Below are 57444 nucleotides of genomic sequence, written 5' to 3'. Positions count from 1 at the left end.
TGGTACTGGTTCGAGGGCAACTTCGAGTCGTACGAGAAGAACAAGGTCGAGCGTCTCGGTGCGGACGCGGCCCGCCCGCACCGTGCCACCTACAAGAAGCTCACGCGAGGCTGATCGTCTTGGCTCGCCACATGTACAGCTGCCCCCTGCGCTGGTCGGACATGGACGCCTTCGGCCACGTCAACAACGTGGTCTTCCTCCGCTACCTGGAGGAGGCGCGCATCGACTTCATGTTCCGGCTGGCGCCCGGGGACGGTTCGCCGTCGTTCTCGGGCGGGTCCGTCGTGGCCCGGCACGAGATCGACTACGTACGGCCGCTGGTCCACCGGCACGAGCCGGTGACCGTGGAGTCCTGGGTCACGAAGATAGGCGCCGCGTCCCTGACGATCGCCTATGAGATCAAGGACGCCGACCAGGTGTACGTACGCGCCTCGACCGTCGTCGTGCCGTACGACCTGGCGGCGGAGCGGCCCCGGCGGATCTCCGCCGAGGAGAAGCTCTTCCTCCAGCAGTACCTGGCAGAGGAGCCCGCCGCGGCATGACCGTGCCCGTGCAGTCGCTGCTGTTCGCCGACGCGAGGGAGGCGGCGGATCTCGCCGCCTTCCTCGGCCGGCTGCTCCACTACGATCGGGCCGCCGCGGTCCGGCTGCAGGCGGGCGGCGGCGACGCACTGGCCGTGTTCGGCCGGCCCCCCTCCTTCGAGGTCCTCGCCATCCGCACCGCCCGTCTGGACCGCCCCGAGACGCTCGACGTCACGGTGTCGGCCGGCGAGCTGCTGGAGTCCCTGGACATCCCCGGGGACGGCCCCGGAGGCCGGGGCGGTGCCCTGCCCGCCCCCGTCACCGGGCCGCCCTGGACCGGTGTCCTGCCGCCCCGCGGGCCCTGGCAGGAGCAGGCGGGTCTGCCCCGGCCCGACGCTCTGCGCGCCGCTCTCGACGCGGCCGTCGCCGAGTTCCGTACGCGGGACGAGGCGCTGCCCGACGAGCTGCGCACCCGCGCCGAACGCGACCGGATCGGCCGCGAGATCTGGACCCGGCCGGTCGGCACCACGGATCTGCCCCTGCGCGCCGTGCACGCCGCCCAGTCCCTCGGCTTCCTGCGCCCCGCCCCGGACTTCCCCGTCTCGCTGCTCTCCGCGGGCGGCTGGCAGCGGCTGCGGACGCCCTTCGGCTCGATCGCGCTGCGCCGCGACCCGGCCGGCGGGCTCGGTGGGCTCGGTCTGTCGGTCGAGCCCGGCTGAACCGCTACTTCTCCCGCGCGTCCGGCTGCTCCGGCGCGTTCTCGGGGGCGCTCTCCGGCGTCCCGTGCGCGTCCGGCCAGACGCCGATGTGGTCCTGCTCCAGCTCCAGCAGCACCCGGTGTTCCATGCCCAGCGCCTGCGTGTAGTCCGCGGGCAACTGGAGCCGTCCCGCCCGGTCGAGCATCGCGTACTCCCGGGCCACCTGCGACTCCTGGCCCGTCGCCGCGTCCACCTCCGTGCGGCGCAGCACCTCGGAGGACGTACGGCCGTCGCGGATGGCGACCGTACGCCGCACCTCGTTCGCGACCGCCTGGTCATGGGTGACGATCACGATCGAGGTGCCCAACTCCTCGTTGGCCCGCCGGAACGCGGCGAAGACCTGCTCCCCGGTCGCCGAGTCCAGCTCACCGGTCGGCTCGTCCGCGAGCAGTACGGACGGGGAGTTGGCGAGCGCCACCGCGATGGCCACCCGCTGCTGCTGCCCGCCGGACAACTGCTGGGGCCGCCGGTCGCGGCAGTCCGCGATGTCGAGCATGGCGAGCAACGACTCGGCGCGGGCGGCCCGTTCGCGCTTGCTGCCGCCGCCGCGCAACTGCATGGGCAGGGTGATGTTCTGGATCGCGGTGAGATACGGGAGCAGATTGCGGGCGGTCTGCTGCCAGACGAACCCGACCACGTCCCGGCGGTAGCGCAGCCGTTCCTTCGGGCCCATCGACAGCAGATCGCAGCCCGCGACCTTCGCCGAGCCCGCCGTCGGCACGTCCAGGCCCGCCAGGATGTTCATCAGCGTCGACTTGCCGCTGCCCGACGCCCCCACCAGGGCCATCAACTCGCCCTCGGTGACCAGCAGATCGAGGCCCTGGAGGGCCTGCACCTCCACCCCGTCCGTGGTGAAGATCCGCACCACCCGGTCGCAGGCGATCAGCGCGTCGTGCCCGTAGGAAGGGCGGTCCCGGTGGGCCGCGGCCCGCTGTTCCAGCTCCGCCAGCGTCGTCTCGGCGGCCCCTGCGGTACCGGTGGTCTCGGTGGACGAGGTCATCGGGAGTCTCCTGCCCTGAGTTCGGTGATCGATCCGCGGCGGCTCGCCCACCACGCCTGCACGCCCGCGACCGCCGCGGCGAGTGCCACGACCCCGGCGGCCGGCAGCCCCAGCGACCAGAGGTCGGTGCGCAGCGCGACGGGGCCCGTGTCCGATCCCTCGACGCCCGCGAGCGCCAGCGGGACCAGATCGACGCCGGGGGAGAGCAGGGCGATGGTCGCCCAGCCGGTGAACAGCCCGCCGCCCGCCGCCAGCAGCGCCTGCGGCGTCGCCTCGAAGGCCAGCAGCCGCCTGCCCTGCGCGGTGGTGAGCCCCATCGTGCGCAGCCGTGCCAGCAGCGTCTTGCGCTCCGGCGCGGTCTGGAGCAGCGACAGCAGGACGGCCAGCAGCGCGTATCCGGCGCCCGCCGCGACGGCCGCGAGGTAGATCCGCTCGGCCCCCGCCTGCATCGGGGTGTTCACATACCGTGCGCGCTCCTCGGAACGCAGCTGTACGACGAACTTCTTGCCGTTCTCGTCGGCCGCCGCGCGTATCTTCCCGGGGTCCGGTGCACCGGCGAGGAGCAGCGTGGTGGGCGCCTTCTGCTCCAGCGAAGCGGCGTTCACGATCAGGAAGTTGGTGGGGGAGACCGCGGCGGCGCGCGCGGTGGTCCCCACGACCTGGACCTGGAAGTCCCCGGACAGCGTCCTGATCGCGTGCGGTTCCTTGCCCAGCCGGGCCGCCACCGCCGGGGAGGCGATGGCCGGCAGGATCCGCTCGGGCCCGGCCTTCGCGCCCTCGGGCAGCGGGGCCGAGGAGCCGGTGGCCTTCAGCCGGGCGGCCGGGAAGGCCGGCAGACCGTGGGTACGGGCCAGCCGGGCGTACGAGGCGGGCTCGACGCCCACCAGGGTCGCGGCGTCCGCGCCCTCCGCGTTGCCACCGCCCGCACCCGCACCCGTATCCGTATCCGTACCGGCGTCGTCCGGGCCGGGGTCTCGGGCACCGCCGTCACCGGCCACGGCCTCCGGCAACGCCACGCCGTACTCGACCCGTACCGGCGCCGCGTCCCGTACGCCGTCCAGGTCGCCCGCCGCGCGGACCAGCTTGTCGGGCAGCGTCGCCCGCTCGCTCATGCCGCTGATCCGGGCATCCGCACCGACGGTCGCCAGCGCCGCGTCGTCCCGTGCGTCCCCGATGCCGGCGATCACCGAGCCGCCGAACGCCGCCGTGGCCAGCGCCAGCAGCAGGGCCAGCAGCGGCAGCGCCCCGCCGGCCGAGGAACGGCCGGCGCGCGCCAGCGAGAGGAAGCCGATCGCCCCGCGCAGCCGGGCCATGGGCCGCGCGGCGAGCCGCAGCGGCAGCGGGTAGAGCCGGACCAGGACCAGCGCCGCGATCAGCGCGACCAGCACGGGCGCGGCGCTGACCAGCAGGTCGGTGCCGCCCCCGGCCGACGTACCGCGACGGCGCAGCGCCGTCACCGCGCCGACCGCCAGCACGAGCAGGGTCAGTTCGGCGACGGTCCGCCGCCGCGAGGGCCGGGCGCTCACCATGTCCTCGCGCGCACCGTGCAGCGTGGGCCGGATGTGCTGGAGCGTCGTCCGTACGGGAAGGGCGAGGCACACCAGGAGGCCGACGCCGGCCGCGGCCAGCGCTCCCGGCCACCACCGGCCCTCGCCCACGAGCAGCACCGCGAGAAGCAGTCCGAGCGCGCTCGCGGGCAGCACGGTCACCGCGGTCTCCGCGAGCAGCCGGCCGCCGATGCCGCGCAGCGAGCCGCCGCGCGAGCGCATCAGCGCCAGTTCGGCGCGGCGGCGGGCAGCGATCAGGGCGCTGGTCATCAGCAGGACGACGGCGGCCACGGAGCCGATACCGAGGGCGGCGACCGCGATCACGGGACTGATCGCGTCGCGCATCCGCGCGTTGGACTCCACGATGTGGCCGAGGCCGGTGGAGACCATCGCGGTGTCCCCGGCGATCCCCCGTACCTTCAGCAGCCCCGGGCCGCTCTCCAGGGAGTTGATGACGGACGTCAGCCGGGCGCCGTCGGGGCCGGTCAGCCGGGTGGGGTCGGGCGGTATCCGCCAGAAGAGGGCAGGCTCGGCGGCCGTGCTCAGCAGCACCGGACCGGCATCCTCGGCCAGCAGGACGGTGCCGGTCCAGAAGTGCACCGGCAAGGGGTCGGTGGGGTCCGGGACCAGCGACGGGGTGCGCAGCAGCGGATCGGTGGACCAGTAGCTGCCCTGCGGGTCACGCGGAGCCACGATGCCGGTGATCGTCACCGTGATGGGTTCCTGGGCCGCGGTGAGCAGGGTGATGGTCGCGCCGACCTTCACCTTCAGCTCGGCCGCCGTCTCCTCGGTGACCGCGCCCTGCACCGCACGGGAGTCCGCCGTCACCCCGCCAGGAGCCGCCGGCCAGGCGCCCGAGGCCAGCGTGGCGTGGTCCTTCAGCCCCGACTGCGCCACATACGTGAGCCGCGGAGGCACCGCCTCGGGTCTCGCCAGCCAGGGCTCGGTCGCGACGGCCGGCTTCGTGGTGCGCACGCCGAACGCGACCGACGAGGCGTCGGCGTGCAGCGGTGCGGGCAGGGCCTTCAGGAGCGCCGTGCCGACCCGCGTCAGCTCGGGGCTCCGCGCCTCGGCCTCCCGCTGGTCCTGCGGCAGTTCGAGACCGGGCTGCGGGCGGGCGATCTCCACGGTGCTGCGGCCCGCGTCCGCCGTCAGGATGTCGTGGCGCAGCCCCTTCGTCTCGTACGCGTCCACGGCCCGCGGGAACGCCGCGGCGAGGAACGCCGTCACCAGCACCAGCACCGCGAGGGCCGCCGCCGCACCGGGCGCGGTACGCAGCCGGGTACGGATCCACGGGGCGGAGGCCGCCCGATTGTTGTGACGCATATCAGTGGTCCCCCTGGTGGCGCAGCGTGACCGCCGGGTCCCCGCGGCGGAGCGCCATCGTCGCGACGATCATGAGCGGCAGGGCGGCGACCCCGGCCAGCAGCGCCGCGACCTGCCCGGCGGGCAGCTCGACCAGCACCGGCGGAACCGGCCGCTCCGCCTGCCCGGTCAGCACGATCAGCGGGACGACGGCCCGGGTCAGCACGGTGCCGATGCCGAGCCCGATCAGCAGGGCGAGAGCGATCAGCACCCCCTGTTCGGCGGCGATCATGCGGGCCAGCTGGCGGCGCGGAGCGCCGAGCGCCCGCAACACGCCGAGCTCGGCCGACCGTTCGCGCCGGGACCCCGAGGCGCTGACCGCGAAACCGACCGCCGCCAGCGCGGCGGCGACCACCGCGACGGCCCGCAGCGCCGACTGCGGTCCGGCCCCCAGCGGGTCGTCCACCAGCTGCTGGGCGGCCTCCGCGCGGACCAGCACCTGGGCCGGGTCGGTGTCCGGCAGGGCGCGCAGGGCGGCGGCCGCGTTCGCCGCGTCGCCCGGGGCGGTGCCCAGCCACCATTCGGTGGCCTCGATCGTGGCGGTCGGCCGGTGGGCCAGGACCTCGGTGACGGCCCTGAGATCCAGCAGCAGCGCGCCGCCGCTCGCCGCCGTGTCCGCGGCGCCGGACAGTCCGGGGGTCCCGGTGGTGGGCAGCCGGCGCACCGACTCGGCCAGGGTCACCCGGATGGTGTTCCCGGCCAGGGTGAGGTCGATCTCGTCGCCCAGCTTCGCGTTCGTGCTCTTCAGATAGGCGTCCGTGGCGACCGCCTTGACCGTCGTGGGCTTCGGCCGGGCGGCGGTGATCCGCAGGAGGCCGTTGGTCTGCTCCCAGGTGTCCTCGCTGTTCACCCCGGTGTTGTACGTGAAGTCCGGCAGGGCCGACGTTCCGTTGCGGACCGGCGGTTTGCCCGGCCGGTCCTCACCGAACTCGGTGAGCGTCATGGACGCGTCCCAGCGCACCGATCCCGTCGCCCGCACGGGGAGTTCGGAGCCGGAGCCGGTGACCACCCGTACGTCGCTCACCGAGACCCGGCGCTGCTGCGCGTAGTTGTACGGCGCTTCGCCGTCCACCTCGATGCCGGTCACGGCCAGACCACCCGCCGCCGACACCGGCACGGACACCGCGACCGGGCGGCCGTCCAGGGGCACGGGACCGGCCAGGGCCCGGTAGGGGAGTCCGTAGCGGTCCTCCAGGAGCACGGTGACCACCGGTGGCGCCGTCTCCGTGTCCGGGACGGCCCCGGAGCCCTTCGACGGCACCGTGGCGATCCGCACGTCCAACTTCAGCCGGGTGCTGTCCTTCGGGAGGACCAGCCCGGGGCGCGGGGCCCGCTCCGGGGCGATGGCCTCGAACATCCGGCGCGGGCTCTCGTCGGTGAGGTCGGAGCGCATCAGCATCCGCTCGTCCGCGTGGGCCGTGTCCAGAGCGAGGACCTCGGCCATGCGTCCGCCGGAGACCTCCACGTCCGCCCGGTAGGCGGGGGCCGCCTGCCGCACCCCCTCCAGGGTGCTGTAGGCGCCGGCCGTCGCCGCACCGCTCCCGTGCCCGCCCACGAGCCGGACCGAGGCGCCGGAGCCGAAGTCGGCCTGGTCGGACTGCGAGCGGTTCCAGGAGGCGCTCTGCCCGATCGCCAGCATGCCCATCGCGACCGACAGGACCAGCAGCAGCACCGGCCCCGCGCCGCGCAACGGGCGGCGGCTGAACTGCCAGCCCGCCAGGGCCGCGGGCAGCCCCCGGCCCTTGGCCGCACGCCGTTCGGCGAGCTTCGCGGCGGGCGGCAGCAGGCGCAGCGTGAGGACCGTTCCGGCGAGCAGCGCCAGCGCGGGGGCCGTGACCAACAGGGGGTCGACCCCGAGCTTGCCCGCCTGGTCGCCGCTGAGCGCCCCGCTGCCGGACTGCCGGTCCAGCTGCCAGTACGCCACCGCCGCGATCAGGAGCAGCCCGAGGTCCGCGCCCGCCCGCACCGGGCCGGGCAGCGACGCGGCCCGGGACCCGCGCCCGCTCGCCCCGGCCGTCAGCGACGGGGCCACCACCGCCAGGGCGCAGGCCAGCGCGACGGCCGCCGAGACCAGCCACACGGTGCCGGTCGAGGCCTGTCCGACCTCCAGCCCGATCCGGGACAGGGCGCTGCGCTCGGCCAGCAGCCCGGTCAGCGGCCCCGCGAGCAGCGGGGCGATCACCGCGGCGGGCACCGCGAGCAACAGCGCCTCGATCGCGGCGAACGAGGTGATCCGGCCCCGGGAACCGCCCCGGGCCCGCAGCAGTTCGCGCTCGCCGTCCCGCTCGCTGTTCAGCAGCCGGGCCACGAGCAGCAGGGCGTACGCGGCGAGCAGCACCAGCTGCACCGCGACGATCATCAGCGTGGAACGGGAGACCAGCAGCGCCCGGTCGAGCTGGTCGAGCACGGTGGGCAGCGACGTCCGCGCGGTGACGCCGGACGCGAACACCGGTGCGGCCGTCAGGGCCTTCGGGGCCTTCGCCGACGCGTCGCGCAGCCCCTCCATGGAGCCGGTGGTCAGCGTGGCGAAGTCGGCGGCCGCCAGCCAGGACGTCTCCCCCTTGCCGAGCGCACCGGAGGCGAGGACCGAGGGGTCGGTGAGCAGGGGACCGTACGTCGTGAAGGCGAGCTTGCGCACCCCGCGCCCGCCGAGCGGGTCCAGCTGCCAGTACGGGTCCGAGCGGTCGGCGGCCTCGAAGACGCCGACGACCAGGACCTGCTGCTTCTTGTCGCGCAGCCGGTCGGTGACGGTGAGCCGGGCGCCCGGTTTCAGCTTCAGCGCCTCGGCGACGACGACGGGCAGCGCGACCTGGACGGGTCCGGCGCCGTCGGGGGCCGCGGGCGCCTTGCCGTGGGTGATCCGCACCCGGTCCGGGTCGAGGGCGGCGAAGTGGGTGAGGTCCGGATCGCCGCGCCGGGCGGCCGGGTCCTGGAGGCTCCGCGGCAGCGCGTACGACCCCGAGCTCTCCAGCTTCCCCACCGTCACGGGCAGCCCGTCGAAGGCGTCGCGGGCGGCGTCGCGGACGGCCTCGTCGGCCTCCGCGCGCTGTTCGTGGCCGACCGAGGAGGAGACGACGAGGGCGGCGGAGGCGGCCGACCCGTGGGTGAGTGTGTGGCGCAGGGCCGCGTCGCCCACGGAACCGGAGAACGCGGTGAGCGCGGCCAGGACGGATGTGGTCAGCAGGACGGCGAGGACGGCAGCGGAGAGCAGAAGGCGATGAGCCCTCACTCGCAGAAGGACGAAACCCGTCACCTGATCCCCCAGCCCCGGAAACACCGCATGCGCACGCCCCCCGACGTACCGGCGATGCTTTCAGAGCCACAGGGTTCTGGTAACCGCTTGCAGCTCCACCTTGATGCGATCGTGATCGTTATGCGGAGGCGGAGCGTCGGATTCCGGAGTTATCCGGTCACGGATCGCTCACTTGTCACTCACAGGTGACCATCGGTGCCCGGACGTGATCAGTGCCCGGACGTGATCAGTCCGCGGTGTTGACCATCGAGGCGGCGGCGTACGTCAGGTAGTCCCACAACTGCCGCTCGTGCTCGGGCGCGAGCCCCAGCTCGTCCAGCGCGACCCGCATATGGGAGAGCCAGGCGTCATGGGCCGCCCGGTCCACCCGGAACGGCGCGTGCCGCATCCGCAGCCGCGGATGGCCGCGGTGGTCGCTGTAGGTGCGCGGACCGCCCCAGTACTGCATCAGGAACAGCGCGAACCGCTCCTCGGCCGGGCCCAGGTCCTCCTCCGGATACATCGGCCGCAGCAGCTCGTCGCCCGCCACGCCCTCGTAGAAGCGGTGGACCAGGCGTCGGAAGGTCGCCTCGCCGCCGACCTGCTCGTAGAAGGTCTGCTCCTGAAGCGTGTCGCGCGGAATCTCAGTCACCCGTCCATGGTCGCAGACGCACCGGCCGAGGACAGGGGTCCTAGGACCAAGGACGGGGGCCCGGGCCGATCGCCTCCGGCCCGCCGCTCGCCCGCGCGGCCCCGGCGCAGGACAGTGGAGACATGGGTGCACACCGGCAAGGCTCCTCCCCGCCCGCCCCCGACGCCGAGGCCGACGCGGCGCGGGATGCCCTCGTGCGGGAGATCGCCGCGCGGGGCACGTTCACCGACCCCGCCTGGCGCACGGCCTTCGCCGAGGTGCCCCGCCATCTGTTCGTGCCGTTCTACTACGTGCACGGAATCCGGGGCTACGAGCGACTCTGGGGCGAGGACCCCGACCCGGAGCGGCGCGCGCGCTGGCTGCGCGGCGTGTACACGGACGGGCCGTTGGCCACCCGCCTCAAGGACGGCGAACTCGTCTCGTCCTCCAGCCAGCCGTCCCTGATGGCCCTGATGCTCGACGCCCTCGACGTACGGGACGGGGACACGGTCCTGGAGATCGGCACCGGCCCCGGCTACAACGCGGCGCTGCTCGCCCACCGGCTCGGCGACTCCGCCGTGACCAGCGTCGATCTGGACCCGGAGATCACGGAGTCGGCCCGCGCCCACCTCGCCGCGGCCGGCTACCGCCCGACGGTGATCACCGGCGACGGGGCCCGGGGCTGCCCGCAGCGAGCCCCGTACGACCGGATCATCGCGACCTGCACCCTGCCGTCCGTACCGGGGGCCTGGCCGGAACAGTGCCGTCCGGGGGCGCGGATCCTCGCGCCCCTCGCCACCGGCCTGGTCTCGCTCCAGGTCCGTGCGACGGCGCACGGACCGCGCGCCGAGGGGCACTTCCTGCACACCCCCGCGTACTTCGTGCCCCTGCGCGGGGCGCTCCCGGGGCCCGGCGGCCTTCCGCACCTCGGCGGGCTGCCGCGCCGGGTGGCGGGGGACGATCTCTTCCGCTTTCTGCTGACCCTGACCGCGGGCACTCTCGATCCGCACGAGGCCCTCTCCCTCTGGGAGCGCGAGGAGCGCCCGCAGCGGGAGAGGTACGGCATCACGGTGGGCCAGGGCCGGCAGTGGGCCTGGCTCGACGACCCGCAGGGCCCGTACACCTGGCCACTCGCCGCCGGGTGAGTCGACGTGCCCGACGGCGTGGGCTCAGTCCCGGCGGACCGTGATCGTCGTCCACGCCCCGACGTGCACCTGGTCACCGTCCTGGAGCGGTACGGGGACATAGGGCTGGATCGGGTCCTCTGCGCCGTTCAGCGTGGTGCCGTTGGTGGAGTTCTGGTCGACGACCGCCCAGCCGCCGTCGGGCTGCTGCACCAGCACCGCGTGCTGGTGCGAGACGCCCGGGTCCTCCGGGGGCACCGACAGATCGACGTCGGGGGACTCGCCGGTGCTGTGCCGGCGGCGCCCGATGGTGATCTGGCTGCCGGTGAGCGGAAGCCGCTGCTCCGGGGAGTACGCGGGCAGGTTCAGCCCGGTCGCCTCGGGGCCGCTGCGCTGCATCATCGCGAGGAAGTACGCGCGGTCCGGGGCGATCACGGCGGTCCAGGAGGCGGACTGCTGGGGCCGGCCCTGGCCGGGAACCCCGCCGTGCTGCTGCTGACCCTGGTCGTACCCCTGGTCCTGGCTCTGGCCCTGGCCTTGCTGGGGGCCGTGACCTTGCTGGTTCTGCTGGCCCTGCTGGTCGTACCCCTGACCCTGCTGGCCCTGGCCCTGCTGGTCGTATCCCTGGCCCTGCGGCGGGCCCGGTCGCCGGAACTGCTGGGGCGGCGGCTGCTGCTGCGGCTGCTGGGCCTGTGAAGGCGGCGGCAGCATCCAGTCGTCGTCGCCGGCGGGCCCCGACGACTGCGGCGGCGCGGGCGGCGCCGACTGCTGCTGTTGCTGCGGCGCGAAGGGAGAGGCCTGCTGGGGCTCGAACGGCGACGGGCCGGACTGCTGCTGGAACGCGGGCGGCGGCGGGGGCCCCTGCTGGAACGACTGCGGAGGCCCACCCTGGCCGCCGTTCCCGCTCTGGCCACCGTTCCCGTGCGGACCGTTCTGCTCGGGGGCGAGCGGCTCGGCGGGGCGGTTCATCTGCGAGGGGCGCGAGCCCTGGTAGTCGAACGGGTCGCGCGCCTGGGGCGCACCGGGCGGACCGCCCTGCGCACCGGGACCAGGCTGTCCGCCGGGACCACCGGGGCCACTGGGGCCACCGGGGCTACCGGGACCGCCCTGTCCGCCAGGGCTCTGCGCCTGGAATCCGGGCGGCAGATTGAGGCCGGGCGGCGGGCCGCCGGGCGTGCCGTGCTGCGGGGCCAGCGGGGTGTACGAGGTCGCCGTGTTGGTGAGGAAGTTCCAGCGGCACTCCTCGCAGTACGGCGCCATCGCCTCACGCGGCGTACGGCACTGCGGGCAGAGCTCCGCCTGCATGGTGGGCCCGCCACTGTCGGAACCCTGCTGCGGGTAGCCGTAACCGGGCGCGGGCGGCGGAGGAGGCGGCGGGGGCACGGCACCCGCGGGCGCACCGCCGGTGGCCATGCGGTGTCCGCAGACCTCGCACCAGTCCTCGGAACCCGACTGGTGTCCGTTCGGGCAGGTCGGCATGTCGGCGCTTCCCCCTCTCCTCTTCCGGCCGCGGAGGCCGCATGCTGTCGATCGCGGCGCCATGTCCGCGAGGTGATCGAGTGGCGATCGTGTGGTGCTACTTCTTGACGCGAACGGTCTTGGTGGAGCGCGTTTCGAGGGTCATCTCGTCCGCTTCCGCGACCTTCGCCTTCAGTCGCACAGTACCTGTCGCGGCATCGACGACGTCGACCACCTTCGAAAGCAGTTTCGCAGTGTCCTGGTTCCCGGACGCCGACGCCAGCTGCACCGCACGGCCCAGCTTCGCCGTCGCGCCGTCGAAGTCGCCCGACTTGCGTGCGTCCAGGCCCTCCTGGATGACGTGTGCCAGTTCCGCCTGACCGGTGTAGTGCGCGACCTGCGGATTGATCGAGGTCGACGCCACCATGTCGTCCGTCCACACGGCCCGCACGAGCCCCTGCGACAGGGTCTGCGGGCTGCCCGCGCCCGAGGGGTCGGGCAGGATCAGCGAGACCCGGGCGGCCAGCATCTCCTGGCCGATCCCGGCCTCCGGGACCAGCACGCACACGTGGTAGTCGCGGGACTCGTCGCCCCAGGAACCGGTCGGGTAGTCCCCGGCCCGGGGGTTCGCCTCCGTGCGCCGTCCGGTCAGGTCCGCGACCGTCGGCGCGACCTGCTTCACGAAGCGGATCTCCACTCCCACCGGGGTCCAGAGCCGCAGCGCCACGTCCGCGACCTCCTTGCCCATGGCGTTCTCCATCATCCGCGTGAAGTCCGCGGCCAGGCCCGCCGGGTCGGCGACGATGTCGGCCGTGCCGAGGAGGGCGGCGGCGATGCCGGTGACCTCCTTCACCTCCCAGTCGGTGCCCACCCCGCGGGCGTCGCAGGTGAACCGGCCGGCGCAGGCGTCCAGGGCCGCCCGCAGATCCTCGGGCGCCTCGTGCTCGTTACGCCCGTCGGTCAGCAGGATGCCGTGCCGGATGGACACGTCGGCCGCGCCCAGCAGCCGGTCGGCCAGCCGCAGCCAGGTGCCGATGGCGGTGCCCCCGCCCGCGCTCAGCTTCCGCAGCGCGTCCTTGGCCCGGTCCTTCGTCTGCGCGTCGGCGACCGCGAGCCGCCCGTTGCCCGGATAGACGTCCTTGGCCACATGCGTCCCGGCGACCACCGCGAATCGGGTGCCCTCGCGCAAGGTGTCGATGGCCGCCGCCGTCGCGTCCCGCGCGTTGCGCATCTTCGTCGGCGGGTAGTCCATCGAGCCGGAACAGTCGACCATCAGCACCACGGCCGCGTCGGCCGACTGCCCCGGCCCGTACCCGGGCGTCGGCGCCGCCGAGTCCGCCAGCGGTATCCCGCCGGTGGTGCCGCCGCCGGTCGAGGTGACGGTGACGATCGCGTTGACCTCACGGCCGCCCTCGGGCAGGAACTCGTTCTGGTACACCTCGACGGAGAACTGCGGCACGTTCGACTTGGAGAAGTTGGCCATCTGGTCGGCTCCTTGAGGGTTAAACGGTTTCGCAGGCCGATCCTGCCCCTTGCGGCCGTACGGCGAACGGCAGAAGCGCCACTGTTACGTTGTCGTGGCCCCCGCCGTCGAGTGCGTGTCCGACGAGCACCTGGGCCCCGTGCAGCGGACGTTCCTGGGCGTCGGCCGGGACGGCGGCGGCCATCTCCTCGACGGATTCCGCGTAGTTCCACAGGCCGTCCGTGCACACGACCACCAGACCCGGCCGGTCCGGCTTGAACGCGGCGGTGTGCGGCTCCAGTTCGTACGCGTCGGCGCCGAGCCACCCGGTGATGGCGTGGGCGCGCTCGTCCGCGTACGCCTCCGCCTCGTTCATCAGGCCGGCCGCCACCATCTGCGCGGCCCAGGAGTCGTCCTCGGTGAGCCGGGCGGTCGGCTGGGTCCGGTCCTCGGGCACCCAGTAGACCCGGCTGTCGCCGACCCAGCCGACGACCAGCAGGCCGCCCGCCATGATCGCGCCGACCAGGGTGCACGCCGGGGCGTTCTGATGGCGGTGCGCGTCGTGCTCCATCGCCCCGGCCGGTTCCTGCGCCAGGGCGTTGACCGCCTCGGACGCGGCGACGATCGCCTCGTGCATCGCCGTCTGCGGATGCGTACCGCGCGGCAGGGACTCCAGCAGCGCCTCGTTGGCGGCGCTCGCGGCCGCCGCCGACGCCTCGTCGGGCCGGCTCGCCGATGAGACGCCGTCGCAGACGATCGCGACGACGGCGGGCGAACCGTCGGGCAGCGCGGTCGAGGACACCGCGAAGGAGTCCTCGTTGCGGTGGTGGCGCAGGCCCCGGTCGCTGACGGCGGCCACCGCGTCCAGCTCCTGCTCCATGTGGTCGCGCTCACGGGGCTGGGCGTGCCCGCAGTTCTCGCAGTAGCCGTCGGGGTCCACCCGGCCGGAGCGGCAGGCCACACAGACCTTCGCCCCAGGAGCGGGAGCGGCGGCGGCCGCGGCGGTGTGCTCCGCCGTACGGGGATCGGGCGCGGCCAGCGCGAAGTCACCGGAGTCCGCCGCGCCGTCCGGAGCCGCCCGGTCGTCGTGGCGTACCGGAACGGACCCGGCCGTCGGCCCGCCCACCGGCCCCGGCCCGCCCACCGGCTCCTGACCGTGTTCCGGCTCCGCCAGCGGCCTGCCGCCCGAGTCCGTCCCCGGCAGATCCGCCGGATGGTGCACGGGCGCGGGCACATCCGAACTGTCGGTCTCCGCGGCGGCGGGCCACCGCACCGAGCCGTCCGCCGGGGCGGCCGGGGGCACGGTGATGGCCATCGTGGGCCGGTCGTCGGGGCGCGCCGGAACGGCCGAGAGGTCGTAGCCGCACACTCCGCAGAACAGGTCGCCCGCAGCCGGCGGCTCCTCGCAGCCGGGGCACCTCGACAGGGCGGGCTGCTGGTGGCTCTGTGACATCTTCACACCCACGTCCGGGGGCGGAAACGGTTGGCCCGCTCCACCAGTTCGATCCTCTCGTCGCCCCGCTGCGCGAGCCGGGCGAGCACACGGTACGAGCGTTCCAGCCCGAACCGCAGTCCCCGCTCGTTCAGTTCGGCGCCGAGCAGCTTCCGTGCGTCCGGCGAACCGGCGGCCGGTCCGCCCAGCCCCGGGACACCGGCACTACCGGAGAGTACCCAGTCCAGCGCCTTGCCCAATACCTCGGTCGACAACTGCTCGTGGCGCACCGGGTCCAGGCCGAAGGCGGCCAGTGACGCCACCTGGATCCCGGCGGCCGTCAGATCGACCAGCAGCGGCTCCCGGTGCGAGCGCTCGCGCAGCCGCGCCCGGACGGCGGCGACCCGCGCCGCCGTGTAGTGGATCGAGGCCTCCGGCACCGACTCCAGGGTGCTCACCGCCCCGGCCCGCTCCCCGGCGGCGATCTGCACCCGGGCCAGGCCGAACGCGGCGCTGACGAAGCCCGGATCGGTCGCCCACACCAGGCGGTAGTACTCGGCGGCGTTGTCCAGCTGGCCCAGCACCTCCGCGCAGATCCCGAGCGCCAGCTTGGGCGCCATCTCCCCGGGGAACGCGTCGTAGACCGCGTCGAAGGAGAGCGCCGCCGTCTCGTGGTCGCCGGTCACCAGCGAGGTGACGCCCCGATACCAGACGACCCGCCAGTCGTCCGCGTGTTCACCCTCCAGGGTGGTCAGCGCACGGGCGGCCGAATCCAGCTCCCGCATCTCCAGCCGGGCCCGCAGCTCCCGCAGCCGGGTCTCCAGAGAAGGGGCCGGCACCGTGTGCAGGGCGGTGATCAGCTCGGCGGGGGCGGAGGCCATCAGACCGGCGAGGAAACCGGCGTTCGGGTCCATCGCGTCGACCCGGGGGACCGGCAGCGCCAGCGAGGTGGCCCGGGTGTCGAACAGGGCGAGCCGGACACCCCCGGCGGTCGCGCCGAAGGGACCGTACGGGCCGGTCGCCACATACGGTCCGGCCGAGGCGCCCGGGGCCTGCTCAGCCGCCCGGGGCGCCGGAACCGGAACGTGCGCCGGGGGAGCGTACGCACCCGGGGCGCCGCCCTGCGCGGAGCCCCGGACATGGGTCGCGGGCGCCGCCAGCGGAGCGGCCCCCGCAGGACCCGACGGCTGAGCACCCGCCGGACCGGGCGGCTGGGCGCCCACCGGCAGCGCCCCGGCCACCGCGGACGCCACGGCCCCCGGCGCGCCCGGTGCCGCGGCGCCGTGGGGCTGCCAGGTGCCGCCCTGCGGCGGAACACCGGACGACGGGCGGCCGCGACCCTTGCGGCGGCCGAGCAGCCGGCCCCGCGCGGAGCCGGTGTCCCGGCCGCCGAGCCGCGAGACGTCGTCCGTCTGCCGGTCGAACAACTCCGTGTCGATCACGCGCAGTTCCGCGCCGAACAGTGTCGACAGGGCCGGGCGCGGCCGGCCCGTCTGGAGCGCCACGACCTCCCGCAGCACCCCCGTCAGCTGCTCGGCCATCTCCGCCGCCGAGGCGAACCGCCGGGCCGGGTCCGGGTCGGTGGCCCGCACCAGCAGCCGGTAGAACGACTCGTAGGTGCGGAACACCTCGATGTTGTCCGGGTCCGGCAGCGAGTCCACGAAGACGTTCGTGTACCCCTGGAAGTCGAAGGTAAGGACCGCCAGCGTCCGGGCCACCGTGTACAGGTCGGAGGCGACTGAAGGACCCAGCTCCGCGACCTCGGGGGCCTGGTAGCCGACCGTGCCGTAGATCGCCGACTCGTCGTCGTCCATCCGGCGCACCGCGCCCATGTCGATCAGCTTGAGCTGGTCCTCGGTCTGGATCGCGTTGTCGACCTTGAAGTCGCAGTAGAGGAGGTTGCGGCTGTGCAGATGGCCGAGCGCCTCCAGCGCCTCGATCCCGTACGCGCAGGCCTGCTCGACCGGCAGCGGGTCGCGCTTCCCGGCCGGGGTGCGGCGCTCGTTGGCGATCTCCTTGAGCGCCTTCCCGCCGACGTACTCCATCACGATGTAGCCGTCGAGCGAACCGGTCCGCTGGTCCAGGTGCTCGACGAAGTTGTAGATCCGCACGATGTTGGAGTGCTCGATCTCGGCGAGGAAACGGCGCTCGGAGATCGCGGCGGCCATCGCGTCCTGGTCGCCGGTGTCCAGTAGGCCCTTGAGGACCACCCAGCGGTCCGACACGGCCCGGTCCACCGCGAGATACACCCAGCCGAGCCCGCCGTGCGCCAGACAGCCCACGACCTCGTACTGGCCGTGCACGATGTCGCCGGCACCGAGCTTCGGCACGAAGGAGTACGGGTGCCCGCACTTGGTGCAGAACCCCTCGGTGCGGCCCTCCCGCTCACCGCGCGAACGGCCCACCGGCGCCCCGCAGTCCGAACGGGAGCAGAACCGCTTGCGCTCGGGCACCTCCGGGTTCTCCATCACCGCCGTGCGCGGGTCGGGCCGCGGCACGTCCGGGACCTCCACCAGGCCGACGCCGAGCCGGCCCCGGGCCGAGGTCGCCGACGTCGAGCCCGAGGAACGCACCGAGACCGAACGGGAGGTGGACGAACCGGACAGCGAACGCGACAGCCGGCCCGACACCGAGCGGCGCGAGGTCGAGGATCGGGACGAGGACCGTGCGGAGGCGCGGGAGCCCGAGCGCTGCGAGGAGCTGTTCCTGCCGCTCGCCCGGCCGCCCCCGGCGATCCCGGTGGGCGGCGAGGAGACCATGCCCGTCGGCGAGACGACCGGCGCCAGACCGCAGGTGTCGCAGTACAGCTCACCGCCGCCCATGTCCTCGTAATCGCCCTCGCACGCGGGGCGCTGGCACTGCGTACTCATCGTGTCTCCCCCTGCTGTTCGCCCGTGCCCATGCCCGTGCCCGGGCCCCGCCGGTCCTGCGGTCCGTCGGGCCGGCGCGGCGTCAGCATGTCCGCGACCGCGTGCTGGTAGCGCAGGACGGCCTGCTCGGCGACCCGCAGATCGCACGGCGCACTCCACAGCATGCGGCGCGCCGCGTCGTACCGCTCGATCAGCACCGGATCCTCCGCCAGACCGTGCCGGGCGACCTTCGCCTTGTACGCGTCGAGCCGGCCGCGCAGCTCCGCGCGGACCGCCAGCGGGGCCGTGACCGACGTCAGCGACTCGCGGGCGCGCAGCAGTTCGTCCTCGGCCTCCTGCTCCAGCGACTCCAGGAGCGGCGAGAGCCGGTGCCACTGGGCGTGCCTGCGGTGGTCGGACGCGGCCGCCAGCCGCTCCTGGAGGGCGGTCGGCGGCCCGCTGACCGCCGGCACCTCGGATGCGGCGATCTTCGCCAGCACCTCGCCGCGCGCCGCCCGCGCCTCGGTGAGGGTGCGGTCGGCCCGCGAGAGCACGTCCCGCAGCCGCACCAGACGCGCCTCCGCGTCCTGCCGGACCGCGAGCACCGCCTCGATCTCCCGCCGTACGTCCTCCAGGGCGCGGGCCGCCCGGTCGTAGCGCGAGGTGTCGGGGCGGCCGCCGCCGGGCGCGGCGCTGCCGGGCCCCGGCAGCCAGAACGCCAGCGGGTCGGAGATCACCTGCACCCGCAGCGTGGTCAGCTCCTCGGTGATCTCCGCCAGATCGTCCCCGGCCGGATGCTCACCGGGCCGCACCCCCACGGAGTGCGCCAGCGAACGCGTCCGGTGCAGCTCGGCCGCGAGCAGGTCGATCCGGGCGGGCAGCGCCGACCAGACGGAGTCGGAGGCGACGACCATGTCCAGGGACCTGGCGTACAGCTCGTTCATCCGGGCGACCAGCTCCTGGAGCGAGAACTGCTCGGAGAGCCTGGCCGGGCCCGCGACCGAAGGCGGCGGCACGGCGCCCGGGTTGGCGACGGTGACCGAATCGCCGCGCAGCAGGCCGGTCAGCGCCGTGAGGTCCTCCCGGTTCGGGTGGCGGCGGCGCGCACGGATCTCCCGGGCCTCGGACAGGGCTCCCGCGTACGCGTCGAAATACCCCCACAGCAGGGTGATCGACTGCTCGGTCGTGGCCCAGCGCTCCCGGGTGACACCGGTCAGCTCGGCGCCCTCCAGGAGCCGGCGGCCGGCATGGTCCTGGAGCGCGAGGAGCGAGGTCTCGATGGCCTCGTGCTCCGCACCGAGCCGGGCCAGCGCACGGTCCGCCTCCTCCCGGTCCATGACCGGGCCGGGGGGCCTCCCCGCGAAGCTGGGGAAGGATCCCGCGACGCCCATCGATCACCTCTCCGCTCTCCCCGCCTGGCCGTTGGGCCCGGCGGGATCGGTCTGCCTCGGTCTGCCTCGGTCTGCTCCGGTCTGCTGCGACCGGTGCGTACTGCCGCGCGCCGGCGTCAGTCGCCCCGGTACTTGGGCGCGGGCGGCGCGGTGATGCCGGGCAGACCGGCCGCCAGCCACTCGCGGTACGACGTCATCCAGGCGCTGTCCGTGCCGCCCGCCCGGTAGTCCACGAGGACCTTGTTCACCCGGGCCACCAGGTCGTCCGCGCCCTTCTTCGTCGCGACGCCGTAGTACTCGGTGGTGAACGGGGTCTTCCCCTTGAGCTCCACCGCCGGGTCCTGCGCCGCCTGACCGGCCGCCAGGGCGTTGTCCGTGACCACCGCGTCGACCTCGCCGAGCTGGAGCCGCACCAGGCAGTCCAGCTGGTTGGGCACGGTCAGCAGGTCCGGGTCGCGCTCGGTGCCGTCGAAGTCGTCCTTGTAGAGCGCCCCGAAGGACTTCTTCTCCAGCGCCTCGTACGCCGTGGAGCCCTCGGCCGAGCAGACCCGCTTGCCCTTCAACGAGGAGTCGTAGCCGGTGATCGGCGACTCCTTCGGGGCCAGCACCTGCTGTCCGGCCTGGAAGTAGGCGGTGGAGAAGGAGACCTGCTCCAGACGCTTGCAGTTGATCGTCATCGTCCGTACGACGACGTCGACCCGGTCGTTCTCCAGGGCGGCGATGCGCTGGTTGGTGGGGATCGCGCGGAAGATCACCGCGTCCGGGTCGCCCAGGATGTCCTTGGCGATGGCCCGCACCAGGTCGATGTCGAACCCTTCGAGCTCACGGCTCTCCGGATTGCGGTAGCCCCAGCGGAAGCTGTTCTGGTCGACGCCCGCGATCAGCTTGCCGCGCTGCTTGATCGCGTCGATGTTCGGCCCGTCGTCGCCCGACGCGGGCAGGCTCGCCTCCGGCTCGGTGCACTCCTCGGCCCGCGTCTGGACCGCCGTGACCGCGCCGCCGCCGCCCGAGGTGTCCGGGGCGCCCGCCCCGCCGCTGTGGTGGGCCAGCGGCAGCAGGGTGAGCGCGGCGGTGACCGCGCAGGCCGCCGCCATCCCCGTCACGCCGCCCCAGCCGCGCAGGCCGCCGCGCCCGGGCCGGTCCTTCGGCCTGCTCATCGCTGCCCCTCTCACCGGTACTCCGAGAGCCTGCGGTTGACCCCGACGATCACGGCGGCGGCCCCCAGGACCGCCAGCGCCGCGGCTCCTGTCGGCAGGCCCCGCAGGGCCCCGCGCCCGTCCTTCGCCGCCGCGGTGAACTCGCCCTGCTCATGGGCGAGTGCCTTCTCCAGCGCGGCGTCCACCTGCTGGAAGGACTGCCCGGTGGACTTGTCGGTGCCGATGATCTGCTTCAGGGCGCCGTCGTAGTCCCCGTGATCGTCCGTGGCACGGGCCTCGCGGTGGCGGACCTGCCACTCGGCCACCCCCTCGGTCGCCTTGACCACCGGCGCGGTCCCGCTCTCGTCGTCGGCGAGCCGCTCGGCCTTCTCCAACTGGGCTTTCAGCGCCTTCATCCCGGTGGTGTAGTCCGCCTCGTACTGGTCGGCGGAGCCGTCGGGGGTCAGCACCGCTCCGCGCGCCACCAGGGTGAGGTTCTCGTTGGCGCGCGCCTTCAGGGAGCTGATCCGCGCGTCGTTGAGCACATCCAGGGACGCCTGGCCGTGCACCATCGCCGACCGCAGCTCCGCACGGGCCACCGCGTGCCCCACGGCCAGCCAGAGCACCACCACCGAGGCGGCGGCCGTCGCCGCCAGCAGCCCGTGGTTCAGCACCCGGTTCGTCCGGCGGTAGGTGCGCCGCTGCATCCACGCCAGCGCGCCGAGCACCAGGATCCCGGCGCCGAGCGAGAGGAGCGGCCACTGCCGGGCGTCGGCGGAGTCCGTCTCCAGCCGGCCCGACTCCGCCGCGTACAGCCGCTCGGCGGCGGGCAGCATCTCGCCGGTCATCTTCTGGTTCGCGTACCGGAGATAGGCGCCGCCCAGCGGCAGGCCCTGCCGGTTGTTGGCGCGGGCCCGCTCGATCAGACCCGTGTACACCGGGAGCAGCTTGTTGAGGGTGGCTATCTCACGGCTGGACGCGCTGTCGGAGTCGGTGCTGCCCGACGCCTTCACCAGCAGCCGGGCCGCCTCCTCGATGTCCTTCCGATACTGCTCGTGCACGGCCTCGGGCTCCTGCGCGCCCGCGAGGAACCCACTGGCGGCCGTCGTGTCCGCGTCCGCCAGGAAGCGGTAGATGTCCGCCGCGTCGGCGCTGAGCGGCTGACTGCGGCTGACCACGTCGTCGGCCGCGGAGGCCCGCGAGGAGATCTCCAGCGTGGTCACCGCGCCGAACGCCACCACCAGCAGGGCCAGGACGGCCCCGATGATCTGGAGCCGGCCGGGCTCGGTCGTCGCCACGGCGCGCAGGCGCTCGGACTGCGCGGCCCACGCGGCGCGGCGCTGTGCGGGCACGCCGGCGTGCGCGGACACCGGGTCCGGCGTGCGCAACGTCTGCGAGCCGCCGCTCGGCGGGTGTGTCACTCGACCTCCCCCTCGGTCACTGACGGCGGGTCCCCTCACCGGTCACCGCATTCGATCAGGACGGACGCGGCCGATCAAGACAAGCGGTGCAACGCGCCCCGATACATCCCCATAAGCGAACGGAGTTGAGCGAACGGACTTCCCATCAGGTACACGTTCCAGAAGCCCGATCGGTTCCCTCGCGCCCCTCGCACGCCAGGCGTTCACCCGTACGAGGAACGAAGGAGAAGCGTCCCCCCGCACGAAATCACGCGGGGGGACGCTCCCTGACGTACGGCGGACCGCGCGACCGCGCAGGCCCTCAGGCGTACCGCGCGCGCAGCCTCCGACGGGCCTCCGGCCCCGCGCCCGTACGGTCCAGGCCCAGCAGCGCCGCGCCCAGCACCGGCGGCTCGGACACGACGCGCACCTCCGCCTTCGGGGCGCGTACCGCGAGGAGTTCGGCGATCCGGCCGTTCAGCTGCGGATGGCGCGCGGCCAGCACACTGCCGCCCAGCAGCACCGGAACCTCCTCCTCCAGCAGACCGAGCCGGCTCAGCGCGACCGAGGCCATCGCCACCACCTCCTCGGCCTGCCGCTCCACCAGCGCGCGGGCCACCGGGTCCCCGCCGGCGGCCGTGGCGAACAGCACCGGCGTCAGCTCGTGCCGCCGTGCCAACGGGATCCCGCCCCGGTGCAGCGCCTCGATGAGCGCGTACATCGTGTCGAGCCCGAAGTGGGCCGGCAGCGTACGGGCCAGCTCGGACGGCTCCCCGCGCCCGTCCTCGGCGCGCGCGGCGAACCACAGCGCCTCCTCCGCGAGCCCCGAACCGCCGCCCCAGTCACCGGATATCCGCCCGATCGCGGGGAAGCGGGCGGTCCGCCCGTCCGGGGTCATGCCCACGCAGTTGATCCCGGCCCCGCACACCACCGCGACGCCCCGGGGCTCGTCCACCCCGGCGCGCAGGATCGCGAAGGTGTCGTTGCGCACCTCCACCGAGGAACCCCACCCCCGGACCTCCAGGGCCCCGGCCAACTCGGCCTCCTCGACCGGCAGATCGGCGTTGGCCAGACACGCGGAGACATGACCGGAGAGGACGGGCGGAGCCGGCAGCTCCGCGACCGCCCGCTCCAGCACGCCGGCCAGCACGTCGATCGCGGCCTCCACCCCGACCACGGGCGGCTGGAAACCGCCGCCGCGCGCCGTGGACAGCACCGTGCCGTCCACGCCGATCAGCGCCACGTCGGTCTTGCTGTTGCCCGCGTCGATGGCGACGACCGACACGTTCACGCCCACGCCAGGTGCTCCCGGTTGTGCGCGATCAGCCGGTCGGTGAGGCCCTCGGCGTAGTCGAACTGGCCGATCAGCGGGTGGGCCAGCAGCGCCTTGAAGACCCGGTCCCGGCCGCCGCGCAGCGCGGCTTCCAGGGCGAGGTCCTCGTACGCCGTCACGTTCGCGATCAGACCGGCGTACAGCGGGTCCAGCGCCGGAACGGCCAGCGGCGTCGCGCCGTCGTGCCCGACCCGGGCCTGGACCTCGATCACCGCGTCGTCCGGGAGGAACGGCAGCGTCCCGTTGTTGTACGTGTTGACCACCTGGACCGGGGAACCGCCGTTGCCCAGCAGCGATGCCGCCAGGTCCACGGCCGCCTCGGAGTAGAACGCGCCGCCGCGCTTGGCGAGCAGCTCGGGCTTCTCGTCCAGCGTCGGGTCGCCGTACATCGCGAGCAGTTCCTTCTCCATCGCCGCGACCTCGGCGGCCCGGGACGGCTTGGTGCCGAGCTCCCGTACCACCTCGTCATGGGCGTAGAAGTAGCGCAGGTAGTACGAGGGAACCACGCCGAGCCGGTCCACGATCCGGCGGTCCATGCGCAGGTCGTCGGCGATGGTGTCGCCGTGCTCCGCGAGCAGCTTCGGCAGGACGCTCTCGCCGTCCGGGCCGCCCAGGCGCACGCCCAGCTCCCAGGTCAGGTGGTTGAGCCCGACGTGGTCGAGGTGCACCTCGGAGGGGTTCACGTCCAGCAGCCGGGCGAACTTCCGCTGGAAGCCGATCGCCACGTTGCACAGGCCGACGGCCTTGTGCCCGGCCTGGAGCAGGGCGCGGGTGACGATGCCGACCGGGTTGGTGAAGTCGATGATCCAGGCGTCCGGGTTGGTGCGGCGGACCCGCTCGGCGATGTCCAGGACGACCGGCACGGTGCGCAGCGCCTTGGCGAGACCGCCGGCGCCGGTGGTCTCCTGGCCGACGCAGCCGCACTCCAGCGGCCAGGTCTCGTCCTGGTTGCGCGCGGCCTGTCCGCCGACGCGCAGCTGGAGCAGGACCGCGTCGGCGTCGGCGACGCCCGCGTCGAGGTCGGTGGTGGTCGTGATCTTCCCGGCGTGGTCCTGCTTGGCGAAGATCCGCCGGGCGAGACCTCCCACCAGGTCCAGGCGGTCGGCCGCCGGATCGACGAGCACCAGCTCCTCGATCGGCAGCGTGTCCCGCAGCCGGGCGAATCCGTCGATCAGTTCAGGGGTGTAGGTGGACCCGCCACCCACTACTGCGAGCTTCATGTCAGCCCTTTACTCCGGTCAGTGTGACGCCCTCGACGAATGCCTTCTGGGCAAAGAAGAAGACGGCGATCACGGGGGCCATGACCAGAACGGTCGCGGCCATGGTCAGGTTCCAGTCGGTGTGGTGTGCGCCCTTGAAGGATTCGAGGCCGTAACTGAGGGTCCAGGCGGCCGGGTTCTCGGAGGCGTAGATCTGTGGTCCGAAGTAGTCGTTCCAGGCGGCGAAGAACTGGAAGAGGGCGATGGCCGCGATGCCGGGCTTGGCCATCGGCAGGACGACCTTCATCAGCGTACGGAACTCACCGCAGCCGTCGACCTTGGCGGCGTCCAGGTACTCGTTCGGGATGGTCAGCAGGAACTGCCGCAGCAGGAAGATGGAGAACGCGTCGCCGAAGGCCATCGGGATGATCAGCGGCCACAGGGTGCCGGACAGGTCCATCTGCTTGGCCCAGAACAGGTACATCGGGATGATGACGACCTGCGGCGGCAGCATCATCATCGAGATGACGAGCATCAGCGACAGCCTGCGGCCCCGGAAGCGGAACTTCGCCAGCGCGTACGCCACCGGGATGGACGAGACGACCGTGAGGACGGTGCCGACGCCCGCGTACAGCAGGGTGTTGCGCCACCAGGTCAGAAAGCCCGGGGTGTTGAAGACCCGCTCGTAGTTGCTCCACTCCCAGGTGTTCGGGGTGAGGTCGCGGGTCAGCGCCTGCTGGTCGCTCATCAGCGAGGTCAGCACCACGAAGACGAACGGCAGCACGAAGAAGAGCGCGGCGGCGATCCCGAGCGAGTGCACGGCGATCCAGTGCAGCAGCGCCTTGCGGCGTGCGGTGCGGGCTGCGGGCGTCCGCGAGGAGGCCGAAGGGGAGGTGGTGGCGGCGGTCTTGTCGACGGGGTCGATGAGGTGGGTCATGGCTCAGTCACCGGCCTGGATCAGGTTGTTGCGGCCCCGCATCAGCAGCGCGGTGAAGGCCATGGCCAGGGCGAACAGGACGAGGGCGACGACACAGGCGGCGCCGTAGTCGAAGCGCTGGAAGCCCAGGTTGTAGACGAGCTGCGGGAGCGTCAGTGTCGACTTGTCGGGATAGCCGGGTTCGAAGGACTGGCCGGAGCCGCCGATGACCCCGGAGGCGACCTTTCCGGCGACCAGTGGCTGGGTGTAGTACTGCATCGCCTGGATGACGCCCGTCACCACGGCGAACAGCACGATCGGCGAGATGTTCGGCAGGGTCACGAAGCGGAACTTCTGCCAGGCGGACGCGCCGTCCAGCTCGGCGGCCTCGTACTGCTCGGTCGGCACGTCCAGCAGCGAGGCCATGAAGATGACCATCAGGTCCCCGATGCCCCAGACCGCGAGCATGGTGAGCGCCGGCTTGGACCAGGAGGCGTCGTTGAACCAGCCCGGCGTCGGCAGCCCCAGGTCCCCGAGGATCGCGTTGACGGGCCCGGTGCCGGGGTTGAGCAGGAAGACGAAGGCGAGCGTCGCGGCGACCGGCGGGGCCAGGTAGGGCAGGTAGAACAGCGTCCGGAAGACCCCGGTACCCGTCTTGATTTTGGTGATCAGCATCCCGATGCCGAGACCGAAGACCACCCGGCAGGTGACCATGACGAGCACCAGCCACAGGGTGTTGCGCAGCGACGGCCAGAACATCGGGTAGTCGCTGAAGACGTAGGTCCAGTTGGTCAGCCCGTTGAAGACCGGCGCCCCGAAACCGTCGTACTGAGTGAAGGAGAAGTAGACGGTCGAGAGCATCGGGTAGGCGAAGAAGACCGAGAACCCGATCAGCCACGGCGACATGAAGGCCGCCGTGCGAAGCGCCGACCTGCGGCGCTTCGAGCGGAGTGTGTGCGTCGTCATCGGAGGCTACTTGGCCTTGGCGATGTCGGTGTCGATCTGCCGCGCGGTCTTCTCCAGGCCGGCCTTCAGGTCCTTCACCGCGCCCTTCTCGTACTGGTAGCCGAAGTCCTGGATCGTCTGCTGGTACGTCGAACCGTTGACGGCCCCGTCGGGGGTGTTGGACTCCGGGTGCTGGGCGATGTCCAGGAACGTCTTGAACCGCGGGTCGAACTTCAGGTCGGGGGACTTCAGCGCCTCGAAGGTGGAGGGCACATTGCGGATGCCGTTGGCGAACTCGACGACCGCCTCGGTGTCGCTGGTCATGTACTTCACCAGCTCCCACGCGGCGTTCTGCTTCTTGCTGGCCGGGGCGATGCCCACGATGGTGCCGGAGAGGAAGCCCTTGCCGTAACTGTCGGCCTCGTCGTCGGCGACGGGCATCGGCGCCACGCCGATCTCGAAGCCGGGCTCGGTGTCCTCCGCCATGCCGAGCCGCCACTCGCCGTCCAGCTGCATGGCGACCTGACCGGTGTGGAACGGGTGCTTGGCGCCCCACTCGTCGCCGAACGTGCCGCGGTACTTCTCCAGCTTGTCGTAGCCGCCGAGGTCCTCGACGAGCTTCTTCTGGTACGTGAACATCTCCGCGAACGCCGGGTCCTTGGCGATGTTGGACTTGCCGTTCTCGTCGAAGTACGTGTGGTCCCACGAGGACAGGTAGTGGTCGGCGACGGTCTCGTAACCGTGGAAGGTCGGCATGAAGCCGAGCTGCTCGTAGCTGTCGCCCTTCTCGACCGTCAGCTTCTTGGCGACGCTCGCCAGTTCGGACATCGTCTTGGGCGGCGCGGTGATCCCGGCCTTCTTGAACGCGTCCTTGTTGTAGTAGAGGCCGTAGGCGTCCGTGAGCAGCGGCAGGGAGCAGCGCTTGCCCTCGAACTGGGTGTAGTCCAGGAGGACCTTCGGGAACGTCTTCTCCAGGTCGAGCTTGGACTTCTCGATGAACGGTTTCAGGTCCGCGAAGGCGCCGGACGAGCAGAACTTGCCGACGTTGGCGGTGGTGAAGGAGGACACCACGTCGGGGCCGTTCGAACCGCCCGCGCGCAGCGCCTGGTTGAGCTTGTCGTCGTTGATGTTGCCGGAGACCTTCACCGTGATGTTCGGGTGGGCCTTCTCGAACCGGTCGACGTTGTCCTGGACCGCCTTCACCTCGGCGGGCGAACTCCAGCCGTGCCAGAAGTTGATCGTGGTCTTCGCCTTCGGGTCGTCGGAGGCGCCCGCCTCGGACTGGCCGGTACACGCGGTGGCGAGCACCGATATCGCGGCGACGGCGACAGCGGTGGTGGTGAGACGGCTGGTGCGCATGACGAAACTCCCAGGGACGGGGAAGAGATCGGACGGCAGGGACGGGGAAGGGCCGGGCGGGGGAAGAGCGTGGTGCGGCGCGGGGTCAGCGCGAGGTGTCGAACACTTCGTCGCGGGTGTCGGCGAGCGCCCTCTCCAGGGCGCCGCGCAGGACGGGGGTGCGGTCGATCTCGCCGACCACCAGCCGGGGCCGGGAGGCGGCGAGCTCGGCCAGCTCGGACTGGATCAGGGAGCGCAGGATCTCGCCGCCGGCCGCGACCGCTCCGCCGGAGAGCACGATCAGCCCGGGGTCCAGGACGGCGGTGACGGAGGCGAGCCCGGTGGCGAGCCGCTGCGCGTACTGCCGCAGCAGCTCGGTGAGCGCCTCGTCCCGCTCGTACGCGTCGGCCGCCCGCGCCAACAGTTCGGCGGCGACCTTCGCGTACGGCTGCTGCGGGGTGTCGATGCCCAGCGCCTTCGCGAGCCGGGGTACGGACTGGGCGCCCGCCAGCTCCTGGAAGCCGCCGCTGTTGGCCTTGACGACCTGGCGCACGAGCGGGGTGCCGGGCACCGGGAGGAAGCCGACCTCGCCCGCACCGCCGGTGAAGCCGCGGTGCAGCCGGCCGTTGATGACGAGGGCGGCGCCGAGGCCCTCCTCGTTCCACAGCAGCACGAAGTCCTCGTGGCCGCGGGCCGCGCCGAGGCGCTGCTCGGCGACGGCGACCAGGTTGACGTCGTTCTCGTACTCCACCGGCATCGGCAGGAACGCGGCCAGCTCGTCCAGCAGGGTGGGGGAGTGCCAGCCGGGCAGGTGCGAGGCGTACCGCAGCCGCCCGGTGCCCGGGTCGAAGGCGCCCGGGGTGCCGATGACGATCCGGTGGACGTCGGCGCGGGTGAGTCCGGCGTCCTTCACCGCCCCGTCCAGCGCGTCGGCGACCTGGCGCACCACGCTGTCGGCGCGCCGGCCCGGGGTCGCCAGCTCGAACTGCCCGACGGTTTGCCCGGTCACGTCCGCGACGGCGGCGACGATGCGCCGCCCGTTCACGTCGAGCCCGGCCACATGGGCGGCGCGCGCGTTCACCGTGTAGAGCTGCGCGTTGGGCCCGGGGCGCCCCTCGCTGGTCCCGGTGGCGACGACGAGGCCGGCCGCCTCCAGCCGGGCCAGGAGCTGGGACGCGGTGGGCTTGGAGAGCCCGGTCAGCTTCCCGATCCGGGTCCGGGAGAGCGGCCCGTGCTCCAGCAGCAGATCGAGGGCGGCCCGGTCGTTCATGGCCCGCAGCACCCGCGGGGTGCCCGGGGTGCTGGTCGGGCCGGATGAGCCCGGAGTGGGTCCCGCCATCGTCGATGCACCGCCCTCTGTCAGGAACTCACGTCCGTGACTCTGTTAGGAAAGTTTCCTATTCGGTTGGGAGGACGGTAGGACGCAGGCCACCGGGGCGTCAATGGGTGCCCCCCGTCCGGCAATCAAAGTGTTACCTGACACGGCGACGCCCCCGGCCGCCGTCCTGGGGTCCAGGGGGCGGCCGGGGGCGCCGAGAAGAGCGAAGGGGCCTACTTGTTCAGGTTGGTCGGCGGCGGTATCGGGGTCGCCGCCAGCGACTGCGGGGAGGTCGCCGAGGCGTACGCGGAGGGGGCCGCCATCGCCGCCGTCGGGTCCGCCGTGGACTCGCCCTCCGTCTGGAGCGGGACCGCGCCGATCATGCTGATGCCCGCGTCGTCCAGCGCCTGCTTGATGCGCCAGCGCAGCTCGCGCTCCACGCCCACCGACTTGCCCGGCATCGTCTTCGCGGTCACCCGGACCGTCATCGAGTCCAGCAGGACCGCGTCCAGGCCGAGCACCTCCACCGGGCCCCACAGCCGCTCCGACCAGGGCTCTTCCTTCGTCATGGTGTCGGCGGCGGTGGCGATCGCCTCGCGGACGTGCTCCAGCTTCTCGGTGGGGCGCACCGTGACGTCGACCCCGGCCGTGGACCAGCCCTGGCTGAGGTTGCCTATCCGCTTCACCTCGCCGTTGCGGACGTACCAGATCTCGCCGTTGTCGCCGCGCAGCTTGGTGACACGGAGCCCCACCTCGATGACCTCGCCGGAGGCCACCCCCGCGTCGATGGTGTCCCCGACCCCGTACTGGTCCTCGAGGATCATGAAGACGCCGGAGAGGAAGTCCGTGACCAGGTTGCGGGCGCCGAAGCCGAGGGCCACACCCGCGACACCGGCGGAGGCGAGCAGGGGGGCCAGGTTGATCTTGAAGGCGCCCAGGACCATCAGGGCGGCCGTGCCCATGATCATGAAGGAGGCCACCGAGCGCAGGACCGAGCCGATCGCCTCCGAGCGCTGGCGTCTGCGCTCCGCGTTCACCAGCAGCCCGCCGAGCGCCGTGCCCTCCACCGCCTGGGCGCTGCGGTTCATCCGCTCGATCAGGTTGGTCAGGGCGCGCCGGATCAGATAACGCAGGGTGACCGCGACCGCCACGATCAGCAGGATCCGCAGCCCGGTGCTCAGCCAGGTGGACCAGTTCTCCTCGACCCAGCCCGCGGCGTTCCCGGCCTGTTCGGCGGCTTCGCCCAGCGAGCCCCCCGGCTCGGGGGACGGGGCTGCGGCCAAGAGGGCGGACAGCGACACGACAGGGACCTCCAGGGGGACGACGGCTGGTCAACAACACTAACGAAGCCGGGGGAGTGGATCGTTGCCGTCGTGGGAGGAGAGACGGGTCTCACCGGGAACGCCTTCGCTGTGGCCGATCGCACAGCGCGGACGGCCGCCCTGGTGAAACACCTGTTCGTCGCCGCGGAACGGGGCGCGGAGCCCGGGGTGAGAAAAATCCTCCCGGCCCGTTACCCGTACGTGGTGGCGCTTTGACCAGGCATGAGGAGAGACTGAGATCGGATCGTCCCGGCGCGAGCCACGCGCCGCCGGCGTACAAGGAGGCATCCACCGTGCCGCACGTCCTGGTTCTCAACGCGTCGTACGAGCCGCTCGGCGTCGTACCGCTCCGCCGCGCGCTCGTCCTCGTCCTCGAGAACAAGGCCATCTGCCTCGAGGAGTCCGGCGCCTTCCTGCACAGTGCCACCCGTGCCGTGCCCGCACCCAGTGTGGTCCGGCTCAAGCGCTTCGTCCGGGTCCCCTACCGGGGCCCCGTCCCCCTGACCCGGCGGGCCCTGTTCGCCCGGGACGGCGGGCGCTGCATGTACTGCGGGGCCGCCGCGACCAGCGTCGACCACGTCATCCCGCGCAGCCGCGGCGGGCAGCACGCCTGGGACAACGTGGTGGCGGCCTGCCGCCGCTGCAACCACGTCAAGGCCGACCGCCATCTGCCCGAGCTGGGCTGGCGGCTGCGCCATCAGCCCGCCCCGCCGACCGGCCTGGCCTGGCGGATCATCGGGACCGGACACCGCGACCCGCGCTGGCTGCCGTATTTGCAACCGTTCGGCGCGGACGACGTGATGGCCCGGATCGACGGCGTGTCCGCCTAGGACCTGCTGCCACCGGGCCTTCGTCGTTCTCCGTCCCCGTTACGGCTCAGTCGTCCGCGACCGCGTACGCCTCCACCGACCAGAGCGAGTAGCCGTACTCCGTCGCCCGGCCGTCGCCCTGCACCCGGATGAACCGGGTGTCCTTCGCGTCCATCCGGACCGACTCGCGCCCGCCCCGGCCCGCCGCCACCGTCGCGGCGGTGCGCCAGACGCGGCCGTCGGCGGAGACCTGTATGCGGTAGCGGGAGGCGTACGCGTCCTGCCAGCTCAGCACCACCTGGCCCAGGCGCACCGGCTTCGGCAGCTCGGTCTGCCACCAGGCCCCGTCCTCCACCGGCGAGGACCACCGGGTCTCCGGGTCGCCGTCGGAGGCCGCCGCCGCCGGGAAGTCCGGGGTCTCGTCGCCCGACGAGGAGGCCTTCGCCGTACGCGCCAGATCCGGGCCGCCCGTACGCGGGAAGGCCCGCACGGTCAGCGTGGACTCCTGGCCGCCGAAGGTCAGCGGAACCTCGTACTCGCCCGCCGGGGTGTCCGCCGGGACGGTGATGTCCACGGGCACCTCCGTACGGGAGCCGCGCGGCACGGTCGTCTGCTTCGGGACCCGCACCTCGATGCCCTTGGGGGCCTTCGCGGTGAGCTTGCCCTTCACCTCGGCCGGACGCCGCCCGGCCAGATGCGCCGCGACCCGCTGGGGCTCGCCGCCGATCTCCGCGTCCGTCTCGCCGTGCGTCAGGTCGAGCGTGGCGGCGGGTTCGTCGCCGAACCACGGCACCAGGGCGCGCACCTGCGGGGAGACCGCCAGGACGGCGGGGGCCGGGGGCAGGGTGGGGCTCAGGTACGAGGGCGGGGCACTCCGGGCGGCCTCCGGCACGGTGACCCGTACGGCGTCCGCGCGCAGCCCCTTCGCGGCGGTCTGGGTGAAGCCGCTCGGCGAGAGCCGGCCCAGGGCCCGCCACCCCTCACCGGGCACATGGGCCTCCACGACCGCGTCGGCGAGGGCGGTGCCGGGCTCGGCGAGCGCCGTGACGGCCTCCACCGGGCGGGGCCCGTCCAGCCGGACCGTATGGCTGCGGGCGTCCTTCGTGACCCGGCCCGAGGCGCGGTCGGTGCCGTTCCAGCCGGCGGACACCTTCGCCGCCCGGTCCAGGAACGGGTCCAGCACGCCCTTGCCGACCGTCGCCCGGCTCGCCCCGATCTCCTCACGCAGCGGCTCCAGGGCCAGCTGGGTGTGCCAGGCGGCGGCGCCGTCCCCGGCGGCCTGGGCCTGGAGCAGATCCACCGCGAGCTCACCGGCCCGGCCGTAGCGGGCCAGCTGCTCGGTCCAGGGCCGCACCTCGTCGGTCAGCCGGCCCTCGGCGGGGGTCGTCAGCCGCTCGGGGGCCCCGCGCATCACGGTGAACGCCGCACGCAGGTCCGCCGCCGCCCGGTCGCGGCGGGAGGCGTCCGCGCGGGAGTTCCAGAAGGCGTCGAACAGGGGCTGGAGGTAGGCGGACTCCTCCGCGCCGAGCACCGAGCCCGCACTGTTCCCGGCCAGCGCCAGCAGCGCGTCCCGGGCGCCCGTGTCCCCGCCCGCCAGATCGTCGATCGCCGCCCGCCAGGACGCGCCGGGGTCGTATCCCTTCGGGTTCCAGGCGAAGTCGGCGGCGGTGAACAGCGGGATCCGCGAGGCGGACGGCTGCTCCATCGCATTGGCCAGCAGCGCGGCCGAACCGCTCGCCACCGCCGGGTCCCGGCCGGTGTACGGGCCGAGGAAGATCCGGTCCTGGGCGTAGTCGTTGACCGGGTAGTTGTCCATCGTCACCAGCGGGTGGCGGAACGCGGCGCGGGCCCCGGCCAGTTCACCGCCGGTGATCTTCTTCGGCACCACCCCGACACCGGTCCAGGCCACCTGCACCCGGTCGTCCAGCTCGGCCGCGAGCGCGGTGCGGTAGTCGGTGGCCCCGTCCTGGTAGAACTCCGTCGGCAGCACCGACAGCGGGGCCGCGTCCGGGTGCCGCTCCTCCAGATGCCGGGCGAGGGCGCCCGCGACCCGGGCCTGCGCGCGGGCCGCCGCCTTCGGGCCGCTGCCGAAGGTCTCCGCGTCCAGGTCGCAGTGCCACTCGCTGTAGCTGACGTCCTGGAACTGGAGCTGGAAGACCCGGATGCCCAGTGCCCACATGGCGTCGACCTTCTTGGTCAGCGCCTTGACGTCCTGGTCCGAGGCCATGCACATCGCCTGACCGGGGGAGAGGGCCCAGCCGAGCGTGACGTGCTCGGCCCGCGCCCGCTCGGCCAGCGCCCGGAAGTCGGCCCGCTGGCCGGCCGGGTACGGCTCGCGCCAGCGCGCCAGCCGGTAGGGGTCGTCGCCCGCCGCGTAGAGATAGCGGTTCTGCTTGGTGCGGCCCATGAAGGAGATCTGGGCGAGCCGCTCCTCGCGGGTCCACGGCTGTCCGTAGAACCCTTCGGCCATGCCGCGTACGGCGGTTCCCGGCCAGTCCCGGACCGTCACGCCGGCCACCGAGCCGTCGGCGACCAGTTGACGCAGGGTCTGGACGGCGTGGAAGAGGCCGTCCCCGCCGAGCCCGTCCAGCGCGACGGTGGCGCGTCCGGCGACCCGGCCGACCGCGATCCGGTAGCCGCCCGACGGCAGATCGGCCCGGTCGGGAGCGCGCAGCGCCCGCAGCGCCTCGCCGGCTCCCGTGCCGCCGATGCGGACCACGGGCCCGCCGCCCGGCAGGCTCTCGTGCAGGGTCTCGACGCCCGCCGCGCGCAGCAGCGAGCGGGCCTGTTCGACGGCGTACGGATCGGAGCCCGGTGCGGCGACGAGCGTGGCCTCGGAGCCCAGCTCCACGGCGGGCCCGGTGGCCTTCATGCTCTGCGGCCGGGGCCACACGGACGGCGGGCGCGCGCTGTCGGCGCGGTCGGCCTTGCCGGCGACGGGCCTGCCGGGATCGGCGGGGGCGGCCGTCGCGGCCGGAGCGACGGATACGGACCCGATGAGTCCGCCGATCACGGCGGCGGCCACGGCCGTCGCCTGCCTTCTGCGCCCGATCCGCACGTCGCGCTCCCCTTCGTACGTACCCGCTGCCGGCGGCTGGGCCGCCGTGTTGGACCGCCGTACCGACCGCCTCGGCCCGCAGCCGGTGGACCCCGGCGGGGTCCGAGCCCACCACCCGGGCGCGAGGGTGTCAATGCGCTTGGCCGTTCTGCCGTAATTGCCGGGAATAGCGCCACCTTCGGGCCCTGTGGGGCTGGTGTGGCGTGGCGTGACAGCTGGGAGTGGCCGAAAGCGACCCATACGTGGCACCCGGGGGAACGGAATGTGACCCAGAGCACGTTGGGCTCGTTGTCATAACGCCTGCATCACGTCCACGTCTGCCGCGGCGAGGCCTGGGTAGGTCTGCTGTGTCCTGTTCTCCATGGCCAGGAGGCCACCATGCCCGCTGCCGCGCAGCTTCTGCTCTCCGCCCTCTCCAAACAGGTACCCGCCCAGTCCGATTCCGCGCCGCTGACCAGCGGACTTCCCCTTTCCGATGTCGCCCACCTGATCAGCGGGCCGCCGCTCGCCGATGTCTCCCTCCTGCTCGGTGAATCCTCGTTCGCCGATTCCGCGCCGCTGACCAGCGAGCCTCCGCTCGCCGATGCCACCCCTCTCACGAGCGAGCCTCCGCTCGCCGCCGTCGCCCCTCTGACCAGCGAGCCGACCGCACCCGGCACCGCAGGGGGCATGGAGTTCCCAGGAGTCTGAATGGGCTTGTCCCGGCTCGCCGCACTGCACGGTGTCGCCACCTCCTACTCCCCGTCGCCGGATGTCACGGTGTCCGTCCCCGACGACACGGTCATCGCCGTGCTCGCCGCGCTGGGCGTCGACGCCGGCACTCCGGCGGACGTACGGAAGTGCCTCGCCGTTGCGGAGTCCCGCTCGCGCCTGCTGCCGCCGACCGTGGTGGTGTGGGCCGGTGAGCCCCTGCCGCCCGCCCTGGCCGGACTGCCCCCCGGCTCGACCGTCACGGTCGAGCCGGAGCCGGAGTCGGCCGGGGCCCCGGGACACCCCTCGGGCCGGCCGCCCGCCCCGCTGAGCATGCGGGCCCGGGCGGCGGCCCCTGCCGTGCCCGTGACGCCTCCGGGGAGCGCCGCGCCTGTGACGCCTCCGGGGAGCGCCGTGCCCGTGACGCCTCCGGAAGGCGCTGACACGGCTTCCGCTCCGTCTCCGGGGAGCGGCGCGGCCGTCCCCGCCTGGTGGATCCCGCCGCCGCACGGCGTCCACCGCATCCACGTCCGTACGCCGGACCACCGCCGGGCCACGGCCACCCTCATCGCCGCCCCGCCCCGCGTCCCGCAGCCGCCCGAGCGCTCCCACGGCTTCCTGGTCCAGCTCTACTCCCTGCTCTCCGCCCGCTCCTGGGGCATGGGTGACCTCGGTGATCTGGCGGACCTCGCCGCCTGGTCCGGGCGCACGCTCGGCGCCGGGTTCGTCCAGGTCAACCCGTTGCACGCGGCCGTTCCCGGCAGCCCCACCGACCCGTCCCCGTACCGCCCCTCCTCGCGCCGCTTCCCCGACCCGGTGCATCTGCACGTCGAGTCGATCCCCGAGTACGGCCACGTCCGCGACCGGGCCACCCTGGACGACCTCCGGCAGGACGCCGCGGCCCTCAGCGAGGCCGTGCTGAACAAGGGCGCGCTGATCGACCGGGACGCCGTCTGGGAGCTGAAGCGCCAGGCCCTGGAGCTGGTCGTCGAGGTGCCCCTCACCCCCGGCCGCCGCGCCGCCTACTGCGACTTCCTGGCCGAACAGGGCCAGGCGCTGGAGGACCACGCCCTGTGGTGCGCGCTCGCCGAGGTGCACGGCCCAGACCGTCACACCTGGCCCGAGGCCCTGCGCGACCCCCGCTCCCCGGGAACCGCCCGGGCCCGCACCGCGCTGCTGGACCGGGTCGACTTCCACTGCCGGCTCGCCTGGCTGACCGCCGGCCAGCTCGCCGCCGCCCAGCGGGCCGCCGAGGACGCCGGGATGTCCGTCGGCATCGTCCACGACCTCGCCGTCGGCGTGCACCCGGCGGGCGCCGACACCTGGGCCCAGCAGGAGGCCTTCGCCCACGGCATGTCCGTCGGCGCGCCCCCCGACGCCTTCAACGCGCGCGGCCAGGACTGGGGCCTGCCGCCCTGGCGGCCCGACGTCCTCGCCGCCACCGGTTACGCCGCCTACCGGGGCCTGCTGCGCGGGCTGCTGGCCCACGCCGGGGCCCTGCGCATCGACCACGTCATGGGCCTGTTCCGGCTCTGGTGGGTGCCCGAGGGCCGCCCGCCCACCGACGGCACGTATGTCGCATACGACGCCGATGCGATGCTCGCCGTCCTCGTCCTGGAGGCCCACCGGGCCGGCGCCGTCGTCGTCGGCGAGGACCTCGGCACCGTCGAGCCCGGGGTCCGCGAGGCGCTCGCCCGGCGCGGCGTGCTCGGCACCTCGGTGCTCTGGTTCGAGCGCGACTGGGACGGCGACGGCCGGCCGCTCGCCCCGGAGAAATGGCGCCGGGACTGCCTGGCCACCGCGACCACCCACGACCTTCCCTCCACCGCCGCCCGGCTGACCGGCGATCATGTGACGCTGCGCCACCGCCTCGGCCTGCTCACCCGCTCCCTGGAGGAGGAGCTGACCGAGGACGCCACCGACACCGCCGAGTGGCTGGCCCTCCTCGCCCGGCTGCGGATGCTCCCCGAGGGCGACGGCGACGAGGAGGCCGCCGTCCGGGCCGTCCACCGCTTCCTGCTGCGCACCCCCGCCCGGATGACCGGCGTCTGGCTCCCCGACACCGTCGGCGACCGCCGCCCGCAGAACCTCCCCGGCACCTGGGACCAGTACCCCAACTGGCGCCTCCCGATCGCCGACGCCGAGGGCCATCCGGTCACCCTGGAGGAGATCACCGCCTCGCCCCGGCTGCACACGCTGATGGACGTCCTGCGGCCCCGAAAGCCCCGTATGGCACCCCCGGGCGAGCGCCGTCCCTAGGCGTTCGCTACGTTGGCACCGTGGACAAGAAGAACGCTATGCGCGCCGGCGTCGTTGCGGCCGGGACGACGCTGATGATGCTGCTCATGTCGAGCCCGGCGCTCGCGCTCACGCCCGACGACGGTGACGACCCCGCTCCGCGCCTGAGCGCGATCGAGACCATCGGTCTCTACGTCGTCGCGCCCATCGCCCTGTTCGTGGTGATCACGGGCCTGGTCATGGTCCTGGACAAGTCCAAGAAGCAGGTCTGACCCGCACACGTACGACCTACGACATGCGTGCAGGGTGCGCCGCCGGTAGCGACTACCGCGCGGCGCATCCGTATGTCCGGGCCGGTAGGTTGCGCCCATGACCGAGTGGGACGTCAAGAAGCTCCGCATCCTGCGCACCCTGCGCGACCGGGGCACGGTGACGGCGACCGCCGAGGCGCTCCTGATGACCCCCTCCGCGGTCTCCCAGCAGCTCACCAACCTGGCCAAGCAACTCGGCGTGGACCTCCTGGAGGCCCAGGGCCGCCGGGTCCGCCTCACCGACGCCGCCCACCTCGTCCTGCGCCACGCCGAGGCGGTCTTCGCCCAGCTGGAGCGGGCCGAGGCCGAACTGACCGGCTATCTGCGCGGCGAGGCCGGTGAGGTCAGGGTCGCCGCGTTCTCCACCGCCGTGCCCGCCCTCGTCGTCCCCGCCGTCCGGCTGCTGCGCGCCGAGGACCGCCCGGGACCCGACGTCCGCGTACGGGAGGCCGAGGCCGCCCAGGCGTACGAGCTGCTCACCGCGGGCGAGGTGGACCTGGCCCTGTCGCTGGCCGCCCACGCGCCCACCGCCCGCGACCCCCGCTTCAGCCTCTTCCCGCTGCTCGCCGACCCCCTGGACGTGGCGCTCCCCGCCGACCACCCGCTGGCCGCCGCGCCCGCCCTGCGCCTCGCGGACCTGGCCGCCGACCGCTGGATCTTCGGCGGCTCGGGGCCCTGGTCCGAGATCACCACCGCCGCCTGCGAGGCGGCCGGCTTCGTCCCCGAGCAGGCCCACAGCGCCGCCGGGTGGACCGCGATCCTCGCCCTGGTCGAGGCGGGCATGGGCATCGCGCTGATCCCCCGGATGGCCGCCCGGGAGCGCCGCGAGGGCGTCGTGATGCGGGTGCTGGAGGCGGACCGGCCGCAGCGCCATGTGGTGGCGGCGGTCCGGCACGGGGCGGAGAGCGGCCCGGCGGTGGCCCGGGTGCTCGCGGCGCTCACCGAAACCGCCCGATCATTCAGCTGAGCTGAACGATATCTGCGAAAACTTTCGATGGACCTGATGGGTCCGGTGGCGTCAGAGTAAGAGCCATGACCTTCGACGCGAGCGAGACCACATTCCAGGACACCGACACCGACCCCCACGCCAATGACGCCGCTCCCTACGGCGGCGGCGACCCGTACGCCGACTACCGCGAAGCCGGCGACCTCCCCTTCACCGAGCTGGTCGACCTCGCCGACCGCCGCCTCGGCGCGGGCGTGATCGCCGCCAACGACGAGTTCTTCGCCGAGCGCGAGAACCTCCTGATCCGCGAGCGCGCCGTCTTCGACCCCGAGCACTTCGGGCACAAGGGCAAGATCATGGACGGCTGGGAGACCCGCCGCCGCCGCGGCGCGGACGCCGGCCACCCCTTCCCGGCCCCCGACGACCACGACTGGGCCATCGTCCGCCTCGGCGCCGCCGGCATCGTCCGCGGTCTGATCGTGGACACCGCCCACTTCCGCGGCAACTACCCGCAGCGCGTATCGGTGCAGGCCACCTCCGTCGAGGGCGCCCCGAGCCCCGAGCAACTGCTCGCCGACGACGTGAAGTGGGAGGAGATCCTCCCGCCCACCCCCGTGCGCGGCCACGCCGCCAACGCCTTCGAGATCACCGGCGGCCGCCGCTACACCCACCTGCGCCTCTGCCAGCACCCCGACGGCGGCATCGCCCGCCTCCGCGTGCACGGCGAGGTCGTCCCGGACCCGGCCTGGCTCGCCGCGCTCGGCACGATCGACCTGATCTCGGTCCTCAACGGCGGTACGTACGAGGACGCCTCCGACCGCTTCTACTCCTCGCCCACCCAGATCATCCTGCCGGGCACCTCCCGCAAGATGGACGACGGCTGGGAGAACCGCCGCCGCCGGGTCCGCGACACCAACGACTGGGTCCGCTTCTGCCTCCCCGCCCAGGGCGCGGTCCGCGCGGTCGAGATCGACACCGCCTACCTCAAGGGCAACTCCGCCGGCTGGATCGCCCTCCAGGGCCGCAACGGCGACACCGGCGAGTGGTTCGAGATCATCCCGCGCACCCGTCTCCAGCCCGACACCCTGCACCGCTTCGTGCTGCGCGCCCAGGCCGTCGTCACCCATGTCCGCCTCGACGCCTTCCCCGACGGCGGCGTCGCCCGGATGCGGCTGCACGGCGCCCTCACGGAGTCCGGCACGGCGGAGCTCACCCGCCGCTACGAGGAGTCGGGCGCGTAACCCCGTAACCCTCGGGTCGGCACCCCCAGTTCCCGCCCGGCGGCCGGTTGCGCTCCTGCGCCCGACCGCCGGGCGGCTTCCAACCCGGCCGGGCGGCTCAGGCGGCGTACGCGGTCCAGCGCAGCGTCTTCGCCAGCACCCGCCAGGTCCCCCAGGCGAACACCCGGTTCACCGTGTTGCAGAAGGCCCCGCCCGTGCAGTCGGTGGGCCGGTCCTGCCAGGCCCGGACCGTCAGGGTGTGGAAGCCGAGGGTCCGCGAGAACGCGAAGCGGATGTGCATCCCCCGGCCCAACTGGTGCCCCGGCAACGTGTTGATCTGGAAGAAGTCGTTCCCGATGTACTCCACCTCGACCGGATTGCCGCCCAGCAGCTCGCAGCGCGCCCCCGCCCGGATCCGCCCCGCACAGCCGCCGCTGACCGGGAACAGCCAGAAGTGGTCGGTCAGTTGCTCCCGGACGGCATCCGCTCCGGTGAACGGATGCAGCCCCAGGCTGTACCCGTACGTGTAGAGGTCGTAGCAGCCCGCCGGACCCGCCCGGCAGTCGGCGCGGGCGGACGAGGGGGCGGCGGCCGGGCCGCTCAGCAGCCCCGCGCACAGGGCCAGCGCGACCGGCACGGTGGCGAAGCCGGGCATCCGAACCCTCCCGTGGCCTGCGACCGAAGCATCATGCGACGACCCTTCGGACCGTAGGCCACGGGAGATCACCTCGCGCGCGGACGGCCGCCGAACGCGCGATCACGACCGTCGGACCGGGGTGACGGGACGGATCCGGCCCCCGTCGAGGACCACGATCCGGTCGGCGGCGGTAAGGCCCTCCTGCTCATGGGTGACCAGCAGCGTCGTGCGGCCCCGGGTGGCGTCGAGGATGTCGGCGAGCACCGCCGCGGCGGTGTCCGGATCGAGCCCCTCGGTCGGCTCGTCCACGACGAGCACCGGCGGGTCGGCGAGCAGCGCGCGGGCCAGGAGCAGACGTTGGCGCTGACCGCCCGACATGGTCGCGCCGTCCCCGCCGAGCGGAGTGTCCCAGCGGTCGGGCAGCGACTCGATCCAGTCCAGCAGCCGGGCCCTGCGGGCCGCTTCACACAGTTCGGCGTCGGTGGCGTCCGGGCGGGCGAGGAGCAGATTGGCACGGATCGTGGTGTGGAAGACGTGCGCGTCCTGGGTCATGCCGGTGATCGCACGGCGTACGTCGGCGCCCGCGCGGTCCCGCAGTTCGCGCCCGCCGACCCGGATGCTCCCGGCCTCGTACGGCACGAACCGCATGAGCGCCGCGATCAACGTCGACTTGCCGGACCCGCTGGCACCGAGGAGCACGGTCCGGCGGCCGGGCGACAGCCGCAGGTCCACCCCGTCCAGCACCGGCGGGCCCCCGGGGCGGTGGCGTACCCGCAGACCGGTGATGTCCACGCCGAGCGGCGCGTCGGCGGCGAGCGGGACGGGCGCGGGCGGATCGGCGACCGGCGGCGGGGCGTCGAAGAGATCGGCCAGCCGGCGCGCCGAGGACCGCACGCCGACGAGCGTGCGGGCGGCGGCCGGCAGAGGCGTCAGGGCCTCGAAGGAGACCAGCGCGAGGACCGCGATGACGGTGAGCTGGACGGCCGGCAGCGTCCCCGCCGCGTGGGCGTCCAGCGCGACCCAGGTGACGCCGACCGTCGCCCCGCCCTGGAGCAGCAGCACCACGGCCGAGGCGAGCGAGGTGGTCCGGGCCCGGTGGCGCTCCAGGGCGGCGATCCGGGCGGAGACGTCGCCGACCCGCTCGTGGGCGCGGCCCCGGGCGCCGTACGCCGCGAGGTCCGCCGCGCCCCGGGTCACGTCCACGGTGAGCGCCGCGAGTTCGGCGCGCGCGGCCTTCTCCGCGCGGCCGGCCCGGCGGGACACCACGAGCACCAGGGCGGGGACGAGGAACCCCGCCACCGCCAGGAGCAGCCCGAGCAGGACCCCCGCCTGCGGCAGGAGCACCGTGGCCGTCGCGGTGGCGGCCAGCGCGACGGCGGCGGCGGCCGCGGCCGGGATCAGCACCCGCAGCAGCAGATCCTGGGCGGCGTCGACGTCATCGACGAGGCGGGTCAGCAGATCGCCGCTCCGAAAGGCCGGGGTGCCCGCCGGGGCGAGCGGCACGAGCGCCTCGTACACCCGGGTGCGGAAGCCCGCGACGGCCCGCAGCACACCGTCGTGGCCGAGGAGCCGGTCGGCGTAGCGCAGCGCCCCGCGGCCCAGGGCCAGGGCGCGTACGGCGACGATCGCGAGGCTCACGGAGGCGAGCGGCGGCTGCTCGGCGGCACGGGTGATCAGCCAGGCGGCGGTGGCCATCAAGGTGGCCGCGGCGAGCTCGCTGCCGGCGGCGGCGAGGGCGGCGGGCAGCAGCCTGCGCCAGTACGGCAGGAGGTGGCGCAGCAGCCGGAGGGTGGGGCGGGGGCCGCGCGCACGGACGGCGGCGAAGGCCGGGGCGTGGGAGGTCATGGGGCCACCAGTCCTTCTGCCGGGGCCGGCCGGGCCGGCGCGAGGCCGCCCGCCCGTACCGTGACGATGCGGTCGGCGTGCGGCAGCAGACCGGTGCGATGGGCGACCACGATCGAGGTCCGGCCGCGCATCAGGCGGACCGTGGCCCGGGTGACGGCGGCCTCGCTCCCGGAGTCGAGGTGGGCCGTCGGTTCGTCGAGGAGCAGCACGGGGGCGTCCTTGAGGAACGCGCGGGCCAGGGCGATCCGTTGACGCTGGCCCGCGGAGAGCCCGGCGCCGTGCTCGCCCAGCAACGTGTCGTACCCCAGCGGCAGTTCCTCCACGAAGAGATCGGCCGATGCGGCGCGGGCCGCCCGCCGCACCTCGGCGTCGCTCGCGTCCGGCCGCCCGAGGCGGATGTTCTCCGCGACGGACGCCGCGAACAGGTGCGGTCGTTGCGGCACCCAGGCCACCTGGGCGTGCCAGCCGTCGGGGTCGAGGTCCGCGAGGTCGGCGCCGTCGACGGTGACCCGGCCCGCGTCGGGGCGCACGAAGCCCAGGAGCAGCGACAGGAGCGTGGACTTGCCGGCGCCGCTGGGGCCCACGAGGGCCACGTGTTCGCCGGGGCGCACGGAGAGGGACAGCTCCCGGAGGGCGGGCGCGGCGCGGTCCGCGTACTGGACCGTGACCCGGTCGAGGCGCAGGTGCGCCGCGCGGGCATCGGGCGCCGGGATCCGCGCGCCGGAGCGCGCCGGACGCGTCTCCTCCTCGTCGAGGATCGCGAACACCCGCTCGGCGACCGTGATGCCCTCGGCGCTGTCGTGGAAGGCCGCGCCCGCCGCACGCAGCGGGAGGTAGGCCTCGGGGGCGAGGAACAGGACGATCAGCGCCGTACGGAGGTCCGTTCCGCCGGCCAGCAGCCGCAGGCCGACCGGGACGGCCACCAGGGCCACGGAGAGGGTGGCGACCGTCTCCAGCACCAGCGAGGAGAGGAACGCCACGCGCAGCGTGCGCATCGTGGCCCGGCGGTGGGCGTCCGCCATCTCGCCCACGACCCGGGTCTGATGCCGCTCGCGGCCGAACGCGCGCAGCGTCGGCAGTCCGGCCACCACGTCCAGGAAGTGGCCGCCCAGGGTGGCCAGCAACCGCCATTGCCGGGCGGTGCGCCGGGCGGTGTGCATGCCGACCAGCGCGCCGAACACGGGGATCAGCGGCAGCGTCACCACGATGATCAGCGCCGAGGACCAGTCGGTCCACAGCAGCCAGCCTACGACCGCCAGGGGCACCACCGCGACGGCCGCCTTCGTGGGCAGATAGCCGACGACATACGGGTCCAGGGCGTCGAGACCGCGCGTGAGCAGGGTGATCGTCTCGCCGTGGCGGCGGTCCGCCAGCCTCTGCGGGCCGGTGTGCCGCAGCCGTTCGGTGATCCGGTCCCGCAGGGTGCGCTTGGCGTCGGCCGCGGCGAGCTGGGCGAGCGCACCGCGGGCCCAGGCCAGCAGTGCGCGCAGCGCCATGACCGCGGCGAGGGCGACCACGGGCGCGACCCGGAAGGGGCGCCCGGCGAAACCGTCCGCGAGGACCGTCGCCAGCAGGACCGCCTGGGCCACGATCAGCCCGGCGCCCAGCAGGGAGAGTGCCGTGGAGTACGTCATATGGCGTCGCAGTACGGGGAGTTCGCGCATCAGGCGACGTTCCACGGGCTTCATCGGGTGTTCCTCTCCTCGCTCCCGCGGCTCAGAAGTAGCTGGGGTGGCGGCGGCCCGTCCGCCCCCGGAAGGCCCACCAGCTCCACGTCTGGTACGCGAGGATCACCGGGATCAGCACGACCCCGAACGCGATCAGGATCTTCAACGAGGCGGTGTCCGCCGCGGCCTGCTGGAGGGTCATCCCGGGCCCGGACGGGCTGATCAGGACGTACGGGTAGTGGCCCGCCCCCACGAGCACCACGGGCAGCACGGTCGCGGCGCAGGTCGCGGCGAACGCCCGGCGGTGGTGCCCGTGGGAGAGGTACCACCAGGCGCCGGCGAGGGCCGCCGCGAACAGGGCGACGACGATCGCCGAGGTCGCACGGTTCTCCATCGAGGCACCCGCGCCGAAGAGCGTCAGCAGCAGCGGGAGGGCGCCGACGGCGCCGGCCGCGCGCAGCAGGGCGGTGCCCAGCCGCCGCGCGTCGGCGGCGACCCCGGGCGCCGAGCGCAGCGCGACGAAGGCCGCCCCGTGCGCCGCGAAGAGCAGCGCGGTGGTCACGCCGCAGGCCAGCACGAACGGCGAGAACACGTCACCGAACCCGATGTGGTAGCTCCCGTCGGCCCGCCGGGGCACCCCGTGCAGCAGCAGACCCACGACGAGCCCCCAGCACACGGCGGGCACCGCGCCGCCGAACACGATCAGGGCGTTCCACCGCCGGCGCCCGCGGGCGCTCCGGGCGCGGCCGCCCAGCTGGACGGCGGCGTTGCCGATGACCAGGCCGACGAGGATCGCCACGATCAGCGGGTACAGGCCGGACAGCAGGCTGCCTTCCAGGTGCGGGAAGGCCCCGAACAGGACACCGGTGAAGGCGACCAGCCAGACCTCGTTGCCGAGGAAGAAGGGCGCTATGGCGTCGAGGGCGGCGTTCCTGCCGGCCGGCCCGGCCTCCTGACCGTCACGGCCGTCCTGACCGTTCCGGCCGTCCTGACCGTCACGGCCGTCCCGGCCGCCGAGCAGGGGGTGCAGCATCTGTACGCCGTAGTCGTAGCCGCCGAGCACGAAGTACCCGGCGAGAAGCAGGCCCAGCAGGACCAGCCAGACGGTCTCCAGACTCATCTCTCTCAACTTTCCCTTGGATCCGGATCAGAAGGCCGGGCTCGTCTGCTTGTCCTGGGCGCCGCCGCCCCCGGGCACGTCGTCGTCCAGCGGTTCGGTGGCGCCGAGCTGCGTGGCGTCCGGACCGCGGAGGGCGAAGCGCGTGATCAGGGTCCAGTTCGTCACCGCCAGCGCGAGGAAGATGGCGATGAACACGGTGCAGGACACGGCCAGCGAGGTTCTGCTGACCGAGGAGAGCGCGTCCTCGACCTTCAACTGGCCGTAGACGATCCAGGGCTGACGCCCGACCTCCCGCAGGACCCAGCCGCTCACGGAGGCGATGAACGGGAACGGGATCATCGCGGTCATCAGGTAGGCGAAGGGACGCCAGCGGATCAGCCGGTCCTTCCGGAGCAGGAGGACGGCGATGATGGTGACCGTGGAGACGCTGTAGCCGATGACCGTCATGAGGTCCATCGAGAAGCGCAGCCACTCGTCCGGCGGTGTGTAGTCGCCGGGCCCGTACTGCTCGACGAGCTGTGCCTGGACCCGGTCGATGTCGCCGTTCTCCAGGATCGCCGCCTTCATGGGCTGGGACCGCTCGATCTGGGGCAGCTGCATCTCGCCCACGGTGGCGACGAACCAGCTGGTGGGCGTGGCCACCAGGAGCGCCAGGCGCAGCGAGCCGCGGAACAGAGCGGTCTCCTTGGTGCCCCGGGCGAGGTGGTACGCGCTGATGCCGAGGACGAACACGCTGCCCGTCATCAGCGCGGCGAGCGTGATGTGGGCGAGGGCCATCAAGGCGCTGGAGTTGGTGAGCAGCGCTCCGAAGTCGGTGAGGTAGGCGGCACCGTCGCGCAGCTCGAAGCCGACGGGGTTCTGCATGAAGCCGTTGGCGATCAGGATCCAGTACGCGGAGGCGTACGCGGTCAGGGCGACCAGCCAGATGAGCGTGACGTGCACACCTCTGCGCAGCCGGCCCCAGCCGAAGATCCACATGCCGAGGAAGGTGGACTCGGCGAAGAAGGCGATGAGGGTTTCGAGGGCCAGCGGGACGCCGAAGACGTTGCCCGCGAACTTGCTCAGGCCGCTCCAGCTGAGCCCGAACTGGAACTCCATGACCAGGCCGGTGACGATGCCGACCGCGTAGTTGATGACGTAGAGCTGTCCCCAGAAGCGCGTCATGCGCTCCCGGACGGCTCGCTTGGCGGGATCACGGGTGAACGCGGCCCGGGTGTGCATGATCGCGACGAGGGGGACGACCCCCATGGTGAGGATCACGAACAGCCAGTGGATGCCGGTCGTGGCCGCGAACTGGAGTCGGGCCAGATCCGCAGCGCTCATGAGCGTCCTTCCTGGGGGACGGGTGGACGAATGGATGGGTGGAAGTGCTTCGGGCGGGTGCGGGGCCCCCGCTTCGCGTGTGCAGGTGCCGGGCGCCTTTGCCCGTCACCTGTGCGGTGACCCCTGCCAACGACCGTAGGGAGAATTGCTTATGCATTCCAAGACCGCTTTTGTCATGTGAACATAGCCATGAAGCTATAAGTGAAGGTGGAACGTGGATCTTCTTCAGTTGCGCTACTTCCAGGTCGTCGCCCGTTACGAGCACATGAGCCGGGCCGCGGAGGATCTGCGCATCGCCCAGCCCTCGCTCAGCCGCACCATCTCGCGCCTGGAGACCGAACTCGGCTCCCCGCTCTTCGACCGGAACGGCCGCCGCATCCGGCTCAACCAGTACGGCGCGATGTTCCTGCGCCACGTGGACCGTGCCCTGAGCGAGCTCGACGACGGCCGCAGGGCCGTCCGTGAGGCCCGCGACACGGGGCTCGGCCGGGTCAGCGTCGCCTCCGAGACCCTGCTGACCATCACCCCGCTGCTCGGCAGCTTCCGCGTCACCCACCCGCGCGCGGACGTTCGGCTGTTCCAGTCGGACGCCGACGAGATGAGCCGTCAACTGCGCTCCGGCGAGGTCGACTTCTGCGTGGCCTCACAGCCGCTGGCCGGGACGAACCTCGAGTCGATCGAGCTCGCCCGCGAAGAGGTGCTGCTCGCGGTTCCGCACGGGCACTGGCTGGACGGGCGAGAGAGCGTGACGATCCCCGAGATCGCCGACGAACCCTTTGTCACCACGCGCCTGGGCAACTGGCAACGCGCCCTCCTGGACCGGCTGTTCGCCTCCGAGCGGCTCACCCCGCTGCTGTCCTGCGAAGGCGACGAACCGGGCGCCAGCCAGGACATGATCAGCGCCGGCCTCGGCATCGGCTTCATCCCGGCGACGTCCCGCCAGGTCGGCAGGCACGCCCCGGTCGCCTGGGTGCACATGGACGCGCCCGACTGCTACCGGGTACTCACCCTGGTGTGGAACCGCGGCACCTATCTCTCCGAAGCCGCCCTGCATCTGCGGGAGTTCATCACCAGCAGGCCCTTCATGACGCATCACCTGCCCGACCTGCGCCGCGAGCGCGGCCGCGACGCGCCCTGACGGCCGGTCCGACGGTCCGGGGCGGGGCGGGCCCCGCGACACGGCCTGGCGGACCCGGAACTCCTTTGGTACCGTCCATGGCGCTGCCGCATCCCTGGCCCAGGACGTCGCGTGTCCGAACGGCTTGTGTGTGGTTGTCAGTCGGCAGGGGTGTCGCGTCCCCCACCGACGGCCGGCGGCACACTTCGCACGCTGCGCACCCTTCACACCCTTCGAATCCCACCTGACGGGCATCCCTGTCAGACGCGCCTCGCGCGTGGCCGGATGCCACCGAGGAGTTCCGTCATGCCCAAAATCACGTACGTCGCCGTCGACGGGACCGAGCGTTCGGTCGACGTCCCCTTCGGTACGAGCGTCATGCGCGGTGCCGTGTTCAACGACATCGACGGCATCGTCGCCCAGTGCGGCGGCAACGCGCAGTGCGCCACCTGCCACGTCTACGTCGACGAGACCACCCTGGACAAGCTGGAGCCGGCGGAGCAGAACGAGGAGTACATGCTCGACTTCACCGCCTGCAGCCGGCAGCCCAACAGCCGGCTGAGCTGCCAGCTCAGCGTGACCAGCACCCTGGACGGCCTGATCGTCCACCTCCCGGAGCGGCAGAACTGATGGCGGACAGCAGCGCACAGCCCGCTTCCGTCGTCATCGTGGGGGCCGGACAGGGCGGCTACCAGACGGCCGCCTCCCTGCGTGAGTGCGGCTATCGGGGGCGTGTCACGCTCATCAGCGCCGAGGACGCGCTCCCGTACGAGCGCCCGCCGCTGTCCAAGGCGTACCTCAAGGGCGAGGCGGACGAGACACACCTGTGGCTGCGGCCCGCGACGTACTACGGGCGCCAGTCGATCGACCTGGTGCAGGGGACCGTGGCGGGGATCGACCGGGCCGCCCGCACGGTCGCACTCGCCGACGGCTCCACGTACGACTACGGCCATCTCGTCCTGGCCACCGGAGCCCGGCCGCGCCTGCCCGGGGTGCCGGGCGCCGGACTGCGTGGCGTGCACACCCTGCGCACCGCACGGGACGCCGCCGCACTGCGGACCTCGCTCGCCGCGGCCCGGCACGCGGTGGTGGTGGGGGCGGGGTTCATCGGTCTCGAATTCGCCGCCGTGGCACGGCGGTCAGGCTGTGCGGTCACGGTGGTCGAGGCGCTGGACCGGCCGCTGGCCCGGGTGGTCTCGGCGCGGACCGCCGAGCATTTCACCCGGCTGCATCGCCGGGAGGGCGCCGAGGTGCTGTTCGGCCAGGGGATCACGGCGCTGCACGGCGACCACCGCGGAGACGTGTCGGAGGTGGAGCTGGCCGACGGCCGCCGGCTGCCCGCCGACCTGGTCCTGATCGGCGTCGGCGTCTCCCCGTCCACGGAACTGGCCGCCGACGCCGGTCTCCCGGTGGACGGCGGCATCACCGTCGACTCCCGGCTGCTGACCGGCGACCCGCACATCTCGGCCATCGGCGACTGCGCGGCGTTCCCCCAGGTGCGCTCCGGGAACCGGCTGCGGCTGGAGTCGGTGCAGAACGCCGTCGGCCATGCCCGGCTGGTCGCCGAGCGGCTGACCGGGGCCTCCCGCGCCTACGACGAACTGCCCTGGTTCTGGAGCGACCAGTTCTCGACCACGCTGCAGATCGCGGGGATCGACGAGGGGCACGACACCGAGGTGGTGCTCGGGGAGGACCCCGACGCGTTCTCGGTGCTCCTCTTCCGCGGGGAGGAGCTGCACGCGGTCGAGTCCGTCAACCGCCCCACGGACCACATGGCGGCCCGCCGGCTCCTCACCGGGGGCACCGGTCTGACGCCCGGGCGCGCCTCGGCGCCGGGGTTCGGGCTGGGGGAGTACCTCAGGGGCGGGACGGAGGCCTCGATGGTCCGCTGACCGACCCTTCACGCACGCGACCGGAATTGCGTAATCCGATTCCGTCGCGCGGTGAAAATATTCCCTTGGTGAAGAAGTCTTCACGCCTTCTTATGCTGTTCAAAGTTGGCCAAGGGTAAATCCCGGCGATGCGTTTTGCAGCATCGCCGGGATAAGAATGCTCGTTGCGTCGTGATCTTTGGCGGAAAATCGAAGTCTGTTGATTTTCCTCGTTGAGTCAGGCAGGCTATCTCCAGTCCGACGGGGGAAATTCGGCGCAGCTGTGTGCTGCGCCGCCCCCGTGCACCCGCTGATCGCAAGGGGGCACACCCATGTCTGATTCGTTGCCGAACCAGGGATTCTCCGACGCGGCCGAACTGCGCCGGATCAACCGGGCCACCGTCGAGAAGTACATGCACACCAAGGGCCAGGACCGGCTGCGTCGCCACGAGTTGTTCACCGAGGACGGCAGCGGTGGCCTGTGGACCACCGACACCGGCTCGCCCATCGCCACCCAGGGCAGGGACCGTCTGGCCGAACACGCCGTCTGGTCGCTGGAGTGCTTCCCCGACTGGGAATGGCACAACATCCGGATATTTGAGACCCAGGACCCCAACCACTTCTGGGTGGAGTGCGACGGGCGCGGGAAGATTCGCTTCGGCGACTACCCCGAGGGTTACTACGAGAACCACTTCCTCCACTCGTTCGAGCTCGAGAATGGGAAGATCAAGCAGAATCGTGAGTTCATGAACCCCTTCCAGCAGCTGCGCGCGCTCGGCATTCCGGTGCCGGAAATCAAGCGCCAGGGAATACCCACCTGAAAAGTAGGACATCACCGCTGGATCGGAGTACGTCATGGAAGACGTCATACGGGAGATTCGTATCCGCGGGGCATCACAGCAACCCGAATGGAGCGATCTTCTACAGCTGAGCCGGGTGGCCGAGGCACTCGGCGCCCGCCCCACCCTCGTCCAGGCCGACGACTTGGCGACGCTGCGCACTCTGCTGGGCAAGGTGGCGCTCGGCGAGGCCATGGTGCTGCAGTCCGGGGACTGCGCCGAGGACCCGCAGGAGTGCACCCGCCCCCACGTGGCACGCAAGGCCGCGCTGCTCGACCTGCTCGCCGGGTCGCTCGGCCTGATCACCGGCAAGCCCGTCGTCCGGGCGGGACGGATCGCCGGGCAGTTCGCCAAGCCCCGTTCCAAGCCCACCGAAGTCATCGACGGCGTCGAGCTTCCCGTCTTCCGCGGCCACATGGTCAACGGTCCCGAGCCGGACCGTGAGCGGCGGCAGGCCGACCCCCTGCGGATCCTCACCGGTTACATGGCCGCCTGCGACATCGTCGGACACATGGGCTGGCGCGACCGGGCCGAAGGGCGCGACGCCGTGGAGCCCCTGGTGTGGACCAGTCACGAGGCGCTCCTCCTCGACTACGAGATGCCCATGCTCCGCACGGACACCAGGGGCCGGCTGTTCCTGGGTTCGACCCACTGGCCGTGGATCGGCGAGCGCACCCGCCAGGTCGAGGGCGCCCACGTCGCCCTGCTCGCCGAGGTGAGCAACCCGGTGGCGTGCAAGGTCGGCCCCTCCATGGAGCCGGACGAACTGCTCGCCCTGTGCGAGCGGCTCGACCGGTGGCGCGACCCCGGCCGGCTCACGCTCATCGCGCGCATGGGAGCCAACGCCGTCGCCGACCGGCTGCCGCGCCTCGTCGAAGCCGTACGCGGCGCGGGCCACCCCGTCGTCTGGCTCAGCGACCCCATGCACGGCAACACCGTCACGGCGCCCGGCGGCCACAAGACGCGGCTCGTGGAGACCGTGTCGCTCGAGGTCGTCCGCTTCATCGAGGCCGTGCGCTCCGCGGGCGGCATCCCCGGCGGACTGCACCTGGAGACCACGCCGGACGACGTCACCGAGTGCGTCCTCGACGCGTCCGAGCTCGACTCCGTCGGGGAGCGCTACACCTCGCACTGCGATCCCCGGCTCACCCCGTCACAGGCGCTCTCCGTGGTCTCGTCCTGGACCGCCTCCTGACCTCGCACGCTCCTCTCTGCTCTGCGCGCCGAGCACGCCTGCACCAAGCACGCCTGCAACAAGCCAGGAACTGGAGCCATGACCGGAATACCCGCCATTCGTCCCTACCCCCTGCCCGCTGAGGGCGATCTGCCCCCCGCCCGTGTGACCTGGACCGCCGAAGCCGACCGGTCGGTGCTTCTCGTCCACGACATGCAGCGGTACTTTCTCCACCCGTTCCCGGGCTCCATGGGCCAGGAGCTGACCGGAAACGCCGCACGATTACGCGACCGCTGCGCCGAACTCGGCGTTCCGGTCGCCTACACCGCCCAGCCGGGCGGCATGACCGATGAACAGCGCGGTCTGCTCAAGGACTTCTGGGGCCCCGGCATGCGGCCGGAACCCGAGGACCGCCAGGTGGTCGACGCCCTCGCGCCGGCCGAGCACGACTGGATGCTCACCAAGTGGCGCTACAGCGCCTTCTTCAAGACCGACCTGCTCCGGCGGATGCGCGCCGAGGGCCGCGACCAGCTCGTCCTGTGCGGCGTCTACGCCCATGTCGGCGTACTGGCCACCGCCATCGAGGCCTTCACCCACGACATCCAGCCCTTCTTCGTCGCGGACGCCACGGCCGACTTCTCGGAGCACTACCACCGCTCGGCCCTGACCTACGCCGCCGAGCGCTGTGCCCGCGTCACCACGGTCAAGGGGCTGTTCGCATGACGTACGGTCCGCGAGGAAACCCCGGCGCCCCCGGGAACCCCGCCCCCGGCGATCTGCTCGACCGGGTGCTGGGCGCGGAGGGGGAGGCGTACGCCCTGCTGCACCGGCCCGGAGCGACCGGGCGGGGGGTCGTGGAGGTCCTGACCGGCTCGGTGTCCCTGCCCGGCACGCTGGCCGACATCCCCCTGCCGCCGCCCCCCGCCCCCGGAGCCGGCGCACACCACGAGGTGCTCGTCCTCGTCCCCTACCGGCAGCTCGCCGAGCGCGGCTTCGACTGCGCCGACGACGGGACGCCCCTGGTGGCGATGACGCTCACCGATACACAACAGCTCCCGTTCGACGCGGCGTTGGCGCGCCTGCCCGATGTGCCGACCCCGCTCGCCGGAGAGGACTTCGACGTCGACGACGAGGCGTACGAGAACGTGGTGCGCCGCATCGTCAAGGAGATGATCGGTACCGGGGAGGGCGCGAACTTCGTCATCAAGCGCACCTTCGTCGCCGACATCACGGACTACGGGCCGCTGAGCGCCCCCGCGCTGTTCCGCCGGCTCCTGGAACGCGAGTCCGGCGCCCACTGGACGTTCCTGATCCACACGGGCACCCGGACCCTGGTCGGCGCCTCGCCCGAGCGGCACGTCAGCCTCCAGGGCGGCACGGCCGTCATGAACCCCATCAGCGGCACCTACCGCTACCCGCCCTCGGGCCCCACGCTGTCGGGCGTGCTGGACTTCCTGAGCGACCGGAAGGAGACCGACGAGCTGTACATGGTCCTCGACGAGGAACTCAAGATGATGGCCCGGATCTGTCCGACGGGGGGCCGCGTCGTGGGCCCGTACCTCAAGGAAATGGCCAGGGTCGCGCACACCGAGTACTTCATCGAGGGCCGCACGGACCGGGACGTGCGCGACATCCTCCGCGAGACGATGTTCGCCCCGACGGTCACCGGCAGCCCGCTGGAGAGCGCCTGCCGCATCATCCAGCGGTACGAGCCCGGCGGGCGCGGCTTCTACAGCGGCGCCGCCGTGCTCATCGGGCGGGACGAGGACGGGGAGCGGGCCATGGACTCGGCGATCCTGATCCGCACCGCCGACATCAGCCGCGAGGGCCGCATCGCCGTCGGTGTCGGCGCCACCATCGTGCGGCACTCCGACCCGGCCTCCGAGGCCGCGGAGACCCGGGCCAAGGCGGCCGGACTCGTCGCCGCCCTCAAGGGAGACGAGAAGGAACGTTTCGCTCAACACTCGAGCGTGCGCCGCGCACTCGAGCTCCGCAACGACTCCATCGCCGACTTCTGGCTGTCCGACGCCGAGGCGCGCGCGTCGGCGCTGCCCGGACTGGCCGGGCGCAGCGTCCTCGTCGTGGACGCCGAGGACACCTTCACGTCGATGATCGACCAGCAACTGCGGTCCCTGGGGCTGCGGGTGACGGTCAGCCGGTACGACGAGCCGTACGCCTTCGAGGGGCACGACCTGGTCGTGATGGGGCCGGGCCCCGGGGACCCCGAGGAGGCCGCGCATCCCAAGATGCGGCACCTGCGCACGGCGGTCGGCACCCTGCTGAGCCAACGCCGGCCGTTCCTCGCCGTCTGCCTCAGCCACCAGGTCCTCGGACTCCGCCTCGGGCTGCCGCTGCGCCGCAGGGCGGTGCCCAACCAAGGGGTGCAGAAGGAGATCGACCTGTTCGGCGCCGCCGAACGCGTCGGCTTCTACAACACCTTCGCCCTGGTCGGCGAGGGCGACACGTTCGTCGCCGACGGAGTGGGGCCGGTCCGGGTGAGCCGGGACCCGGCCACCGGGGAGGTCCACGGGCTGCGCGGCCCGGGCTTCGCCTCCCTGCAGTTCCATCCCGAATCCGTACTCACCCGAGAAGGGCCCCGCATCGTGGGCACGGCCCTGGGCGGTCTGCTCGCGCCGGCCCGCGCCCCCGGCCCCGCCTGATCCGCCGGTCCGCCGGATCCGCCCCATGAACCGCCGGGCCGGCGCCATCCCCCGCGCCGGCCCGGCCACCCTCATGACCCAAGGGAGCACAGATGCACAGCTATGTCGTCGTGGACGCGTTCGCGCAACGGCCCCTCACCGGCAACCCCGTCGCGGTGTTCTTCGACAGTGACGACCTCACCGCCGAGCAGATGCAGCGCATCGCGCGGGAGATGAATCTCTCGGAGACCACCTTCGTGCTCCGCCCCCGGCGGGACGGGGACGTACACGTGCGGATCTTCACCCCGGTCAACGAACTGCCGTTCGCCGGACACCCGTTGCTCGGCACCGCCATCGCACTGGGCGGACGCACCGACGGGGACCGGCTGCGGATCGAGACCGCCATGGGGGTCATCCCCTTCGAGCTGGAACGCGGGCACGGGAAGAACGTCGTGGCGGCGAGCATGCGCCAGCCGGTCCCCGTGTGGGAACCGTTCGACCGCGCCGAGGAGCTCCTGGACGCCCTGGGGGTACGCGAGTCGACGCTCCCGGTGGAGATCTACCGCAACGGCCCCCGGCACGTCCTGGTCGGCTTCGAGAGCGTCGAAGCCCTGTCGAAGGCCGACCCCGACCACCGCGCCCTGGCCGCGTTCCCGGACATGGCGACCAACTGCATCGCCGGGTCCGGGAGTTCCTGGCGCAACCGGATGTTCTCGCCCGCGTACGGAGTGGTGGAGGACGCCGCGACCGGCTCCGCCGCCGGGCCCATCGCCATCCACCTCGCCCGGCACGGTCTCGCCGCGTACGGGCAGCGCATCGAGATCACCCAGGGCGTCGAGATCGGCCGCCCCTCTCCCATGAGGGCGCTCGTGCACGGCGAGGGCGACCGGGTCGACACCGTCGAGGTGTCGGGACACGGCGTCGTATCCATCGAAGGAGTGCTGCATGGCTGACCTGCCCCACCCGAACGGGACCTCCGGCGGAGCCTCCGAGGGGCGCGAGGGCGCCGCCCGCTCCGAGTCGCTCACCGGCACCCACGAAGTGGACTTCCCCGAATTCCTCGCGCCGCCCCCCGAGCCGATGGGGCTGCTGGTCTCGTGGCTGGAGACCAGCGGCGCCCACGGGGTCCGGGAGGCGCGCGCCCTGGCCCTGGCCACGGCCGACGCCCGGGGCAGAAGCTCCTCCCGCATCGTGGTGCTCAGCTCCGTGACCGACGCGGGGATCGTCTTCGCCACCCACGCCGACAGCCGCAAGGGGCGGGAACTGGCCGAGAACCCCTGGGCGTCGGGCGTCCTGTACTGGCGGGAGACCAGCCAGCAGATCACGCTCGCGGGCCCCGTGACCCGGCTGTCCGACGCCGAGGCGGACGTCCTGTGGTCCGCGCGGCCCCCCTTCACCCACGCCATGACCACCGCCTCCCGGCAGAGCCGGCTCCTGGACGACCTCGACCACGTCGCCCGGCTCCGGGCCACGGCCCGGGAGCTGGGCGGGCCGGAGCGGCCGCTGCCCCGCCCCCCGTCGTACGCGGTCTACCAACTGGCCGTCGCCTCCGTCGAGTTCTGGGCCAACGGCACCGACCGGCTGCACGAACGGCTCTGCTACGAACGCACCGGATGCGGCTGGGCCATCACCAGGCTCCAGCCGTGACCCCCACCCCTCCGCCGAACCTCCGGGAGACCCCATGACCTCGCCGCAGCCCTCCGGATCCGGCACCACCGCGCCGGTCTTCACCGACCACCACGACCTGCGGGACCGCAATCGACGAGCCGTCGAGCAGTACCTGGTGACGGGCCCGGAGGCCCGGCTGAGCCGGTACACCCTCTACACCGAGGACGGCACCGCGTCCCTCTTCTACACCGACATCGGCCGGCCCATCACCGTCCGGGGCCGGGACAACCTGAAGCGGCACAACGAGCTTTCCCTCGAGGTCCTGCCCGACTGGGAGTGGAGCGACGTCCACCTCTACGAGACACAGGACCCGGCCGTCATCTGGGTCGAGTGCGACGGCGAGGGAACGATCCGGTTCCCCGGCTATCCCGAGGGCCGCTATCGCAACCACTTCATCCACGGCTTCACGCTGCGCGACGGACGGATCGCCGCCAGCCGCGAATACACCAACCCGATCGAGCACATGCGGGCCCTCAGCATCGAGACGCCGAACATCGAGCGGAGCTGGATCCCCTCCTGAGCCGCCCCTGACACAGGCCCGCACCCGCCCGCCCGCACCCGCCGTATCCGCCGCATCCGCCCATGAGGAGACAGGCCATGAGTACCGACACCGCCCCCGGAGCAGCCCGCGCCACCCTCGACCTCGTCACCGCCGCCTGGCGGACCCAGTCCGTCTACGCGGCGGCCAAGCTGGGCCTGCCGGACCTGATCGCGGCAGGGCACACCGCGGCGCCGGACCTCGCCCGGGCGGCCGGCGCGGACGAGGACGCCGTGCGGCGCCTGCTGCGGCTGCTCGTACGCCTCGACGTCTTCACATGGGACGAGGACGGCGGGTACGGCAACACCGCGGTGGGCGACCTGCTGCGGGACCGCCCCGGCTCGCTGCGCGACGTGTGCCTGCTGTACGGCGAGGAGTTCTACCAGGCGTGGGGACACGCCATCGAGACGACCCGCACCGGCAGGCCCGGGTTCGAGAAGGCGTACGGGCAGTCGCTCGTCTCCTACCTGCACGACGACGCCGACGCCGCGAAGCGCTTCCAGCGGGTCATGCAGGCACAGGCGAACAACTTCGCCTTCGACGCGGTCCCCCGGGGGATCGACTTCAGCGCCGACCGGCACGTCGTCGACATCGCCGGCGGCAGCGGTCAGTTGCTGTCCACCGTGCTGGCCACGGCACCCGGGGCCCGGGGCACCCTCCTCGACCTCGAACACACGATTCCCATCGCCCGCGCCCACCTGGAGCGGACGGTGGGCGGCGACCGCGTCGACCTCGTCGCCGGCGACATGTTCACCAGCCCGCTCCCCGAGGAGGCGGACACCTATCTGCTGTCCCGGGTCCTCGGCGACTGGCCGGACGACGACTGCGTACGCCTCCTGGGCAACGTACGCGAGGCCATGGCGAAGCACTCCCGGCTCGTGGTCGTCGAGCTGGTCGTCCAGGACGGCCACGCCGGTCTGCTGGCTCCGCTGTGGGACCTGCACCTGATGGTCGTCAACGGCGGCCACCAGCGCACCTTCGGCGAATACGCCGAGCTGGCCGCACGCACCGGCCTCTCCGTCGAGCGTTCCGTGCAACTTCCCATGGAAGCCACGGCGTTGGTCCTGACCCCGGCCGGCTGACCATGACGTGCCGACGGCCGGCGACCGGCATCCTCCTGCCGGGACACGCGATCCATCACGACTGCGGAACAGGTCATCCCATGAAGGAGATTCCATGGCGCCCCACTCATGCCCCAGACACCACGCACGGGACATCGCGGCCGGTCCCGCTCTCTGCGAGCCCTGCGCCGGACAACTGGAACATCGGCTGCGCGCACTTCCCGGTCTCCACCAGGACTGCCTGCACCACGTCCTATCGACATCCCGGCGAAGGAATCCGACGAAAGTCTCCGGCAGCCGCAAGCGGGATCATCTCAACGTCGCCGCGCTCGACGCCCGTAACGACCTGATCCCGGTCCTGACCTCCTGGTCGGGACTGGTCGCCGAGGGGCTCGGGACCGCCGTACCGCATCGCTCCGTCGTCCACCTGGCGGACTATCTCCTGCTCAACCTGGAGTGGCTCACCGCCCATCCCTCGGCCGCCGACTTCGCGGACGAGATCGAGAGCCTCCACACGGAACTGCTCCGCGCGATCGATCCCGAGGCCGGTGACCGCAGGCCACCCGTCACGGAGTGTGTCGTGGAGGCCTGTACGGGGACGATCAACGCCTCGCCGCAGAGCATCGGGAAAGCCGGAACGAGGAGCATCAGCTGTTCCGCGGGGCATGCGTGGGAGATGCGCGAGTGGCTCACCCTGCGGCACCTCATGGACCGGCGACGGAAGGACGCCGCATGACCAGGCTGCCGCGCCACAGACTCGTGCCGACGAATGTGGCCGCCCTCGCGGCGGGCGTGTCCGAGGCGACCATCCGCAAGTGGGTGAGCCGCGGGAAGATCACTCGCTACGGCACACCGGGCCGCTCCGAGTTCGACATCGAGGAACTCACACAGATCGCCCTGCGACGCCGGTCCTGAGACGGGACGCGTCGGGCCGGTGGGCGGTGCGCCGGACGGACGCGGCCTTCAGGACCCCGGCCAGGCGCACCACGCGCTCGG

48 protein-coding genes (2 of these 48 cut by a window edge) are annotated in these 57444 nt (G+C 72.9%); 23 read left to right on the top strand and 25 right to left on the bottom strand.

What is annotated here, in order from left to right; translation table 11 throughout:
• The 3 genes in view from ettA to ACIQPT_RS27730 are tightly spaced (at most 5 nt apart) and all read left to right on the top strand, a layout consistent with a single transcriptional unit that may run on beyond the window.
• Positions 1-114, top strand: the final stretch of a protein-coding gene (gene ettA / locus ACIQPT_RS27740; protein ID WP_381135299.1) for an energy-dependent translational throttle protein EttA. 1551 nt of this gene lie to the left of the window's left edge; 114 of the gene's 1665 nt are visible here — the last part of the coding sequence; the start codon falls outside the window, past its left edge; its stop codon occupies positions 112-114.
• 5 nt (positions 115-119) lie between these two features.
• The gene (locus tag ACIQPT_RS27735; protein ID WP_401159646.1) at positions 120-542 is read left to right on the top strand and encodes an acyl-CoA thioesterase; all 423 of its coding nucleotides are present in this window, start codon (positions 120-122) and stop codon (positions 540-542) included.
• Positions 539-1240, top strand: coding sequence for a hypothetical protein (locus ACIQPT_RS27730; RefSeq protein ID WP_401159644.1), 702 nt, complete (start codon positions 539-541; stop codon positions 1238-1240). Before ACIQPT_RS27735 ends, ACIQPT_RS27730 begins: the two co-directional genes overlap by 4 nt.
• Before the next feature lie 4 nt (positions 1241-1244).
• Here the strand turns inward: ACIQPT_RS27730 and ACIQPT_RS27725 are convergent, their stop codons facing one another.
• From ACIQPT_RS27725 to ACIQPT_RS27710, 4 genes are all read right to left on the bottom strand, one after another.
• A complete protein-coding gene (locus tag ACIQPT_RS27725; protein WP_401159642.1) occupies positions 1245-2279 on the bottom strand; it encodes an ATP-binding cassette domain-containing protein in 1035 nt (344 codons plus the stop codon).
• On the bottom strand, positions 2276-5152 hold the full coding sequence (locus ACIQPT_RS27720; protein WP_401159639.1) for an ABC transporter permease: 2877 nt from the start codon (positions 5150-5152) through the stop codon (positions 2276-2278). The genes ACIQPT_RS27725 and ACIQPT_RS27720 overlap by 4 nt, the downstream gene beginning before the upstream one ends.
• Position 5153: 1 nt before the next feature.
• Entirely contained in the window at positions 5154-8444 is a 3291-nt protein-coding gene (locus ACIQPT_RS27715; RefSeq protein WP_401159636.1) for an FtsX-like permease family protein, read from the bottom strand.
• 226 nt (positions 8445-8670) lie between these two features.
• Positions 8671-9075, bottom strand: a complete 405-nt coding sequence (locus tag ACIQPT_RS27710) for a globin (protein WP_006124491.1) — start codon at positions 9073-9075, stop codon at positions 8671-8673.
• A gap of 122 nt (positions 9076-9197) precedes the next feature.
• Between ACIQPT_RS27710 and ACIQPT_RS27705 the strand changes: the two genes are divergently transcribed.
• On the top strand, positions 9198-10199 hold the full coding sequence (locus ACIQPT_RS27705; protein ID WP_401159632.1) for a methyltransferase domain-containing protein: 1002 nt from the start codon (positions 9198-9200) through the stop codon (positions 10197-10199).
• 24 nt (positions 10200-10223) lie between these two features.
• On the opposite strand, the gene ACIQPT_RS27700 is transcribed toward ACIQPT_RS27705, so the two are convergent.
• The 14 genes from ACIQPT_RS27700 to ACIQPT_RS27635 all read right to left on the bottom strand — a co-directional run bounded on the left by ACIQPT_RS27700 (position 10224) and on the right by ACIQPT_RS27635 (position 29656).
• Complete coding sequence (locus ACIQPT_RS27700; RefSeq protein WP_401159629.1) at positions 10224-11657, bottom strand: FHA domain-containing protein; 1434 nt, start codon at positions 11655-11657, stop codon at positions 10224-10226.
• Between the two features lie 97 nt (positions 11658-11754).
• Positions 11755-13119, bottom strand: a complete 1365-nt coding sequence (locus tag ACIQPT_RS27695) for a VWA domain-containing protein (RefSeq protein ID WP_401159626.1) — start codon at positions 13117-13119, stop codon at positions 11755-11757.
• A gap of 19 nt (positions 13120-13138) precedes the next feature.
• The gene (locus tag ACIQPT_RS27690; RefSeq protein WP_401159624.1) at positions 13139-14551 is read right to left on the bottom strand and encodes a PP2C family protein-serine/threonine phosphatase; all 1413 of its coding nucleotides are present in this window, start codon (positions 14549-14551) and stop codon (positions 13139-13141) included.
• A gap of 2 nt (positions 14552-14553) precedes the next feature.
• Positions 14554-17400, bottom strand: a complete 2847-nt coding sequence (locus tag ACIQPT_RS27685) for a tetratricopeptide repeat protein (RefSeq protein ID WP_401159621.1) — start codon at positions 17398-17400, stop codon at positions 14554-14556.
• Positions 17397-18770: a hypothetical protein gene (locus ACIQPT_RS27680; protein ID WP_401159618.1), complete on the bottom strand. Its 1374-nt coding sequence runs from the start codon at positions 18768-18770 to the stop codon at positions 17397-17399. Before ACIQPT_RS27680 ends, ACIQPT_RS27685 begins: the two co-directional genes overlap by 4 nt.
• Positions 18771-18886: 116 nt before the next feature.
• Complete coding sequence (locus ACIQPT_RS27675; RefSeq protein WP_401159616.1) at positions 18887-19927, bottom strand: glutamate ABC transporter substrate-binding protein; 1041 nt, start codon at positions 19925-19927, stop codon at positions 18887-18889.
• A gap of 11 nt (positions 19928-19938) precedes the next feature.
• Entirely contained in the window at positions 19939-21327 is a 1389-nt protein-coding gene (locus tag ACIQPT_RS27670) for a hypothetical protein (RefSeq protein WP_401159613.1), read from the bottom strand.
• A 301-nt stretch (positions 21328-21628) separates the two neighbouring features.
• The gene (locus ACIQPT_RS27665) at positions 21629-22603 is read right to left on the bottom strand and encodes an N-acetylglucosamine kinase (protein WP_401159611.1); all 975 of its coding nucleotides are present in this window, start codon (positions 22601-22603) and stop codon (positions 21629-21631) included.
• The gene (locus ACIQPT_RS27660; protein ID WP_401159608.1) at positions 22594-23859 is read right to left on the bottom strand and encodes a 6-phospho-beta-glucosidase; all 1266 of its coding nucleotides are present in this window, start codon (positions 23857-23859) and stop codon (positions 22594-22596) included. Before ACIQPT_RS27660 ends, ACIQPT_RS27665 begins: the two co-directional genes overlap by 10 nt.
• Position 23860: 1 nt before the next feature.
• Positions 23861-24775: a carbohydrate ABC transporter permease gene (locus tag ACIQPT_RS27655; RefSeq protein WP_401159605.1), complete on the bottom strand. Its 915-nt coding sequence runs from the start codon at positions 24773-24775 to the stop codon at positions 23861-23863.
• A gap of 3 nt (positions 24776-24778) precedes the next feature.
• Entirely contained in the window at positions 24779-25720 is a 942-nt protein-coding gene (locus tag ACIQPT_RS27650) for a carbohydrate ABC transporter permease (RefSeq protein ID WP_401159602.1), read from the bottom strand.
• Between the two features lie 6 nt (positions 25721-25726).
• Positions 25727-27058, bottom strand: a complete 1332-nt coding sequence (locus ACIQPT_RS27645; RefSeq protein ID WP_401159599.1) for an ABC transporter substrate-binding protein — start codon at positions 27056-27058, stop codon at positions 25727-25729.
• A gap of 85 nt (positions 27059-27143) precedes the next feature.
• Positions 27144-28376 (bottom strand): ROK family protein, encoded by a 1233-nt coding sequence (locus tag ACIQPT_RS27640; protein WP_401159596.1) that lies wholly within the window; start codon positions 28374-28376, stop codon positions 27144-27146.
• 212 nt (positions 28377-28588) lie between these two features.
• Complete coding sequence (locus tag ACIQPT_RS27635; protein WP_401159593.1) at positions 28589-29656, bottom strand: mechanosensitive ion channel family protein; 1068 nt, start codon at positions 29654-29656, stop codon at positions 28589-28591.
• A gap of 314 nt (positions 29657-29970) precedes the next feature.
• Here ACIQPT_RS27635 and ACIQPT_RS27630 point away from each other — a divergent pair, with 314 nt between their 5' ends.
• Entirely contained in the window at positions 29971-30507 is a 537-nt protein-coding gene (locus tag ACIQPT_RS27630; protein ID WP_006124472.1) for an HNH endonuclease, read from the top strand.
• Between the two features lie 46 nt (positions 30508-30553).
• Here ACIQPT_RS27630 and ACIQPT_RS27625 read toward each other — a convergent pair whose 3' ends face one another.
• Positions 30554-33544: a beta-N-acetylglucosaminidase domain-containing protein gene (locus tag ACIQPT_RS27625; RefSeq protein WP_401159590.1), complete on the bottom strand. Its 2991-nt coding sequence runs from the start codon at positions 33542-33544 to the stop codon at positions 30554-30556.
• 378 nt (positions 33545-33922) lie between these two features.
• Here ACIQPT_RS27625 and ACIQPT_RS27620 point away from each other — a divergent pair, with 378 nt between their 5' ends.
• The 5 genes from ACIQPT_RS27620 to alc all read left to right on the top strand — a co-directional run bounded on the left by ACIQPT_RS27620 (position 33923) and on the right by alc (position 38970).
• The gene (locus ACIQPT_RS27620) at positions 33923-34234 is read left to right on the top strand and encodes a hypothetical protein (protein ID WP_401159588.1); all 312 of its coding nucleotides are present in this window, start codon (positions 33923-33925) and stop codon (positions 34232-34234) included.
• A complete protein-coding gene (gene malQ, locus ACIQPT_RS27615) occupies positions 34235-36493 on the top strand; it encodes a 4-alpha-glucanotransferase (protein WP_401159585.1) in 2259 nt (752 codons plus the stop codon). It begins immediately after the preceding gene.
• Positions 36494-36531: 38 nt separating this feature from the next.
• Positions 36532-36744, top strand: coding sequence for a hypothetical protein (locus ACIQPT_RS27610; RefSeq protein ID WP_032793216.1), 213 nt, complete (start codon positions 36532-36534; stop codon positions 36742-36744).
• A 97-nt stretch (positions 36745-36841) separates the two neighbouring features.
• Positions 36842-37750, top strand: coding sequence for a LysR substrate-binding domain-containing protein (locus tag ACIQPT_RS27605; RefSeq protein WP_401159582.1), 909 nt, complete (start codon positions 36842-36844; stop codon positions 37748-37750).
• Positions 37751-37815: 65 nt separating this feature from the next.
• A complete protein-coding gene (gene alc / locus ACIQPT_RS27600) occupies positions 37816-38970 on the top strand; it encodes an allantoicase (protein ID WP_401159579.1) in 1155 nt (384 codons plus the stop codon).
• A 97-nt stretch (positions 38971-39067) separates the two neighbouring features.
• Here the strand turns inward: alc and ACIQPT_RS27595 are convergent, their stop codons facing one another.
• The 5 genes from ACIQPT_RS27595 to ACIQPT_RS27575 all read right to left on the bottom strand — a co-directional run bounded on the left by ACIQPT_RS27595 (position 39068) and on the right by ACIQPT_RS27575 (position 45541).
• A complete protein-coding gene (locus ACIQPT_RS27595) occupies positions 39068-39604 on the bottom strand; it encodes a hypothetical protein (protein ID WP_401159577.1) in 537 nt (178 codons plus the stop codon).
• Between the two features lie 102 nt (positions 39605-39706).
• Entirely contained in the window at positions 39707-41431 is a 1725-nt protein-coding gene (gene cydC / locus ACIQPT_RS27590) for a thiol reductant ABC exporter subunit CydC (protein WP_401159574.1), read from the bottom strand.
• Positions 41428-43119: a thiol reductant ABC exporter subunit CydD gene (gene cydD, locus ACIQPT_RS27585; protein ID WP_401159572.1), complete on the bottom strand. Its 1692-nt coding sequence runs from the start codon at positions 43117-43119 to the stop codon at positions 41428-41430. The genes cydC and cydD overlap by 4 nt, the downstream gene beginning before the upstream one ends.
• Positions 43120-43147: 28 nt before the next feature.
• Positions 43148-44218: a cytochrome d ubiquinol oxidase subunit II gene (locus ACIQPT_RS27580; RefSeq protein WP_401159569.1), complete on the bottom strand. Its 1071-nt coding sequence runs from the start codon at positions 44216-44218 to the stop codon at positions 43148-43150.
• Between the two features lie 27 nt (positions 44219-44245).
• Positions 44246-45541: a cytochrome ubiquinol oxidase subunit I gene (locus ACIQPT_RS27575; protein WP_401159566.1), complete on the bottom strand. Its 1296-nt coding sequence runs from the start codon at positions 45539-45541 to the stop codon at positions 44246-44248.
• A 214-nt stretch (positions 45542-45755) separates the two neighbouring features.
• Between ACIQPT_RS27575 and ACIQPT_RS27570 the strand changes: the two genes are divergently transcribed.
• From ACIQPT_RS27570 to ACIQPT_RS27510, 13 genes are all read left to right on the top strand, one after another.
• Positions 45756-46679 carry a LysR family transcriptional regulator gene (locus ACIQPT_RS27570; protein WP_401159563.1) on the top strand — a complete coding sequence of 308 codons (924 nt, stop codon included), beginning with the start codon at positions 45756-45758 and terminating at the stop codon, positions 46677-46679.
• 285 nt (positions 46680-46964) lie between these two features.
• Positions 46965-47288, top strand: a complete 324-nt coding sequence (locus ACIQPT_RS27565) for a 2Fe-2S iron-sulfur cluster-binding protein (protein ID WP_401159560.1) — start codon at positions 46965-46967, stop codon at positions 47286-47288.
• Entirely contained in the window at positions 47288-48550 is a 1263-nt protein-coding gene (locus tag ACIQPT_RS27560; protein ID WP_401159558.1) for an NAD(P)/FAD-dependent oxidoreductase, read from the top strand. Before ACIQPT_RS27565 ends, ACIQPT_RS27560 begins: the two co-directional genes overlap by 1 nt.
• A 311-nt stretch (positions 48551-48861) precedes the next feature.
• Entirely contained in the window at positions 48862-49350 is a 489-nt protein-coding gene (locus ACIQPT_RS27555; RefSeq protein WP_401159555.1) for a PhzA/PhzB family protein, read from the top strand.
• 34 nt (positions 49351-49384) lie between these two features.
• Positions 49385-50563, top strand: coding sequence for a 3-deoxy-7-phosphoheptulonate synthase (locus tag ACIQPT_RS27550; RefSeq protein WP_401159553.1), 1179 nt, complete (start codon positions 49385-49387; stop codon positions 50561-50563).
• Between the two features lie 78 nt (positions 50564-50641).
• Positions 50642-51265, top strand: a complete 624-nt coding sequence (locus ACIQPT_RS27545) for an isochorismatase family protein (protein ID WP_401159550.1) — start codon at positions 50642-50644, stop codon at positions 51263-51265.
• Positions 51262-53202: an anthranilate synthase family protein gene (locus tag ACIQPT_RS27540; protein WP_401159548.1), complete on the top strand. Its 1941-nt coding sequence runs from the start codon at positions 51262-51264 to the stop codon at positions 53200-53202. The genes ACIQPT_RS27545 and ACIQPT_RS27540 overlap by 4 nt, the downstream gene beginning before the upstream one ends.
• A 92-nt stretch (positions 53203-53294) precedes the next feature.
• Positions 53295-54134 (top strand): PhzF family phenazine biosynthesis isomerase, encoded by an 840-nt coding sequence (locus tag ACIQPT_RS27535; RefSeq protein ID WP_401159545.1) that lies wholly within the window; start codon positions 53295-53297, stop codon positions 54132-54134.
• Positions 54127-54828 carry a phenazine biosynthesis FMN-dependent oxidase PhzG gene (gene phzG / locus ACIQPT_RS27530; RefSeq protein ID WP_401159543.1) on the top strand — a complete coding sequence of 234 codons (702 nt, stop codon included), beginning with the start codon at positions 54127-54129 and terminating at the stop codon, positions 54826-54828. Before ACIQPT_RS27535 ends, phzG begins: the two co-directional genes overlap by 8 nt.
• 34 nt (positions 54829-54862) lie before the next feature.
• A complete protein-coding gene (locus tag ACIQPT_RS27525) occupies positions 54863-55369 on the top strand; it encodes a PhzA/PhzB family protein (RefSeq protein ID WP_401159540.1) in 507 nt (168 codons plus the stop codon).
• A gap of 77 nt (positions 55370-55446) precedes the next feature.
• Positions 55447-56469: a methyltransferase gene (locus ACIQPT_RS27520; RefSeq protein ID WP_401159537.1), complete on the top strand. Its 1023-nt coding sequence runs from the start codon at positions 55447-55449 to the stop codon at positions 56467-56469.
• A 94-nt stretch (positions 56470-56563) separates the two neighbouring features.
• Positions 56564-57184, top strand: coding sequence for a hypothetical protein (locus ACIQPT_RS27515; protein WP_401159534.1), 621 nt, complete (start codon positions 56564-56566; stop codon positions 57182-57184).
• Positions 57181-57363, top strand: a complete 183-nt coding sequence (locus tag ACIQPT_RS27510; RefSeq protein ID WP_401159532.1) for a hypothetical protein — start codon at positions 57181-57183, stop codon at positions 57361-57363. Before ACIQPT_RS27515 ends, ACIQPT_RS27510 begins: the two co-directional genes overlap by 4 nt.
• On the opposite strand, the gene ACIQPT_RS27505 is transcribed toward ACIQPT_RS27510, so the two are convergent.
• On the bottom strand, positions 57332-57444 hold the end of the coding sequence (locus tag ACIQPT_RS27505) for a flavodoxin family protein (RefSeq protein WP_401159529.1). It continues 613 nt past the right edge of the window; only the last 113 of its 726 coding nucleotides appear in the window; its start codon lies beyond the right edge, outside the window; it ends in the stop codon at positions 57332-57334. The two genes, ACIQPT_RS27510 and ACIQPT_RS27505, sit on opposite strands and share 32 nt — an antisense overlap.

The sequence above is a fragment of the Streptomyces sp. NPDC091289 genome, assembly GCF_044757365.1.
Taxonomy (GTDB): domain Bacteria; phylum Actinomycetota; class Actinomycetes; order Streptomycetales; family Streptomycetaceae; genus Streptomyces.
Note: the sequence above shows the minus strand (reverse complement) of the source record. Positions and strands in the feature narration are given on the sequence as shown.

What these genes read in the sequence shown, in the direction of transcription:
- ACIQPT_RS27680 (WP_401159618.1), bottom strand. Translation starts at nt 18,770, where the DNA reads ATGGGCGTCGCGGGATCCTTCCCCAGCTTCGCGGGGAGGCCCCCCGGC.
- ACIQPT_RS27560 (WP_401159558.1), top strand. Translation starts at nt 47,288, where the DNA reads ATGGCGGACAGCAGCGCACAGCCCGCTTCCGTCGTCATCGTGGGGGCC.
- ACIQPT_RS27650 (WP_401159602.1), bottom strand. Translation starts at nt 25,720, where the DNA reads ATGACGACGCACACACTCCGCTCGAAGCGCCGCAGGTCGGCGCTTCGC.
- ACIQPT_RS27685 (WP_401159621.1), bottom strand. Translation starts at nt 17,400, where the DNA reads ATGAGTACGCAGTGCCAGCGCCCCGCGTGCGAGGGCGATTACGAGGAC.
- ACIQPT_RS27525 (WP_401159540.1), top strand. Translation starts at nt 54,863, where the DNA reads ATGACCTCGCCGCAGCCCTCCGGATCCGGCACCACCGCGCCGGTCTTC.
- ACIQPT_RS27660 (WP_401159608.1), bottom strand. Translation starts at nt 23,859, where the DNA reads ATGAAGCTCGCAGTAGTGGGTGGCGGGTCCACCTACACCCCTGAACTG.
- ACIQPT_RS27720 (WP_401159639.1), bottom strand. Translation starts at nt 5,152, where the DNA reads ATGCGTCACAACAATCGGGCGGCCTCCGCCCCGTGGATCCGTACCCGG.
- ACIQPT_RS27580 (WP_401159569.1), bottom strand. Translation starts at nt 44,218, where the DNA reads ATGAGTCTGGAGACCGTCTGGCTGGTCCTGCTGGGCCTGCTTCTCGCC.
- ACIQPT_RS27695 (WP_401159626.1), bottom strand. Translation starts at nt 13,119, where the DNA reads ATGGCCAACTTCTCCAAGTCGAACGTGCCGCAGTTCTCCGTCGAGGTG.
- ACIQPT_RS27640 (WP_401159596.1), bottom strand. Translation starts at nt 28,376, where the DNA reads ATGGCGGGACCCACTCCGGGCTCATCCGGCCCGACCAGCACCCCGGGC.
- ACIQPT_RS27700 (WP_401159629.1), bottom strand. Translation starts at nt 11,657, where the DNA reads ATGCCGACCTGCCCGAACGGACACCAGTCGGGTTCCGAGGACTGGTGC.
- alc (WP_401159579.1), top strand. Translation starts at nt 37,816, where the DNA reads ATGACCTTCGACGCGAGCGAGACCACATTCCAGGACACCGACACCGAC.
- ACIQPT_RS27730 (WP_401159644.1), top strand. Translation starts at nt 539, where the DNA reads ATGACCGTGCCCGTGCAGTCGCTGCTGTTCGCCGACGCGAGGGAGGCG.
- phzG (WP_401159543.1), top strand. Translation starts at nt 54,127, where the DNA reads ATGGCTGACCTGCCCCACCCGAACGGGACCTCCGGCGGAGCCTCCGAG.
- ACIQPT_RS27555 (WP_401159555.1), top strand. Translation starts at nt 48,862, where the DNA reads ATGTCTGATTCGTTGCCGAACCAGGGATTCTCCGACGCGGCCGAACTG.
- ACIQPT_RS27705 (WP_401159632.1), top strand. Translation starts at nt 9,198, where the DNA reads ATGGGTGCACACCGGCAAGGCTCCTCCCCGCCCGCCCCCGACGCCGAG.
- ACIQPT_RS27675 (WP_401159616.1), bottom strand. Translation starts at nt 19,927, where the DNA reads ATGAGCAGGCCGAAGGACCGGCCCGGGCGCGGCGGCCTGCGCGGCTGG.
- cydC (WP_401159574.1), bottom strand. Translation starts at nt 41,431, where the DNA reads ATGACCTCCCACGCCCCGGCCTTCGCCGCCGTCCGTGCGCGCGGCCCC.
- ACIQPT_RS27605 (WP_401159582.1), top strand. Translation starts at nt 36,842, where the DNA reads ATGACCGAGTGGGACGTCAAGAAGCTCCGCATCCTGCGCACCCTGCGC.
- ACIQPT_RS27565 (WP_401159560.1), top strand. Translation starts at nt 46,965, where the DNA reads ATGCCCAAAATCACGTACGTCGCCGTCGACGGGACCGAGCGTTCGGTC.
- ACIQPT_RS27575 (WP_401159566.1), bottom strand. Translation starts at nt 45,541, where the DNA reads ATGAGCGCTGCGGATCTGGCCCGACTCCAGTTCGCGGCCACGACCGGC.
- ACIQPT_RS27545 (WP_401159550.1), top strand. Translation starts at nt 50,642, where the DNA reads ATGACCGGAATACCCGCCATTCGTCCCTACCCCCTGCCCGCTGAGGGC.
- cydD (WP_401159572.1), bottom strand. Translation starts at nt 43,119, where the DNA reads ATGAAGCCCGTGGAACGTCGCCTGATGCGCGAACTCCCCGTACTGCGA.
- ACIQPT_RS27690 (WP_401159624.1), bottom strand. Translation starts at nt 14,551, where the DNA reads ATGTCACAGAGCCACCAGCAGCCCGCCCTGTCGAGGTGCCCCGGCTGC.
- ACIQPT_RS27520 (WP_401159537.1), top strand. Translation starts at nt 55,447, where the DNA reads ATGAGTACCGACACCGCCCCCGGAGCAGCCCGCGCCACCCTCGACCTC.
- ACIQPT_RS27510 (WP_401159532.1), top strand. Translation starts at nt 57,181, where the DNA reads ATGACCAGGCTGCCGCGCCACAGACTCGTGCCGACGAATGTGGCCGCC.
- ACIQPT_RS27550 (WP_401159553.1), top strand. Translation starts at nt 49,385, where the DNA reads ATGGAAGACGTCATACGGGAGATTCGTATCCGCGGGGCATCACAGCAA.
- ACIQPT_RS27515 (WP_401159534.1), top strand. Translation starts at nt 56,564, where the DNA reads ATGGCGCCCCACTCATGCCCCAGACACCACGCACGGGACATCGCGGCC.
- ACIQPT_RS27535 (WP_401159545.1), top strand. Translation starts at nt 53,295, where the DNA reads ATGCACAGCTATGTCGTCGTGGACGCGTTCGCGCAACGGCCCCTCACC.
- malQ (WP_401159585.1), top strand. Translation starts at nt 34,235, where the DNA reads ATGGGCTTGTCCCGGCTCGCCGCACTGCACGGTGTCGCCACCTCCTAC.
- ACIQPT_RS27655 (WP_401159605.1), bottom strand. Translation starts at nt 24,775, where the DNA reads ATGACCCACCTCATCGACCCCGTCGACAAGACCGCCGCCACCACCTCC.
- ACIQPT_RS27540 (WP_401159548.1), top strand. Translation starts at nt 51,262, where the DNA reads ATGACGTACGGTCCGCGAGGAAACCCCGGCGCCCCCGGGAACCCCGCC.
- ACIQPT_RS27645 (WP_401159599.1), bottom strand. Translation starts at nt 27,058, where the DNA reads ATGCGCACCAGCCGTCTCACCACCACCGCTGTCGCCGTCGCCGCGATA.
- ACIQPT_RS27620 (WP_401159588.1), top strand. Translation starts at nt 33,923, where the DNA reads ATGCCCGCTGCCGCGCAGCTTCTGCTCTCCGCCCTCTCCAAACAGGTA.
- ACIQPT_RS27610 (WP_032793216.1), top strand. Translation starts at nt 36,532, where the DNA reads ATGCGCGCCGGCGTCGTTGCGGCCGGGACGACGCTGATGATGCTGCTC.
- ACIQPT_RS27595 (WP_401159577.1), bottom strand. Translation starts at nt 39,604, where the DNA reads ATGCCCGGCTTCGCCACCGTGCCGGTCGCGCTGGCCCTGTGCGCGGGG.
- ACIQPT_RS27725 (WP_401159642.1), bottom strand. Translation starts at nt 2,279, where the DNA reads ATGACCTCGTCCACCGAGACCACCGGTACCGCAGGGGCCGCCGAGACG.